At 70.3% G+C, this 53,521-nt stretch carries 56 protein-coding genes and 10 pseudogenes (2 of these 66 running past the window's edge); 34 read left to right on the forward strand and 32 right to left on the reverse strand.

Annotated features, from left to right (window positions below; all coding sequences use genetic code 11):
- On the reverse strand, positions 1-1,307 hold the 5' portion of the coding sequence (gene glmS / locus HK415_RS15305; RefSeq protein ID WP_171560811.1) for a glutamine--fructose-6-phosphate transaminase (isomerizing). Its footprint begins 538 nt before the window's first position; the window shows 1,307 of its 1,845 coding nt (coding positions 1-1,307); the start codon lies at positions 1,305-1,307; its stop codon lies beyond the left edge, outside the window.
- A 124-nt stretch (positions 1,308-1,431) separates the two neighbouring features.
- Between glmS and HK415_RS15310 the strand changes: the two genes are divergently transcribed.
- The gene (locus tag HK415_RS15310; protein WP_171560815.1) at positions 1,432-1,926 is read left to right on the forward strand and encodes an Lrp/AsnC family transcriptional regulator; all 495 of its coding nucleotides are present in this window, start codon (positions 1,432-1,434) and stop codon (positions 1,924-1,926) included.
- A 5-nt stretch (positions 1,927-1,931) separates the two neighbouring features.
- Here HK415_RS15310 and glmU read toward each other — a convergent pair.
- Positions 1,932-3,328 (reverse strand): annotated as a pseudogene (glmU, locus tag HK415_RS15315) (bifunctional UDP-N-acetylglucosamine diphosphorylase/glucosamine-1-phosphate N-acetyltransferase GlmU).
- Positions 3,329-3,346: 18 nt separating this feature from the next.
- On the opposite strand from glmU, the gene HK415_RS15320 reads away from it, so the two are divergent.
- The 3 genes from HK415_RS15320 to HK415_RS15330 are packed head-to-tail and all read left to right on the forward strand — an operon-like array spanning position 3,347 to position 5,369.
- On the forward strand, positions 3,347-3,721 hold the full coding sequence (locus HK415_RS15320; RefSeq protein WP_171560819.1) for a hypothetical protein: 375 nt from the start codon (positions 3,347-3,349) through the stop codon (positions 3,719-3,721).
- Entirely contained in the window at positions 3,640-4,233 is a 594-nt protein-coding gene (locus tag HK415_RS15325; RefSeq protein WP_171560822.1) for a hypothetical protein, read from the forward strand. Before HK415_RS15320 ends, HK415_RS15325 begins: the two co-directional genes overlap by 82 nt.
- On the forward strand, positions 4,230-5,369 hold the full coding sequence (locus HK415_RS15330; protein ID WP_171560826.1) for an MFS transporter: 1,140 nt from the start codon (positions 4,230-4,232) through the stop codon (positions 5,367-5,369). The genes HK415_RS15325 and HK415_RS15330 overlap by 4 nt, the downstream gene beginning before the upstream one ends.
- Positions 5,370-5,817: 448 nt before the next feature.
- Here the strand turns inward: HK415_RS15330 and HK415_RS15335 are convergent, their stop codons facing one another.
- From HK415_RS15335 to HK415_RS15345, 3 genes are all read right to left on the reverse strand, one after another.
- Positions 5,818-6,807, reverse strand: coding sequence for an MBL fold metallo-hydrolase (locus HK415_RS15335; protein ID WP_171560830.1), 990 nt, complete (start codon positions 6,805-6,807; stop codon positions 5,818-5,820).
- Positions 6,808-6,875: 68 nt separating this feature from the next.
- Positions 6,876-7,412 (reverse strand): gluconokinase, encoded by a 537-nt coding sequence (locus HK415_RS15340; RefSeq protein WP_309246846.1) that lies wholly within the window; start codon positions 7,410-7,412, stop codon positions 6,876-6,878.
- A gap of 25 nt (positions 7,413-7,437) precedes the next feature.
- Complete coding sequence (locus HK415_RS15345) at positions 7,438-7,941, reverse strand: DUF2917 domain-containing protein (RefSeq protein ID WP_171560837.1); 504 nt, start codon at positions 7,939-7,941, stop codon at positions 7,438-7,440.
- A gap of 115 nt (positions 7,942-8,056) precedes the next feature.
- Here HK415_RS15345 and HK415_RS15350 point away from each other — a divergent pair, with 115 nt between their 5' ends.
- Positions 8,057-9,040 (forward strand): LysR substrate-binding domain-containing protein, encoded by a 984-nt coding sequence (locus HK415_RS15350; protein WP_171560840.1) that lies wholly within the window; start codon positions 8,057-8,059, stop codon positions 9,038-9,040.
- Here HK415_RS15350 and HK415_RS15355 read toward each other — a convergent pair whose 3' ends face one another.
- The gene (locus HK415_RS15355) at positions 9,041-9,640 is read right to left on the reverse strand and encodes a 5-formyltetrahydrofolate cyclo-ligase (RefSeq protein WP_171560844.1); all 600 of its coding nucleotides are present in this window, start codon (positions 9,638-9,640) and stop codon (positions 9,041-9,043) included.
- Between the two features lie 9 nt (positions 9,641-9,649).
- Between HK415_RS15355 and HK415_RS15360 the strand changes: the two are divergent.
- From HK415_RS15360 to HK415_RS15375, 4 genes and pseudogenes are all read left to right on the forward strand, one after another.
- Positions 9,650-11,655 (forward strand): annotated as a pseudogene (locus tag HK415_RS15360) (lytic transglycosylase domain-containing protein).
- A gap of 4 nt (positions 11,656-11,659) precedes the next feature.
- On the forward strand, positions 11,660-12,163 hold the full coding sequence (locus HK415_RS15365) for an MgtC/SapB family protein (protein WP_171560848.1): 504 nt from the start codon (positions 11,660-11,662) through the stop codon (positions 12,161-12,163).
- An 82-nt stretch (positions 12,164-12,245) separates the two neighbouring features.
- Positions 12,246-12,941: a glutathione S-transferase family protein gene (locus HK415_RS15370; protein ID WP_171560852.1), complete on the forward strand. Its 696-nt coding sequence runs from the start codon at positions 12,246-12,248 to the stop codon at positions 12,939-12,941.
- Between the two features lie 9 nt (positions 12,942-12,950).
- Positions 12,951-14,194, forward strand: a pseudogene (locus tag HK415_RS15375) (multifunctional CCA addition/repair protein).
- Here the strand turns inward: HK415_RS15375 and HK415_RS15380 are convergent.
- The 3 genes from HK415_RS15380 to HK415_RS15390 are packed head-to-tail and all read right to left on the reverse strand — an operon-like array spanning position 14,167 to position 16,415.
- Positions 14,167-15,093: an ROK family protein gene (locus HK415_RS15380; RefSeq protein ID WP_171560856.1), complete on the reverse strand. Its 927-nt coding sequence runs from the start codon at positions 15,091-15,093 to the stop codon at positions 14,167-14,169. The pseudogene HK415_RS15375 and the gene HK415_RS15380 sit on opposite strands and share 28 nt — an antisense overlap.
- Positions 15,094-15,097: 4 nt before the next feature.
- The gene (locus HK415_RS15385) at positions 15,098-15,292 is read right to left on the reverse strand and encodes a DUF2905 domain-containing protein (RefSeq protein ID WP_171560861.1); all 195 of its coding nucleotides are present in this window, start codon (positions 15,290-15,292) and stop codon (positions 15,098-15,100) included.
- A 25-nt stretch (positions 15,293-15,317) separates the two neighbouring features.
- Entirely contained in the window at positions 15,318-16,415 is a 1,098-nt protein-coding gene (locus tag HK415_RS15390; RefSeq protein WP_309246709.1) for a class I SAM-dependent methyltransferase, read from the reverse strand.
- 17 nt (positions 16,416-16,432) lie between these two features.
- Between HK415_RS15390 and HK415_RS15395 the strand changes: the two genes are divergently transcribed.
- The 8 genes and pseudogenes from HK415_RS15395 to HK415_RS15430 all read left to right on the forward strand — a co-directional run bounded on the left by HK415_RS15395 (position 16,433) and on the right by HK415_RS15430 (position 21,864).
- Positions 16,433-17,194, forward strand: a complete 762-nt coding sequence (locus tag HK415_RS15395) for an SDR family oxidoreductase (RefSeq protein WP_171560864.1) — start codon at positions 16,433-16,435, stop codon at positions 17,192-17,194.
- Position 17,195: 1 nt separating this feature from the next.
- Positions 17,196-17,563: pseudogene (locus HK415_RS15400) on the forward strand (dihydroneopterin aldolase).
- A 205-nt stretch (positions 17,564-17,768) separates the two neighbouring features.
- The gene (locus HK415_RS15405; protein WP_171560869.1) at positions 17,769-18,128 is read left to right on the forward strand and encodes a hypothetical protein; all 360 of its coding nucleotides are present in this window, start codon (positions 17,769-17,771) and stop codon (positions 18,126-18,128) included.
- A gap of 155 nt (positions 18,129-18,283) precedes the next feature.
- Positions 18,284-18,645 (forward strand): annotated as a pseudogene (locus HK415_RS15410) (DUF1924 domain-containing protein).
- Positions 18,646-18,652: 7 nt separating this feature from the next.
- Positions 18,653-19,153 (forward strand): diheme cytochrome c, encoded by a 501-nt coding sequence (locus tag HK415_RS15415; protein WP_171560872.1) that lies wholly within the window; start codon positions 18,653-18,655, stop codon positions 19,151-19,153.
- Positions 19,125-19,820, forward strand: coding sequence for a cytochrome b/b6 domain-containing protein (locus HK415_RS15420; protein WP_171560883.1), 696 nt, complete (start codon positions 19,125-19,127; stop codon positions 19,818-19,820). The genes HK415_RS15415 and HK415_RS15420 overlap by 29 nt, the downstream gene beginning before the upstream one ends.
- Positions 19,821-19,828: 8 nt before the next feature.
- Positions 19,829-20,500, forward strand: coding sequence for a winged helix-turn-helix domain-containing protein (locus HK415_RS15425; protein WP_171560885.1), 672 nt, complete (start codon positions 19,829-19,831; stop codon positions 20,498-20,500).
- Positions 20,494-21,864 (forward strand): ATP-binding protein, encoded by a 1,371-nt coding sequence (locus HK415_RS15430; protein ID WP_309246710.1) that lies wholly within the window; start codon positions 20,494-20,496, stop codon positions 21,862-21,864. Before HK415_RS15425 ends, HK415_RS15430 begins: the two co-directional genes overlap by 7 nt.
- A 100-nt stretch (positions 21,865-21,964) precedes the next feature.
- On the opposite strand, the gene HK415_RS15435 is transcribed toward HK415_RS15430, so the two are convergent.
- The 4 genes from HK415_RS15435 to HK415_RS15450 all read right to left on the reverse strand — a co-directional run bounded on the left by HK415_RS15435 (position 21,965) and on the right by HK415_RS15450 (position 25,927).
- The gene (locus HK415_RS15435; protein WP_171560888.1) at positions 21,965-22,432 is read right to left on the reverse strand and encodes a hypothetical protein; all 468 of its coding nucleotides are present in this window, start codon (positions 22,430-22,432) and stop codon (positions 21,965-21,967) included.
- A 6-nt stretch (positions 22,433-22,438) separates the two neighbouring features.
- Positions 22,439-22,630 carry a hypothetical protein gene (locus HK415_RS15440; RefSeq protein ID WP_171560890.1) on the reverse strand — a complete coding sequence of 64 codons (192 nt, stop codon included), beginning with the start codon at positions 22,628-22,630 and terminating at the stop codon, positions 22,439-22,441.
- Between the two features lie 121 nt (positions 22,631-22,751).
- On the reverse strand, positions 22,752-24,917 hold the full coding sequence (locus HK415_RS15445; protein WP_171560892.1) for a YcaO-like family protein: 2,166 nt from the start codon (positions 24,915-24,917) through the stop codon (positions 22,752-22,754).
- A gap of 5 nt (positions 24,918-24,922) precedes the next feature.
- Positions 24,923-25,927 (reverse strand): hypothetical protein, encoded by a 1,005-nt coding sequence (locus HK415_RS15450; RefSeq protein ID WP_171560894.1) that lies wholly within the window; start codon positions 25,925-25,927, stop codon positions 24,923-24,925.
- A gap of 139 nt (positions 25,928-26,066) precedes the next feature.
- On the opposite strand from HK415_RS15450, the gene ttcA reads away from it, so the two are divergent.
- From ttcA to HK415_RS15475, 6 genes and pseudogenes are all read left to right on the forward strand, one after another.
- Positions 26,067-26,987, forward strand: a complete 921-nt coding sequence (gene ttcA, locus HK415_RS15455; protein WP_171560897.1) for a tRNA 2-thiocytidine(32) synthetase TtcA — start codon at positions 26,067-26,069, stop codon at positions 26,985-26,987.
- A gap of 31 nt (positions 26,988-27,018) precedes the next feature.
- A complete protein-coding gene (locus HK415_RS15460; protein ID WP_253261901.1) occupies positions 27,019-27,441 on the forward strand; it encodes a DUF4136 domain-containing protein in 423 nt (140 codons plus the stop codon).
- A gap of 2 nt (positions 27,442-27,443) precedes the next feature.
- Complete coding sequence (locus tag HK415_RS25290) at positions 27,444-27,623, forward strand: hypothetical protein (protein WP_253261902.1); 180 nt, start codon at positions 27,444-27,446, stop codon at positions 27,621-27,623.
- Between the two features lie 53 nt (positions 27,624-27,676).
- Positions 27,677-28,322 (forward strand): annotated as a pseudogene (locus tag HK415_RS15465) (histidine phosphatase family protein).
- A pseudogene (locus HK415_RS15470) lies at positions 28,291-29,483 on the forward strand (DSD1 family PLP-dependent enzyme). Before HK415_RS15465 ends, HK415_RS15470 begins: the two co-directional pseudogenes overlap by 32 nt.
- Positions 29,484-29,502: 19 nt before the next feature.
- Positions 29,503-31,296, forward strand: coding sequence for a lysoplasmalogenase family protein (locus HK415_RS15475; RefSeq protein WP_171560899.1), 1,794 nt, complete (start codon positions 29,503-29,505; stop codon positions 31,294-31,296).
- Here the strand turns inward: HK415_RS15475 and HK415_RS15480 are convergent.
- From HK415_RS15480 to ruvA, 6 genes are read right to left on the reverse strand one after another with little or no spacing between them, the layout of a single operon-like run.
- Complete coding sequence (locus tag HK415_RS15480) at positions 31,286-31,987, reverse strand: ABC transporter ATP-binding protein (RefSeq protein ID WP_171560902.1); 702 nt, start codon at positions 31,985-31,987, stop codon at positions 31,286-31,288. The genes HK415_RS15475 and HK415_RS15480 overlap by 11 nt on opposite strands.
- Complete coding sequence (locus HK415_RS26445; protein WP_373684656.1) at positions 31,984-32,709, reverse strand: ABC transporter permease; 726 nt, start codon at positions 32,707-32,709, stop codon at positions 31,984-31,986. The genes HK415_RS15480 and HK415_RS26445 overlap by 4 nt, the downstream gene beginning before the upstream one ends.
- Positions 32,655-33,206, reverse strand: a complete 552-nt coding sequence (locus HK415_RS25300; protein ID WP_253261903.1) for a hypothetical protein — start codon at positions 33,204-33,206, stop codon at positions 32,655-32,657. The genes HK415_RS26445 and HK415_RS25300 overlap by 55 nt, the downstream gene beginning before the upstream one ends.
- Positions 33,207-33,215: 9 nt before the next feature.
- Positions 33,216-34,373 carry an efflux RND transporter periplasmic adaptor subunit gene (locus tag HK415_RS15490; RefSeq protein ID WP_171560905.1) on the reverse strand — a complete coding sequence of 386 codons (1,158 nt, stop codon included), beginning with the start codon at positions 34,371-34,373 and terminating at the stop codon, positions 33,216-33,218.
- Positions 34,374-34,377: 4 nt separating this feature from the next.
- Entirely contained in the window at positions 34,378-35,436 is a 1,059-nt protein-coding gene (gene ruvB / locus HK415_RS15495) for a Holliday junction branch migration DNA helicase RuvB (protein ID WP_171560910.1), read from the reverse strand.
- Positions 35,433-36,008 carry a Holliday junction branch migration protein RuvA gene (ruvA, locus tag HK415_RS15500; protein ID WP_171560914.1) on the reverse strand — a complete coding sequence of 192 codons (576 nt, stop codon included), beginning with the start codon at positions 36,006-36,008 and terminating at the stop codon, positions 35,433-35,435. The genes ruvB and ruvA overlap by 4 nt, the downstream gene beginning before the upstream one ends.
- Positions 36,009-36,035: 27 nt before the next feature.
- On the opposite strand from ruvA, the gene HK415_RS15505 reads away from it, so the two are divergent.
- Genes HK415_RS15505 through HK415_RS15515 form a run of 3 tightly spaced genes read left to right on the forward strand, consistent with a single transcriptional unit; the run spans position 36,036 to position 38,719 of the window.
- Entirely contained in the window at positions 36,036-36,977 is a 942-nt protein-coding gene (locus HK415_RS15505; protein WP_171560918.1) for a PhoH family protein, read from the forward strand.
- A complete protein-coding gene (gene ybeY, locus HK415_RS15510; RefSeq protein WP_171560921.1) occupies positions 36,974-37,423 on the forward strand; it encodes an rRNA maturation RNase YbeY in 450 nt (149 codons plus the stop codon). Before HK415_RS15505 ends, ybeY begins: the two co-directional genes overlap by 4 nt.
- Before the next feature lie 6 nt (positions 37,424-37,429).
- Complete coding sequence (locus HK415_RS15515) at positions 37,430-38,719, forward strand: phospholipase D-like domain-containing protein (RefSeq protein WP_171560924.1); 1,290 nt, start codon at positions 37,430-37,432, stop codon at positions 38,717-38,719.
- A 27-nt stretch (positions 38,720-38,746) separates the two neighbouring features.
- On the opposite strand, the gene dtd is transcribed toward HK415_RS15515, so the two are convergent.
- Positions 38,747-39,187, reverse strand: coding sequence for a D-aminoacyl-tRNA deacylase (dtd, locus tag HK415_RS15520; RefSeq protein WP_171560928.1), 441 nt, complete (start codon positions 39,185-39,187; stop codon positions 38,747-38,749).
- On the reverse strand, positions 39,187-40,104 hold the full coding sequence (locus HK415_RS15525) for a cation diffusion facilitator family transporter (RefSeq protein ID WP_171560931.1): 918 nt from the start codon (positions 40,102-40,104) through the stop codon (positions 39,187-39,189). Before HK415_RS15525 ends, dtd begins: the two co-directional genes overlap by 1 nt.
- Before the next feature lie 41 nt (positions 40,105-40,145).
- Between HK415_RS15525 and HK415_RS15530 the strand changes: the two genes are divergently transcribed.
- The 4 genes and pseudogenes from HK415_RS15530 (at position 40,146) to HK415_RS15545 (ending at position 43,515) form a co-directional block, all read left to right on the forward strand.
- Positions 40,146-41,600 (forward strand): sensor histidine kinase, encoded by a 1,455-nt coding sequence (locus HK415_RS15530; protein WP_171560934.1) that lies wholly within the window; start codon positions 40,146-40,148, stop codon positions 41,598-41,600.
- Complete coding sequence (locus tag HK415_RS15535) at positions 41,597-42,226, forward strand: response regulator transcription factor (protein ID WP_171560938.1); 630 nt, start codon at positions 41,597-41,599, stop codon at positions 42,224-42,226. Before HK415_RS15530 ends, HK415_RS15535 begins: the two co-directional genes overlap by 4 nt.
- Before the next feature lie 103 nt (positions 42,227-42,329).
- A pseudogene (locus tag HK415_RS15540) lies at positions 42,330-42,820 on the forward strand (GlcG/HbpS family heme-binding protein).
- The gene (locus tag HK415_RS15545; RefSeq protein ID WP_171560942.1) at positions 42,817-43,515 is read left to right on the forward strand and encodes an ankyrin repeat domain-containing protein; all 699 of its coding nucleotides are present in this window, start codon (positions 42,817-42,819) and stop codon (positions 43,513-43,515) included. The pseudogene HK415_RS15540 and the gene HK415_RS15545 overlap by 4 nt, the downstream one beginning before the upstream one ends.
- Positions 43,516-43,519: 4 nt before the next feature.
- Here HK415_RS15545 and vapC read toward each other — a convergent pair whose 3' ends face one another.
- Genes vapC through tyrS form a run of 3 tightly spaced genes read right to left on the reverse strand, consistent with a single transcriptional unit; the run spans position 43,520 to position 45,506 of the window.
- Complete coding sequence (vapC, locus tag HK415_RS15550; protein WP_171560946.1) at positions 43,520-43,927, reverse strand: type II toxin-antitoxin system VapC family toxin; 408 nt, start codon at positions 43,925-43,927, stop codon at positions 43,520-43,522.
- Entirely contained in the window at positions 43,927-44,235 is a 309-nt protein-coding gene (locus HK415_RS15555) for a type II toxin-antitoxin system VapB family antitoxin (RefSeq protein WP_171560950.1), read from the reverse strand. Before HK415_RS15555 ends, vapC begins: the two co-directional genes overlap by 1 nt.
- Before the next feature lie 41 nt (positions 44,236-44,276).
- The gene (tyrS, locus tag HK415_RS15560) at positions 44,277-45,506 is read right to left on the reverse strand and encodes a tyrosine--tRNA ligase (RefSeq protein WP_171560953.1); all 1,230 of its coding nucleotides are present in this window, start codon (positions 45,504-45,506) and stop codon (positions 44,277-44,279) included.
- 211 nt (positions 45,507-45,717) lie between these two features.
- Between tyrS and HK415_RS15565 the strand changes: the two genes are divergently transcribed.
- On the forward strand, positions 45,718-47,040 hold the full coding sequence (locus HK415_RS15565) for a M23 family metallopeptidase (protein ID WP_309246712.1): 1,323 nt from the start codon (positions 45,718-45,720) through the stop codon (positions 47,038-47,040).
- Positions 47,041-47,068: 28 nt separating this feature from the next.
- Positions 47,069-48,159, forward strand: a pseudogene (locus HK415_RS15570) (anhydro-N-acetylmuramic acid kinase); the annotation flags it as partial.
- A 13-nt stretch (positions 48,160-48,172) separates the two neighbouring features.
- Here HK415_RS15570 and erpA read toward each other — a convergent pair.
- The 5 genes and pseudogenes from erpA to rplM form a co-directional block, all read right to left on the reverse strand.
- A pseudogene (gene erpA, locus HK415_RS15575) lies at positions 48,173-48,546 on the reverse strand (iron-sulfur cluster insertion protein ErpA).
- A gap of 58 nt (positions 48,547-48,604) precedes the next feature.
- Positions 48,605-49,018 carry a bactofilin family protein gene (locus HK415_RS15580; protein ID WP_171560956.1) on the reverse strand — a complete coding sequence of 138 codons (414 nt, stop codon included), beginning with the start codon at positions 49,016-49,018 and terminating at the stop codon, positions 48,605-48,607.
- 26 nt (positions 49,019-49,044) lie between these two features.
- Positions 49,045-49,752 carry a DUF6776 family protein gene (locus HK415_RS15585; RefSeq protein WP_171560960.1) on the reverse strand — a complete coding sequence of 236 codons (708 nt, stop codon included), beginning with the start codon at positions 49,750-49,752 and terminating at the stop codon, positions 49,045-49,047.
- A 147-nt stretch (positions 49,753-49,899) separates the two neighbouring features.
- On the reverse strand, positions 49,900-50,292 hold the full coding sequence (gene rpsI / locus HK415_RS15590; RefSeq protein WP_171560963.1) for a 30S ribosomal protein S9: 393 nt from the start codon (positions 50,290-50,292) through the stop codon (positions 49,900-49,902).
- A 2-nt stretch (positions 50,293-50,294) separates the two neighbouring features.
- Positions 50,295-50,726, reverse strand: coding sequence for a 50S ribosomal protein L13 (gene rplM, locus HK415_RS15595; RefSeq protein WP_171560967.1), 432 nt, complete (start codon positions 50,724-50,726; stop codon positions 50,295-50,297).
- Positions 50,727-51,004: 278 nt separating this feature from the next.
- On the opposite strand from rplM, the gene HK415_RS15600 reads away from it, so the two are divergent.
- The gene (locus HK415_RS15600; RefSeq protein WP_171560970.1) at positions 51,005-51,910 is read left to right on the forward strand and encodes a 23S rRNA (adenine(2030)-N(6))-methyltransferase RlmJ; all 906 of its coding nucleotides are present in this window, start codon (positions 51,005-51,007) and stop codon (positions 51,908-51,910) included.
- Here HK415_RS15600 and HK415_RS26450 read toward each other — a convergent pair.
- The 3 genes from HK415_RS26450 to HK415_RS15610 are packed head-to-tail and all read right to left on the reverse strand — an operon-like array spanning position 51,822 to position 52,839.
- Positions 51,822-52,403 carry a CAP domain-containing protein gene (locus tag HK415_RS26450; protein WP_171560974.1) on the reverse strand — a complete coding sequence of 194 codons (582 nt, stop codon included), beginning with the start codon at positions 52,401-52,403 and terminating at the stop codon, positions 51,822-51,824. The two genes, HK415_RS15600 and HK415_RS26450, sit on opposite strands and share 89 nt — an antisense overlap.
- Complete coding sequence (locus HK415_RS25310; RefSeq protein WP_373684599.1) at positions 52,400-52,537, reverse strand: CAP domain-containing protein; 138 nt, start codon at positions 52,535-52,537, stop codon at positions 52,400-52,402. The genes HK415_RS26450 and HK415_RS25310 overlap by 4 nt, the downstream gene beginning before the upstream one ends.
- Complete coding sequence (locus tag HK415_RS15610; protein ID WP_171560977.1) at positions 52,495-52,839, reverse strand: CAP domain-containing protein; 345 nt, start codon at positions 52,837-52,839, stop codon at positions 52,495-52,497. The genes HK415_RS25310 and HK415_RS15610 overlap by 43 nt, the downstream gene beginning before the upstream one ends.
- Positions 52,840-53,111: 272 nt before the next feature.
- On the opposite strand from HK415_RS15610, the gene HK415_RS15615 reads away from it, so the two are divergent.
- A protein-coding gene (locus HK415_RS15615; RefSeq protein WP_171560981.1) for a fructosamine kinase family protein crosses the window boundary here: on the forward strand, positions 53,112-53,521 show its start. It continues 478 nt past the right edge of the window; only the first 410 of its 888 coding nucleotides appear in the window; its start codon is at positions 53,112-53,114; its stop codon lies beyond the right edge, outside the window.

The following is a 53,521-nucleotide window of genomic DNA, read 5'->3' on the forward strand; positions in this document are numbered from 1 at the left end:
TCCTGCGTTTCCGTCAGGTGGCCGCGCACCTGCGCCAGCGCCAGCGTCAGCAGGAACAGGCCGGCGAGCTGCGTGGTGAAGGCCTTGGTCGATGCGACGCCGATCTCCACGCCGGCGCGCGTGATGTACGCCAGCTTGCACTCGCGCACCATGGCCGAAGTGGAGACGTTGCAGACCGTCAGCGTGTGCTCCATGCCGAGCGAGCGCGCGTGCTTGAGCGCGGCCAGCGTGTCGGCGGTCTCGCCGGACTGGCTGATGGTGACCACCAGCGAGCGCGGGTTGGGCACGCTTTCGCGGTAGCGGTACTCGCTGGCGATCTCCACCTGCGTCGGAATTTTCGCCAGGCTTTCCAGCCAGTACTTGGCGGTGCAGCCGCTGTAGTAGCTGGTGCCGCAGGCCAGGATCAGCACCGAGTCCACCTCCTTGAAGACGCGGTGCGCGCCGTCGCCGAACAGTTCGGCCGTGACGCTCTCCACGCCCTGCAGCGTGTCGGCGATTGCGCGCGGCTGCTCGAAGATCTCCTTCTGCATGTAGTGGCGGTAGGGCCCCAGCTCCGCCGCGCCGCTGTGCGCCTGCACGGTCTTCACCGGGCGCGTGACCTGCTTGTGGTTGCGGTCGGCGATCCAGTAGCGTCCCAGCTGCAGGTCGACCACGTCGCCTTCTTCCAGGTACACGATCTGGTCGGTCACGCCGGCCAGCGCCATCGCGTCGCTGGCCAGGAAGTTCTCCTCCTTGCCCACGCCCAGCACCAGCGGTGAGCCCTCGCGGGCGCCGACCACGCGGTGCGGTTCGTCCTTGCAGAACACCGCGATCGCGAAGGCGCCGTGCAGCTGGCGCACGGTGGCCTTGACCGCTTCGAACAGGTCGCCCTCGTACAGGCTGTCGACCAGGTGCGCGATCACCTCGGTGTCGGTCTGGCTGGTGAAGCGATAGCCCCTGGCCTTGAGCGCGGCGCGCAGTTCGTCGTGGTTCTCGATGATGCCGTTGTGCACCAGCGCGATCCGGCCGGGCCCGGAGGCGGCGTGCTCGCCGGGCCCGTGGCTGAAGTGCGGGTGCGCGTTGTGCACTGCCGGCGCGCCGTGCGTGGCCCAGCGCGTGTGGGCGATGCCGGTGCCGCCGTGGATGTTTTCGGACTCCACCTGCGCCATCAGTTCGGCCACCCGCGCGGTGCTGCGCGCGCGCTTCAGGCCATCGGCATAGACGGCGACCCCGCAGGAGTCGTAGCCGCGGTACTCCAGGCGCTGCAGGCCCTGGACCAGGATGGGGACGATGTTGCGCGTGGAAACCGCGCCGACGATACCGCACATGGGCACACCTCAGAGGCTGGGAATGGAGCGACTGTAGGCGCACACTAGCGGAATATGTTTGCTGAATGTCCTCATAACTGAACGATCATTTCACCCGGATCATGGTTTGCAATAAACTTCCATAATGCCAGCAGAATTAGCACTAGATTCCACGGATTTGGCCCTGCTCACCCAGATGCAGGACGACAGCGCCCTGAGCAACCAGGACCTGGCCGCCCGGGTCCACATCTCGCCGGCAACCTGCCTGCGGCGGGTGAAGCGGCTGCGCGAGGCCGGCCTGGTCGAGCGGGAGATGGCCATCCTGAATCCGCAGCGGATGGCCGAGTCCCTCGGGCACGGATTGGAGGCAGTGGTGGAAGTCTCGCTCGACCGCCAGGGCAGCGAGGAACAGGACGCCTTCGAGCTGCGGGTGGTCGAGGACGACGCAGTGCAGCAGTGCTACCGCGTCTCGCCCGGGCCGGACTTCATCCTCGTGGTGCATGCGCGCGACATGCAGGACTACCTGGCGCTCTCGCAGCGGCTGTTCACCAGCGACGCGAACGTGCGCAACGTCAAGGCCTTCTTCTCGGTGAAGCGGGCGAAGTTCCGCCCGCGGATCCCGGTGCCCAGGCGCGGCTGACGCGCCTACTTCGGCTTCTTCTTCGGCCGCTCCCAGTTCGCCAGGCTCACCTGCCTGGCGCGCGCCACCGTCAGCACGCCGGGTTCGGTGTTCTTGTTGATCACGGAGCCGGCGCCTATGGTGCCGCCCCTGGCCACCGTCACGGGCGCGACCAGCACGCAGTTGCTGCCCACGTGCACGTCGGCCTCGATCACGGTGCGGCTCTTGTTGGCGCCGTCGTAGTTGGCGGTGATGCTGCCGGCGCCGTAGTTCACGCGCTCGCCGACGACCGAGTCGCCCAGGTAGGCCAGGTGATTGGCCTTGGCGCCGCGCGCCATGCTGGAGTTCTTCACTTCCACGAAGTTGCCGATGTGCACCTCGGGCCCGAGCTGCGCGCCCGGACGCAGCCGCGCGAACGGCCCCACCAGCGCGCCCTCGCCGATCTCCACGCCGGCCTGTTCGCCGTCGATGTGGGTGAAGCCGTGGATCACCGCGTTGTCGGCGATGCGCGCGTTGGCGATCACGCAGTTGGGGCCGATGCGCACGTTGCTGCCCAGGCTGACCTGGCCCTCGAAGACGCAGTTGACGTCGATGTCCACGTCCTGCCCGCAGGCGAGCGTGCCCCGCAGGTCGAAGCGCGCCGGATCCGCGAGGCGCACGCCCTGCTCCATCAGCGCGCGCCTGCCGCAGCTGGAAGGCGCGTTCCAGTTCCGCCAGCTGCAGCGGGCTGTTGACGCCGTCCACTTCCACCTGCTCGCCGGCGGGCGAGGCGACCACCTCGCAGCCGTCGGCCACCGCGAACTTCACGATGTCGGTCAGGTAGTACTCCTTCTGCGCGTTGTCGTTCTTCAGGCGGGCGAGCCACGCCTTCAGGCGGGCGGAGGGCACGGCCATGAAGCCGGTGTAGACCTCGCGCAGGGCGCGCTGCGCCTCGCTGGCGTCCTTGTGTTCGACGATCGCCTGCACCGCCTCGCCCTTGCGCACGATGCGGCCGTAGCCCGTGGGGTCGGCCATCTCCACGGTGAGCAGCGCAAGGCGCTCCCCCGCACTTGTCCACCAGCGCCTGCAGCGTCTGCGGCCGGATCAGCGGCACGTCGCCATTGAGGATCAGCGCGATGCCGTCATCGGGCAGCACCGGCACGACCTGCTGCACCGCATGGCCGGTCCCCAGCTGCGGCTCCTGCCGCACGAAGTCCGGCGCCGGCTGCCCGGCGGCCCCGGCCGACTGGCGCAGCCAGCCTTCCACGTCCTCGGCGCCGTGGCCGGTGATCACGATGGTCCGGCGCGCCTGCAGGGCGCGGGCGGTCTCCATCACGTGCTGGATCAGGGGCCGTCCGGCCAGCTTGTGCAGGACCTTCGCGGTCCGGCTCTTCATGCGCGTGCCCTTGCCCGCCGCCATCACCACCACATCGACTGCTGTCATTCACGTACCCTTCGCACCATGAGGTCGTCGTTCGCCACCCGTTTGCCCTGGATTATCCTTGCGCTCGCCTGTTCGCTGGCGCTGTCCGCCTGCAGCGCCGTCAAGCTGGGCTACAACGCGCTGCCCAGCCTGGCCTACTTCTGGCTGGACGGCTACGTGGACTTCAGCGACGAACAGGCGCCCCGGGTGCGCGACGAGATCGCGAACCTGCACACCTGGCACCGCCAGCAGGAGCTGCCGCGGGTGCTGGAGCTGCTGGCGCGCATGGAGCAACTGGCGCCGGGGAGATCAGCCCGCAGCAGGCCTGCACGGTGGTGGGCGAGCTGCAGCAGCGCATCCGCGCGGTCACGGACCGCATCGAGCCGGGCGCCGTCGCCCTGGCCGCCACCCTGACCGGCCGCGAGCAGCGGCACATGGCCCGCAAGTTCCGCCGCCGCAACGAGACCTTCCAGCAGGACTGGGTGGCCTTGTCGCGTGCCGAACTGGTCGAGAAGCGCTTCGGCCAGGCGCTGGAGCGGGTGGAGACGATCTACGGCCGCCTGGACGATCCGCAGCGCGCGGTGCTGCGCCAGCGGCTGGAGCAGTCGGCGTTCGACCCGGCCCGCACGCTGGGCGAAATGGCAGCGCCGCCAGCAGGACCTGCTGGAAACGGTGCGCCGCATCTCGCAGGGGCGCGGCCTGCCCGAAGCCGAGGCGCGCGCGCGCTGCTGCGCGGCTGGGTGGCGCGCATCGAGAAAGCCCCCGATCCCGCCTACCGCGCCTACCAGGAGACGCTGCTGCAGGAAGGCTGCACGACCTTCGCGCTGGTACACCAGAGCACCACCGCCGCCCAGCGCGAACAGGCCGTGCGCCGGCTGCGCGCCTACCAGCGCGACCTGCGCGACCTGATCGCGCAGCAGCCGTGAGCGGCACCGCTTCGGGCACGGCCCTGGTCTGGCGCCTGGGCGCCGCCACCACGCTGGTGGTGAGCGGCTTTGCCATGATCGGCCCCGTGCTGGCCGTGCTGCTGCAGCAGGCCGGCCACGGCACGGCCTTCATCGGCGCCTTTTCCATGCTGCCCTTCCTGATGGTGGGCCTGCTGATGCCGGTGATGCCGCGGTTGCTGGCGCACTGGGGCACACTGCGCACCTACCGCAGCGGCGCGGCGCTGCAGCTGGCGGGCGTGCTCGGTTACGCGCTGTCCGACTCCATGCTGGTGTGGGCCGTGGGTTCGATCGTCGGGGGCGTCGGCGCCGCGGCCCTGTGGAACACCACGGAAGCGCTGCTCGCCGAGGAAGCGCCGGCCGCCATGCGCGGGCGCGTCATGGGCCTGTACCAGACGGCGCTGGGCGGCGCCCTGGCGCTCGGCCCCTTCCTGCCCGGGTTGCTGCGGCTCGATGCGGGCAGCGCGCTCTGGCTGGCGGTGGGGATGCTGGGGGCGGCGCTGCTGCTGGGACTCACCGCGCCGGCGCACGAGCCGCGCGCAACCGGCCACGCGCCCACCGGCACCTGGCACGCGCTGCGCATGGTGCCCTGGCTGGCGCTGCTTGCGTTCTGCGGCGGCGTGTTCGAAGCCGGCCTCGGCGCCGTCGGCGCCGCGCACGCCTCCGAGTCCGGACTGAGCCTGCGGGCCGCGGCCAGCGTCGCCGGCGCGATCGGTGTCGGCAGCTTCCTGCTGCAATACCCCGCGGGCTGGGCGGCCGACCGCTACGCCATGCGCAGCGTGTTCAGCGGCGCGGCGCTGGCGCTGCTGGCCGCCAGCCTCGCGATGGCATTCGCGGGCCATGCGCCGTGGCTGCTGTGGGTGTCGGGCCTGGTGTGGGGCGGCGTCGGCGGCGCGCTCTACACGCTGACCATGGTGCAGGTCGCGCACGCCTTCGACGGGCGTGCCACCGCCGGCGGCGCGGCCGCCATGATCACGGGCTACACGTGGGGTGGGACGCTCGGGCCGGTGGCCAGCGGCTCCGCCCTGCAGGGCGGCGGCACGCCGGGACTGGCGCTGTTGCTCGGGGTGCTCGCCCTGGGCGCGCTGGCTGCCGCGCGGCGCGCGGCGCCCGCGTGAATCAGCGCTCGCCCTTGGAGTGCGACTTGCCTTCGCGCTCCGCCTCGTCCAGGTCCTTCGCCTCGGACTCGGAGCGCGGGCCTGGCGGCCTCGGCATCCGACTCGACGTCCGCCTTCTCCAGGTACTCCTTGATGTCCTTCTGGTAGTTGCGGGTGGCGGTGTAGCTGCCTTCACCCTCGACCTGCCCGCCGCCTTGCGACTGGAAATCGGTGGCTCCGGCGCGCTGCTGCTGCGGGTCGCTGTCGCGCTGCGGCTGCTGCTGCAGGATGCGCGGCACGGGCTTGTCGCTGGACTTCTCGTCGGGCATGAATCGCTCTCCTCGTGGATGCGGCGTGGATGTCGCGCCGCCTGTCCAGCCTAGAAAGCGGCCCCGGCCGCCGGTGTCGTCCGCGTCGTCCGGGGCGTGTCGGCTCGCGCCTACAGGTGGCTCAGCCGCGGAGCGCGCGATCAGCCCTGCAGCGCCGCCCACATCTCCTTGTCGCGCTCCGCCGTCCACACGCGCGGGTTCTTGATGCCCTTGGCTTCGTCGTAGGCGCGGCTCACGTCGAAAGGCAGGCAGTGTTCGTAGATGAACACCTGGCCGAACACCGGGTCCATGGACTTGCGCGTGTGCGCCATCGCGGCCTTCAGATCCATGTTGGCGGCGGCCGCTTCCTTGCCGCAGCGAAACAGCGTCTCGACCCACTGCTTCGTGTAGTCGAGCGCGCGGTTCACCTCCGCGTTGCCCTTCATGGCCTCGCCGCGGCCCGGCACCAGCGCCTCGGCCTTCAGCGCACGCAGCGCTTCCAGCGTGGTGGGCCATTCCTCCAGCTGCGCGTCGCCGGTGTAGACGCCGGCGTTGTATTCGACCAGGTCGCCGGAGAACAGCACCTTCTCCTCCTGCACCCAGGCGATGGTGTCGCCGCGCGTGTGGCCGGGGCCGGGCGACCAGATCTGCACCTTCACGCCGCCGAGGTCCACGGTCAGCTTGCCCGGCTTCTCGCCGCGCGCGGCGTCGCCGCCGCCGATCACCATGGTCGGCCAGGTGAGGCCCGGCACCGACTCGGCATTGCGGAACAGGCGCGGGAAACGGTCCATCTCCGACTGCATGTCTTCCTTGCCGCGCTCCACGATCAGCTCGTAGGTGCCCTGGCTGGCGATGATCTCGGTCGCGCCCTCGTCGAAGTAGGCGCTGGCGCCCAGCACGCGCACCGCGTGGTAGTGCGTGAGAAGCACGTACTTGATCGGCTTGTCGCTGACCGTGCGGATGCGGGCGATCAGGTCGCGCGCCATCGCGGGCGTGGCCGTCGCGTCGCTCACCATGATGTAGCTGTCGCCGATGATGACGCCGGAGTTGGGGTCGCCTTCGGCGGTGTACGCCCAGCAGTGCGGGGACAGCTGCTCGAAGGTGATCTTCTTGTCGGCCAGGTCGGCCTGGCTCGCGAAGGCTTTGCTCATGGGGATCCTGCTGGCGCGTCGGGGGAAGCGCGAATCTTGGGAAAGCGAATCTTACCTAGCGCAACGCATTACGCATTGTTGAACGCAGGCGCCAGCCAGCGCAGCGCCTGCGCCACCAGCCGGTCCACGTGCTCGGTGCCGTCGAGCACCTGCACGCCCGGCTCGTCGCGCGGCGGCTCCAGCGCCTCGAACTGGCGGCCGACATGGCTGGGCGGATAGAACTGGTCGGTGCGCGCGGCAGCCCGCTCCATGGCCTGGTGCGGCGACAGCGCCAGGTAGGCGAAGCGCAGCGCGGGCACGGCGGCCCGCAGCGCATCGCGTTCCGAACGGCGCAGCGCGGGCCAGACCAGCACGGCGCCGGCGGGCTGGGCACGCAGGGCTTCGGCCACGCGCCCGGTCCAGTCCTCGCGGTCGTGCGCGTCCAGGGCCGCGCCCCGGCGCACCTTCTCGATATCGCTGTCCGGATGGAGGTCGTCGCCTTCCAGCAGCGGCAGGCCCAGGCGTTCGGCCAGTTGTGCCGCCACCAGGGTCTTGCCGCAGCCGGCGACCCCATCACCACGACATGCAGCGGGGGAGTCGGCTCGGGCGAAGGCATGCCCGATTATGTCGGGCGCCCGCGCGCCGCGGGGGTCAGCCGACCAGCCCGGGCGGGCGCCGCACCGGCAGCGCGCGGCCGCCGCCGCCCAGCGCCGCCCAGCCCAGGTGGGCCAGGCCGGTGCCCAGCCTGCCCAGCGCGGCCAGCGCCAGTCCCAGGGCCAGGCGCAGGTCGGCCAGCGGCTGCAGCACGATGCCCGGGTTCAGGCGCGGCCGCGCGGCCGCGGCCAGCACCGGCGCGAACACCGGGTCCCACGCGAAGTAGGAGGCGCCGCTGGCGTTCCAGGCTTCGAGCACGATGCGCTGGCCGGCGCGCACGTACATCGAGCGGCCCACCTGCAGCACGTGGTCGCCGCCGTCGAAGGGCGTGCAGCCGTGCGGGCCGTCCAGCGTGGCCCACACGCGGCCATGGGCCACGCGCAGGATGCCGTCGGTCGCGGGACGCAGGGTGACCGCGCGGCCGCGGACCAGCTTCCACGTCCCCGGCAGTGCCGTGACGGGCGCGGAGGTGAGGATCTGGGCGACGGAGGGGGCGGTCATGGTGGGCTCCAGCGATGGCTTTTCGGAATGGAATGATCTGTCACGCCCGCTTGGCGGTCCAATGAAATCCGGCTACGCTATTGATTCCCGAAACGCATCAATCCAGGCGCGCGCCATGCAGCACTCGCAGACCCACCTGCGCACCCGTCCGATCTCCGCCGGCCACCTGCGGGCCTTCGAGGCCGTGGCGCGGCACCTCAATTTCCGCGCGGCGGCCGAGGAGATGGCGCTGACGCAGTCCGCGGTCAGCCGCCAGATCCAGTCGCTGGAAGAAGAGGTGGGCGTGAGCCTGTTCCTGCGGCACACGCGGGCGGTGGAACTGACGAGCGCCGGCGCGCAGCTGCTGATGGCGGTGTCGCAGTCGCTGCCGCGCATCGACGGCGCCGTGCGCCAGATCCGCCAGAGCGCGGGACGCCGCTCGGTGTCGCTGACCACCTTCGCGTCCTTCGCCTCGATGTGGCTGATCCCGCGGCTGGAGCAGTTCCAGCGCGACCACCCGGACATCGACATCCGCATCGACGCCAGCGACAACACGCTGGACCTGGAGATCGCCGACGTCGACATGGCCTTGCGCTACGGGCCGATGGCCTCCATGCCGCCGCAGGCGATCCGCATGTTCGGCGAACAGCTGACGCCGGTGGTGAGCCCCTGGCTGCTGAAGGCCGGCCAGGCGATCGCGAAGCCGGCCGACGTGGCGCAGTTCGCGCTGATCGAGGCGGGGGATGCGCACCAGACGCACCTGGAGTGGCTGACCTGGCGGCGCTGGTTCGACGAGCATGGCCTGTCCAAGCTGCAGCCCAAGCGCTGGCTCTATTTCAACTACGCCTACCAGATGGTGCAGGCGGCGCTGACCGGCCAGGGCGTCGTGCTGGCGCGCCTGCCGCTGGTGGCCGAGAGCCTGGCCAACGGCGACCTGATCGAACCCCTGCCGAAGCTGCGCATGGACTCGCCCATGGCCTACTGGCTCATCATCGGACCGCGCAGCCCGCAACGGCCGGAAATCCGCGACTTCTGCGAATGGCTGATGGCGCAAAGCCGCATCACGCGGCAGACGATCGGGGAAGTGCCGGATCCGGACACGGTGGACGACATCGATTGACTAGTCGTCGTCGAGCGACATCGGCCACACCACCCCCAGCTCGTTCAACACGGCATCCAGCGGCACGTCGTGCGCCTCCGGCTCCAGGTTGGGCAGGAAGCCCTGCGCGAAGCCCAGCCCGACGGTGTAGGGCTTGGGCTTCAGCTGAGCCAGCGTGCGGTCGTAGAAGCCCCCGCCGTAGCCCAGCCGGTAGCCGCCCACGCCGTAACCGACGCACGGCACGAACAGCAAGGTGGGCACCACCACCTCGGTGTCTTTCGGCTTCGGAATGCCGTAGGCGTCTTCTTCCATCGGGCATCCGGGGAACCATGCGTGGAACTTCAGTGTCTGATGAAGCTTGTCCACCACCGGCAGCCCGATGCGGCGCAATTGCGGTTCGTCCAGCAGTTCGCCGTCTTCCTTCCACCGGTGGAGCGCGGGCAGCGGATCGAACTCGCCCTTGATCGGCCAGTACGCGCCGATGACGGTGTCGGTCCGCCCCACCAGCCAGATGCGCATCACCTGCTGCAATAAATCGCCGCGGCGTAGGCGGTCCGGCATCTTCAGGCGTTGTTCGATGAGCTGCTTGCGCAAGGCCCTTTTTTCTTCCGACCTGTCCATAATTTCCCGATGAAGTTGAGATCGATTCTGGCATCCCTGGCCGTCGTCCTCGTGGGCTGCGTGCAGGCGCAGCCGCCGAACCCGGCGCGCGACGACGTGATCCTGGAGATGCAGAAGGCCTTCCAGGGGGCAACAAGGCCCGGCTGGCCCAGCTGCTGCCCCTGGCGCAGGGCCACGCCCTGGAGCCCTGGGCCGCCTACTGGGAGCTGCGTTCCCGCATCGACACGGCCACCCCGCAGGAAATCCAGCAGTTCCTGGCCAAGTACCAGGGCACCTACCAGGAAGACCGGCTGCGCAACGACTGGCTGCTGATGCTGGGCCAGCGGCGCGACTGGGACACTTTCGCCCAGGAATACCCCAAGTTCCGCATGAGGGACGACCGCGAGGTGCGCTGCTACGGCCTGCTGGTGCAGGCCCTGCGCGACGGCAGCGCCGTCGCCGCCGTCTCGGACGAGGTGCGCCGCAACTGGCTGGCCCAGCGCGACGCCGACGACGGCTGCACGCTGGCCGCCGCCAGCCTGCTCGGCACCCAGGGCCTGGCGCCGCACCGCCTCACGGCGGCCGACGCCTGGCGCAAGGCGCGCCAGTCGATCGAGGCCGGGCGCCCCCGCGCCGCCGCCGCGGCCCTGGAGATGATCAAGCCGGAAGCCGTGCCGCTGCTCAACGAGCTGAACGCCAGCCCGAGCCGCTTCCTCACCAGCAAGGTGTTCGCCGCCTCGCGCACCCGGCGCGAACTGGTGGGCCTGGCCCTGATCAAGATGGCGGCGAGCGACATCGAGAATGCCGCCGCGCAGCTGGAAGGCAAGTGGGGCCCGCAGCTGCATCCCGAGGAGCGCGACTGGATCTGGGGCGTGATCGGCCGGCAGGCCGCGCAGCGGCTGGTGCCCGACGCCAACGCCTACTTCTCCAAGGTGGAACGCGACAAGCACCTCAACGACGAGCTGCTGGGCTGGAAGGTGCGCGCGGCGCTGCGGGCGCCCAAGGGCACCGACTGGCGCAACGTGCTGGAAGCGGTCAACGCCATGAGCGACGAGGCGAAGGCCGACTCCACCTGGGTGTACTGGAAGGCGCGCGCCCTGCTGGCCGGCAACCGGCCGACCGAGGGGCACCGCGCGGAGGCCGAAAAGCTGCTGCAGTCCATCGCCTCGCCCAAGGGCTTCTACGAGCAGCTGGCGCTGGAGGAACTGGGCCAGAAGATCACCGTTCCGGGCAAGCCCCTGCCGCTGACGGACGAAGAAAGGAAGATGGCACGCCAGGAGCCGGGCCTGAACCGCGCCCTGTACGCGATCGCGCTCGGCCTGCGCGCCGAGGGCAACCGCGAGTGGAACTACACCACCAACCTGCACCGCGCCGGCGGCTTCAACGACCGCGAGCTGCTGGCCGCCGCGCAGTTCGCCTGCGACCGCGAGGTGTGGGACCGCTGCATCAACACCAGCGAACGCACCAAGGCGGAGTTCGATTTCGAGCAGCGCTTCCCCACGCCCTTCCGCGAGTCGGTGGTGCGCCGCAGCCGCGAGATCGGGCTGGACCCGGCCTACGTGTACGGCCTGATCCGGCAGGAAAGCCGCTTCGTGATGGACGCGCGCTCGCACGTGGGCGCCTCGGGCCTGATGCAGGTGATGCCCGCCACCGCCCGCTGGACGGCCAACAAGATCGGACTGAACGGCTTCAAGACCGAGCAGCTGCACGACCGCGACACCAACATCGCCATCGGCACCGGCTACCTGAAGCTGGTGCTGGACGATTTCGCGGGCTCCATGCCCATGGCCGCGGCCGCCTACAACGCGGGGCCGAGCCGGCCGCGCGCGTGGCGCAACGGGCCGGTGCTGGAAGGCGCGGCCTGGGCCGAGAACGTGCCCTTCCAGGAGACGCGGGACTACGTGAAGAAAGTGCTGGCCAACACCACTTTCTACGCCGCGATGCTCACCGGCCAGCCGCAGTCGCTGAAGGCGCGGCTGGGCATGGTCGGCCCGCGCGAGGCCACCCTGCCCGCGCCGAACGGGGAGCTGCCCTGAGCCGATGACCGCCTGGGAGACCATCCAGCAGACCATCGTCGAGGAGTTCTCCGACCTCGGGGACGTCGGACAAGTGACGCAGCTGGTGGTGCGGCTGCTGCTGGCGGCCCTGCTCGGGGGCATGCTGGGGCTCCAGCGTGAACGCCAGGGCAAGCCGGCCGGCATCCGCACGCACATGCTGGTGGCCGCGAGTTCGGCCTTGATCGTGCTCGTTCCGCTGCAGGCCGGGATGTCGGAGGAGGCGGTCAGCCGGGTGGTGCAGGGCCTGCTGGCCGGCGTGGGCTTCGTCTGCGCCGGCGCCATCCTCAAGCTGGAACGGGAAGAACAGGTGCACGGCCTCACCACCGCCGCCGGCGTGTGGATGACGGCGGCCATCGGCATCGCCTGCGGCATGGGCCGGGACCTGACCGCGGCGCTCAGCACGCTGCTGGTGCTGGGCATCCTGGCGCTGGAAGCGCCGATCCGGCGGCTGGGCATCAAGGGCAAGGGCGCGCCGGACGGCGAGTGAGTCATCAATCCCGCCGTGTTTTTGCATCAATGGCGGCGGGCGGGCCGCTAGCATCGCGTAGTTTTCAGCAACGGAGGCGGCGATGCTCACGCTCTACATCGGCAACAAGAACTACTCGTCCTGGTCCATGCGCCCCTGGGTGCTGATGAAGCAGGCGGACATTCCTTTCACCGAGGAGAAGGTGCGCTTCGACGCCTTCGACGCGGGCCCGGAGACCAACTTCAAGCGCACGGTGCTCAAGGTCAACCCTGCGGGCCGCGTGCCGGTGCTGGTGGACGACGGCCTGTGCATCTGGGACACGCTGGCCATCGCCGAATACCTGGCGGAGAAATTCCCGGAGGGCCACCTGTGGCCGCGCGACGTGCAGGCGCGCGCGCGGGCGCGCAGCGTGTGCGCCGAGATGCACTCCGGCTTCACCGCGCTGCGCACGCATTGCCCGATGAACATCGAGGCCTCGCTGCCGCAGGCCGGCGCGCTGGCCTGGCGCGACCACCCGGCCGTGCGCGCCGACGTGCAGCGCCTGGTCGCGATGTGGAGCGAGCTGCTGCAGCAGCAGCACAAGGGACCGATGCTGTTCGGCGAGTTCAGCATCGCCGACGCTTTCTTCGCACCCGTGTGCATGCGCCTGCGCACCTACCAGCTGCCGGTCCCGGGCGTCGTGACCGACTACATCCGGCGCGTCTGCGCCCTGCCGGGCGTGAAGGCCTGGGTGGACGACGCACTGGCGGAACAGGACTTCCTGGACTTCGAGGAGCCGTACCGGACGGGGAGGGGCTAGACTGCCCCCATGCGAACTTTCCGGGTCGGCGGCGCGGTGCGGGATGCCTTGCTCGGGCTGCCGGTGAACGACGAGGACTGGGTGGTGGTGGGCGCCACGCCCGACGACATGATCCTCTCCGGCTTCCTGCCGGTGGGCAAGGACTTCCCGGTCTTCCTGCACCCCGACACGCGCGAGGAATATGCGCTGGCGCGCACCGAGCGCAAGAGCGGCCGCGGCTACCACGGCTTCACCTTCCACACCTCGCCCGACGTCACGCTGGAGGAGGACCTCGCGCGGCGCGACCTCACCATCAACGCGATCGCGCAGGCGGAGGACGGCGCGCTGATCGACCCTTTCGGCGGCCAGCAGGACCTGCGGCGCAAGGTGCTGCGCCACGTGACCGCGGCCTTTCGCGAGGACCCGGTGCGCATCCTGCGCGTCGCGCGCTTCGCCGCCCGCTTCCACGAATTCACGGTCGCGCCGGAAACGCTGGAGCTGATGCGCGAGATGGTGCGCGAGGGCGAGGCCGACCACCTGGTGCCGGAACGCGTCTGGCAGGAGCTGGCGCGCGGCCTCATGGAGGCGCGGCCCTCGCGCATGTTCGAGGTGCTGCGCGAGTGCGGCGCGCTCGCGCGCATCCTGCCCGAGGTCGATCGCCTGTGGGGCGTGCCGCAGCGCGCGGACTACCACCCGGAGGTGGACACCGGCGTGCACAACATGATGGTGCTGGACATGAGCGCGCGCCTGGACGCGCCGCTGCCGGTGCGCTTCGCCTGCCTCACGCACGACCTGGGCAAGGGCACGACTCCGCCCGAGGTGCTGCCCAGGCACATCGGCCACGAGCAGCGCAGCGCCGACCTGCTCAAGAAGCTGTGCAACCGGCTGCGCGTGCCCAACGAATGCCGCGAACTGGCCGACGTGGTCGCGCGCGAACACGGCAACATCCACCGCAGCCAGGAGTTCGGCGCCGCCGCCGTCGTGCGGCTGCTGGAACGCTGCGACGCCTTCCGCAAGCCCGAGCGCTCGGCCAGGTGCTGCTGGCCTGTGAATGCGACGCGCGCGGGCGCCTGGGGATGGAGGAGCAGCCTTATCCGCAGCGCGACCGGCTGCTGTCAGCACTGGCCGCGGCACGGGCCGTCGACACGGCGGTGGTCGCGGCGCAGGCGCGCGACGAAGGCCTGCTGGGTGACGCGATCGGTGATCGCATCCACCACGCGCGCACCCACGCGGTGCAGCACGCGCTTCAGACCAGCAAGGCCAGCGCGGCGTAGTCGCCGACGCGGTCGCCCAGGCCGGCGGGCACCAGCTCGCAGCCATCGGTGAGCGCGGGCAGCTTGCCCCGCAGCTGCGCCTGCAGCAGCGGCAGCAGGTGCTCCTTGTTGTTGGTGAACACGCTGCCGCCCAGGCTGATGCGCTGCAGGTCCAGCACCACGGTGATGTTGTACAGGGCACGGCCCATGATGCGGCACAGCTCGTCCACCTTGGCGATCGCCGCGGCGTCGCCGCCGCGCGCGTGCTGCATCAGCGTGGCGGCGTCGGCGCCGAAGCGGCGCGCCACCGCGTTGCCGGCCACCAGCGCCTCCAGGTCGCCGATGTTGCCGCAGCCGCACAGCGCATCCTCGTTGTCGCTCACGAACATGTGGCCGCCGTGGCCCGCGTTGCCGTTCTTGCCGCGCAGCACGCGACCGTCCACGCACAGGCCCATGCCGACGCCGGTGCTCCAGGTGACGTAGGCGCAGTGCTCGAAGCCCTGCAGCGCGCCCCAGCGGCGCTCGGCCTCCAGCGCGCCTATGCAGTCGTTCTCCACCCGCACGCCTTCGGTGAAGCGGCGGCGCAGCGGCGCTTCCAGCGGCGCCGTCATCCAGTCGTTGGGCAGGCCGCGCGCCGGGCCGGCCAGGCCGCCGCAGATGTTGGGGCTGGCCAGTTCCACCAGGCCCGCGACCAGCACGAAGGGGCCGGCGGAGGACACGCCGGCGCGCTGCACGCGCGAGGGATCGATGCCCGCCTCGCCGCAGGCTTCGTCCACCATGCGGATCACCTGCCGCGCCAGCGCGTCGTTGCTGCCGGTCTTGGCGGTCGGTTCGCTGCGCCTGGCGAGGAGGTCCAGGCCGGCGCCCGTGTTCAGGCTGACCGCCACCTTGGTGCCGCCGATGTCGATGCAGGCTTTCATGGCTTCAGAGGTACTTGGCGATCACCGCCGCCAGCATGCTCAGGAGGATGGTGGAGGTGAGCGGGATGAACATCTCGCGGCCGAACAGCTTGAAGCGGAAGTCGCCAGGCAGCTTGCCGAAGCCCAGCTTCTGCAGGGCGGGCGTGAACCAGCTGATCAGCACCAGCGCGAGGAAGACGACGATGATCCAGCGAATCATGGGTGCTGCCAGTGTGCCTGCATTCTCAGAGGGCGTGGGTGCGGTCGCCGTGGCGGAAGCCGATCGCGTGCCAGAACGGCCCGCGCTGGAAGGCGATCACCTTGAACAGCTCGCCCATCTCGTGCTCCGCCACCAGCCGCTGCGCAGCCACCTGCTCCTGGATGGACACCGCCTCCATGCGCTCGCCGATGCCGCAGTTGACGAGGAAGCGGCCCTGCGTCGCGTAACCCAGCGTCGGCAGGCCGGCCTCCTGCGCAGCCAGCGCGATGCCGGTGAAGTTGACGTGCGAGGTGATGTCCTTCTCGCCCGGCGTCTCCAGCGGGTCCGGGTCCGCCATGTGCCCGCGATGGCACATCAGCGTGCCCATGTGGCGCTGGGGGTGGTAGTACTCGGCCTCCGGGAAGCCGTAGTCGATGAAGAGGGCGGCACCCGCCGTCAGGCGTTCCGCCAGCGTGCGCATGAAGGCTTCGGCCTGGTGGTGGATCTCGGTGAAGTAGTCGTGCGTGCCGGAAGGCTCCACCGGCGGCCGCAGGTGCGTGAGCACGTCCGACCAGGCCAGCTGCCCGTCGCGCAGCGTGAGGCCGCGCTCGTGCCACACCATGTTCGTGCGCACCAGCAGCTTCACCGGCATGGCATCGAGCACCTCGTTGCCCACCACCACCCCCGCCATGTGTTCCGGCAGTTCGCTCACCCAGTGCACGCGGCCGGCGAAGGCGGCCAGCGCCTGCTGCTGGCGCTCGCGCAGGGTCGCCGAGAGTTCAACGATGGTGTAGCGCTGCACCTGCGTGTCGTCCAGCGCCTGCAGCAGCTCGCGCGCCAGCGCGCCCGAGCCGGCGCCGAACTCCCAGACCTCGTGGGTGCCGGTGTGCTGCAGCGCCTCGGCCACCTGGGTCGCCAGGCACTGGCCGAACAGCCGGCTCATCTCGGGGGCGGTAGTGAAATCGCTGCCGCCGCCCGGCATGGTGCCGAACTTGCGCGAGGTGTTGGCGTAGTAGCCCAGGCCCGGGGCGTACAGGGCCAGCGCCATGAAGCGGTCGAACGGCAGCCAGCCGCCCGACCGGGCGACCTGTTCTGCGATCAGTTTCTGCAGCGCGCTCGTTACACTGGGTGCATGTGGTTCCACCCGCCGATTGTCCGCCAATGAGCAGCGCCGCAGGCCGCACCGTGCTGGTGACCGGCGCCGCCCGGCGGCTGGGCCGCAGCATCGCGCTGGACCTGGCCGCGGCCGGCTGGCAGGTCGCGGTGCATTACCGCAGCTCCGCGCCCGAGGCCCAGCAGACGGCGGCCGAGTGCAGCAAGCACGCACCGGCCCAGGCCTTCGAGGCCGACCTGGCCGTCGACGCGCAGGTGCAGGGGCTGCTGCCGCGCGTGATCCAGCGCTTCGGCACGCTCGATGCGGTGGTGAACAACGCCTCGCGCTTCGAGCACGACGATGCGCAGACCTTCACGGCGGCCTCGCTGGCGGCGCACGTCGCGTCCAACACCGCGGCGCCCATCCTGCTCGCGCAGGCGCTGCACGCGCACCTGAAGGGGCGCGGCGCCAGCGGCTGCATGGTCAACCTGCTCGACCAGAAGCTGTGGAACCCGAACCCCGATTTCCTGAGCTACACGCTGTCGAAGGCTGCACTGGAAGCGGCCACCACCCTGCTCGCCCAGGCGCTGGCGCCGCAGCTGCGGGTGGTGGGCGTCGCGCCCGGCCTGACCCTCACCAGCCACATGCTTTCGCAGGAGAAGTTCGAGCAGCTGCACAAGCTGTCGCCGCTCGGGCGCTCCTCGACGCCGGAGGACGTGGCGCATGCGGTGCGCTTCGCGCTGGAAAACGCGGCCATCACCGGCACCACGCTGCTGGTGGACGGCGGCCAGCACCTGATGAAGTTCGACCGCGATTTCTCGCTGATGTGACATGAGCAAGGCCGGCACCCAGATCCTCACCCTCGAAGGCCTGCGCTTCGACGCCAACCTCGGCATCCTCGACCACGAGAAGAGCGCGCCGCAGCCGATCCTGGTCGACGCCGAACTGAACCTCGGCACGCAGCCGCTGATGCCCAGCGACGACGACATCACGCACGTGCTGGACTACCGCAAGGTGCGCCGCATCATCATCGACGAGTGCACGGCGGTGCACGTGAACCTGCTCGAGACCCTGATCGGCAGCTCGCGCACCGCCTGATGCAGTTGCCCGGCGTGCTGGGCGTGCGCGTGCGGATCGTGAAGCTGGAGATCTTCGAGGACTGCGAAGTCGCGATCCGGGTGGAAACGGGTCAGTGGTAGAGGCTCCTTGATGCAACCGTGTCAACCGCACACGGTCGCGCTACGCGCATCCAGATGATGTGACGGTGCTCGCGGCAACTGCAACAAACGCGCGCAAGACGTCGCGATGAAGCGGTTGCGACAACGCCCGCTTACGAGCAGCGCCTCATGCCGCGGTACACAGGCGGTCCCTGCAACAACCACCCAGTGGATCAAGGACCATCGCTTGAAGAAAACCACCATCGCCTTCACCGCCGCCCTCGTGGCGGCTTCCGCTTCCTTCGCCCAGGTCGACCTGGGCGCCGGCGCCAAGGCAGGCACCGGCGCCACGGTGACGCTGCCCGCGCCCGCCACCGACAAGGCTTCGGCGAGCACGGGCGTCGGCACGGGCGCCAGCGTCCAACTGCCCGCCCCCGCGGCGGAGAACGGCGCGAAGACCGAAGCGGGCGTCAAGACCGATGCCGCGGCCGAAACGAAGAAGGCCCCCGACGGCAAGGCCCAGGCCGGCAAGGCCAGGAAGAAGTCGACCACCGAGCTGGGCGCGGGCGCTGCCGGCAGTGCCGGTGGCAGCACTTCCGTGAAGTAAGCGTCCCCGGACGCGGGGATCCGGTGGCTGCGCAAGCCCCGGGTCCCCCTTGGCGTTAAGAAAACGCTAAGCGCATCCCTGAATCATTGGCACCCAAGGAGTTGCCAATGATCCGAACCAAGCATCCCACCCTCTTGCTCTGCATCGCGCTGGCGATGGCAGCAGCAGGCGCTGCCGTCCACGCGGCCACGCCCCAGGAGCTCGCCGCAGGCTACACCGCCCAGGCGGGCGCACCCGCTGCCGCCACCCGCGGCCAGCAGTTCTTCACGGCCAGGCACGGCAAGGAATGGAGCTGTGCCACCTGCCACGGCACGCCCCGCCCACCCAGGCGGGCAAGCACGCTTCCACCGGCAAGGCGATCGGCGCGCTGGCGCCCGGCTTCAACCCCGAGCGCTTCACCGATGCAGCCAAGGTGGAGAAGTGGTTCCGCCGCAACTGCAAGGACGTGGCCGGACGCGAGTGCACGGCGGGCGAGAAGGCCGACGTGATGGCCTGGCTGATGACGCTCGGGAAGTGAGGACACCATGCACGCCACCTTGAACTCCGCATCCCGCACGCCGCAACGCCTGCGCGCCGCCGCAGTGCTGCTCGCCGCCTTGCTCGCCGCCGCCACGGCCAGTGCCGACGGCGACCGCCGCGCCTCCGTGCCCCTGCTGCCCAAGTACGCGTCCGAATGCGCCAGCTGCCACGTCGCCTATCCGCCGGGCATGCTGCCGGCGGCCTCCTGGAACCGGCTGCTGCAGGACCTGCCGCGCCATTTCGGCACCGACGCTTCGGTCGACGCGGCGACGCAGAAAGAACTGACGCAATGGCTCACCACCCACGCGGGCAGCTACAAGCGCGTGCGCGAGGTCCCGCCCGAGGACCGCATCACCCGCTCGGCCTGGTTCGTCCGCGAGCACCGCGAACTGTCCCCCGCCACCTGGCAACGTCCCATGATCAAGAGCGCCGCCAACTGCGCGGCCTGCCACACTGAAGCCGAAAAGGGAGATTTCGATGAACACCGTGTCCGCATCCCCCGCTGAACGCCCGCGCACCCTGGTGTGGGACGCGCCCGTGCGCGTGTTCCACTGGCTGATGGTCGTGTGCTTCGCCGTCGCCTGGCTGTCGGGCGACAGCGAGCGCTGGAAGCTCGTGCACATCACGGCCGGCTACACGATGGCCGGGCTGGTGGCCTTCCGCATCCTGTGGGGCCTCATCGGCACCCGGCATGCCCGCTTCGCCGATTTCGTGCGCGGACCACGCGCCGTGTTCGCCTACCTCGGCTCGCTGCTGCGCCGCCAGCCGGAGCACCACGCCGGGCACAACCCCGCCGGCGGCCTGGCCATCCTGGCCTTGCTGGCCCTTGCGGTCCTGATCACCGCCACCGGCTGGGCGAACTACAACGAGCTGAGCGGCGAATGGCTGGAGGAGGTGCACGAAGCCCTTGCCACCGGCATGCTGGCACTGGTGCTGGTGCACGTCGCCGCGGTCGTCGTCAGCAGCCGGCTGCACCGCGAGAACCTGGTCGCCGCCATGGTCCACGGCCGCAAGCCGGTGCCGCCGCGCGAAGGGATACGGGCCGCCTGGCGCAGCATCGCCGCCGTGATGCTGGCCGCGGTGCTGGGGTTCTGGTGGCTGCAATGGCAGTCGGCGCCGGTGGACATCGTCAGCGGCACGTCCACGCTGGAGGCCGGCGGGGACGACGACTAGGATCCCCCATGCGCATCCTGCTCGCGGAAGACGACTCCCTGCTCGGCGACGGCCTGCAGTCTGGCCTGCGCCAGCACGGCTTCCAGGTGGACTGGGTGCGCACCGGCGACGCTGCGGAGCGCGAGCTTCGCAGCGGCGCTTATGCGGCCGCGGTCCTGGACCTCGGCCTGCCCCTGAAGGACGGACTGGACGTGCTGTCGGCCCTGCGGGCGCAGGGGCTGCGCACGCCAGTCCTCGTGCTCACCGCGCGCGACGCCGTGCCGGACCGCGTGCGCGGCCTGGATCTCGGCGCCGACGACTACGTGGTCAAGCCCGTGGACCTGCACGAACTGGCGGCCCGCCTGCGGGCGCTGGTGCGGCGCTCGCACGGGCAGCCGCAGGAAGTGCTGAAGGTGCAGGACATCGAGCTCGACCCGGCCGCGCACACCGTGCTGAAGGCGGGGCAGCCAGTCTCGCTGCCGTCGCGCGAGTTCGACCTGCTGCACGCCCTGATGCTCAATGCCGGGCGCGTGCTGTCACGCGAGCAGCTCGAGCAGCACCTCTACTCCTGGGGCCGCGAAGTGGAGAGCAACGCCGTCGAAGTGCACGTGCACCACCTGCGCCGCAAGCTCGGGGCCGACCGCATCCATACCGTGCGCGGCGTGGGCTACACGCTGCTGCGCGAGGCGCCCGCGTGCTGAAGCGCCCGGCCTCGCTGCAGGGACGCCTGCTGCTGCTCGTGCTGGCGACCTCGCTGGCCGTGTGGCTGGGCACCGCCGTCATGACCTGGCGCGACGCCAGCCATGAACTCGACGAACTGCTGGATGGCCACCTCGCGCAGGCGGCCGCCCTGCTGGTGGCGCAACAGGCCGGCGAGCACGACGACGACGAACGCATCGACGCGCCGGCCCTGCACCGCTATGCCCCGCGCGTGGTGTTCCAGGTGTTCCACGAAGGACGGCTGGCCATGCGTTCGGCCAATGCGCCGGCCGAGCCGATGGTGGCCGGCGCGCGCAAGCTGCAGGGATTCCACACCGTCGTCATGGCGGGCGAGCGCTGGCGCGTGTTCGCCACCCGCGGCGCGGAGAACGACGTGCAGGTGTTCGTGGGCGAGCACGAGCGATCGCGCCGCTCCATCCTGTGGGCGGTCCTGCGCAGCACGATGTGGCCGGTCGCCTTCGCCCTGCCCTTGCTGGCGCTGGCCGGCTGGTGGGCGGTGCGGCAGGGCGTGCGACCGTTGCACGCCCTGGGCGGCACGCTTGCGGCACGGAAGGCAGGCGACCTGCAGCCGGTGCAGGTCGCCGATGCCCCGTCGGAAATGCAGCCGATGCTGGACGCCCTGAACGCGCTGTTCGTCCGCATCGGCGGGCTGCTGGAAGGCGAGCGCCGCTTCACCGGCGACGCCGCCCATGAACTGCGCACGCCGATCGCGGCGATCCGCGCGCAGGCGCAGGTGGCCCTGGGCGCCGGCGATGCGGCGCAGCGCCGGCATGCGCTGGAGGCGACCCTGGCCGGCTGCGATCGCGCCACCCGCCTGGTGGAACAGCTGCTGACGCTCGCGCGGCTGGAAGCCGAGGGCGCGGTGCTGCAGGAGCGCGTGGACCTCGGCCAGGTCGTGCAGCGAGTGGTCGCGGAGCTGGCGCCGGCCAGCCTGCAGAAGCAGCAAGCCCTGGAGTTCGATGCCGCCACCGCCTGCACGGTGAGCGGCGACGAGACCCTGCTGGCCGTGCTGGCGCGCAACCTGGTGGACAACGCGATCCGCTACAGCCCGCGCGGAGCACGGATCGTGGTGCGGGTGGAGGGCGGCAGCAAGGAGATCGCGCTGTCGGTGGAGGACAGCGGACCCGGCCTGCCCGCGGAGGATCTCGGGCGGCTGGGGCAGCGCTTCTTTCGCGTCACCGGCTCGGAGGCGGTGGGCAGCGGCCTGGGCTGGTCGATCGTGCAGCGCATCGCCGCCGCGCACGGCGCGCGCGCGCAGGCGCAGCGCTCGCATGCCCTGGGCGGCCTGGCCGTGCGCCTGGAGTTCCCGGGCGCCGGCGCCGCGCCTACAGGCGCCAGAGCTTGAACACCAGCACCCGCCGGTCGGTGGGGCAGATGCGCGAGACCGAGCGCCCCACGTGGGGCGGATCCCCCTCGACGAAGACCACCCCGCCCCGGCCGCGGCATCACCGCCGCCGAGATCTCGTTGTCCTCGTCGAAGAACAGGGTCTCCCCGCCCAGGCCACGTTCCACTCCCGGTTGCAGTAGACAAGGACGGTGATGTGGCCGCTGCGCTCCGCCTCCGCGGCGATGTCCTGGTGGACGCGACCTTCCGTGCCGAAGGTGTTGGCGCTCAGCATGCACTCGTACAGGCGCACGCCGTGGTCGAACGTGGCCTTGATCGCCTCCCAGCACTCGGTGATCGGCTGCAGGCTGGGGTCGAGCCCCTGCAGGTCCGGTTCCACGTCGGCGCTGTACGGTTCGTCGGAGAACGCCACGGGGTAGTACCAGTGCATGTCCAGTTCATGGGACCGGAAGCGCTCCCAGCGGTTGAGGAAGTGCATCGGCATCCAGGACACCGCCTCCACCACGCGCTTGCGCAGTTCGGGGCCGATGACGTGGTCGTCGACCCGCACGTTGGCTGCGAGCAGCATGGCCCCTCAGCGTTCGATGGCGTCGCCGCAGGTGCCCGAGCTGAGCGGCAACCCGACCTTGTGCGGCAGGCGCACGCGCTGCACCGCCGCCCAGCGGTCGCGCCCGCTGGCGCTCCGGCTTTCCTCCGCCTTGGGAATCGGCGGTTCGGCGATGCGCGTGACGGGGGAGCGCTTGCGGCTGGTGACCTGGTCTTTCATGGTGGTTCCTTTCAGGGGAAGGGGTGGGGGAAGCGGGCGGCGGCCGGCACGCGCGGCACCATGCCGAGCGGTTCGCGACCGTAGCCGAAGGAGATGGGGAGCAGGCCGGGAACGAGCGCCTTCACGGCCGCCAGCGAGCTGCGGCCCTGGTCGATCGAGGCCTGCGGAGGCGTGATGTCGACCGCCAAGGGCCTAAGCCCGCCGGAGGCGAGGCGGGCGCAGAGGGCCTCCACGCCTGCTGCGGAGAAGTCGGGTGGCAGGCCGCGCGAGCCGCGCGCGCCGCGGGAAAGAGCACGGCATCGGCCCGCCGGAAATGCCGCCGGCAGCCGTAGAGTTCGAAGTGGTGCTCGGGCGTGGCCACCTGCGCCGCGTGGCGCACGTGCCCGCGGTGGCCGTGCAGCCACGCGTACACCCGCGCCTCCGTCTCCTCCAGCGCGCCCAGCAGCGCGGCTTCGAAGTTTTCCTTCGCCGCGGTGCCCATGGTCGTGAAATGCAGCGATTCGTGCTGCGCCGCGACCAGCGCCACGTGCGCCCAGGGCGAGTCCAGGTGCTGCACGGCGATGCGGCAGCCCGCCGCCTCCATCGCGGCCAGCCGCCCGCCCACCTGCGCGCCCAGGGCCGCGCGATCGAGCAGCCGCCCCGGGCGCTGGCGCAGCCAGTGGCGCATGAACGCGTCCCGCTCGACCACCTCCAGCAGGGCGCGGTGTGCCGCTTCCTCGCGCGTGCGTCCGGCGGCGCAACCGGACGAAGACACCTGCGTACAGGGTGGCCCCGCGGCATGTGCATGTCCCAGCGCTTCGAGGCTGGTCCGCGAGAACACGAGTTCGGCGAGCACGTGCACGTCCCCGCCGTCGGCCAGCTGCGTCCCCCGCGTCCAGCAGTACGCACGGGCGGGATCGAAGGGCACGAAGGGAAAGCCCGCGCGCGCGTGCTGCGCATCGCTGTAGCGCACGACGGAGCGAGGATCGATGGCGTTGGGCAAGTCGGCCATCGCGGCGACGCACACCCCGCGCGGCGCGCGGAAGCCCTCGCGTTCCACCGCTTCCGCCGCGGCCTTCACGTAGGCGAGCCAAGGATCGGCATCGCGTCCCCAGGTGTGCGGGCGCTCCTCGCCCGCCGTGCGCACGCGCGCCCGGGCCAGGTGGAAGGGCAGCGCGTAGCGCTCCGAGCTGGAATCCACCCAGGCGAACTCGAGGTCCGGGGCCTGCGCGCTGCGTTCCACCTGGGCCGGGGTGGGTGCAACGCCGAAGATCCCGGAACCCAGGACGGCATCGCCGCCGAGGCGGCACAGCGAAGCGACTGCCTTCTCGTCATAACCGCCGATGGTGGCGAAGGCCATGCCCAGCTGCGGTGCCGTGAGCCCCGCGTTGTGCAGCGCTGCACCGGCCTCCATGAACAGGTACTGCAGGGCGCGATTGCGATAGCGCAGCGCCGCGGCCTCGCCATCGGCGGTGACGAACACGGCGCCGGTCGCACCCTGGAGCTCCCAGGGTTTGCCGAAGGCACGCGGCAGCAGCCCGCCTTCCGATGCGACGCGTTCGAGGGCCACGGCCTTTTCCGCCGGATAGAGGACCCGGTACACGCCAGGCGCATGGCGGCCCACCGGCCGGCGCAGCACCAGGTGCACGCGCAGCAGGTGCATCCCTCCGGCCGATGCCAGCGTGCGCCGGGGAGCGACATAGCCCACGCGCTCGTGCCGCGTGCTCACCACGCCGGCGATCGACCATGCGAATTGCAGCAGTGCCTCCTCCGCCACCGGGGCGTCGTCGAAGGTGTAGGTGGACACGCGCTCGGCGAACAGGGGAGAGAGCGGAGCCCAGGGCACCTCGCGCGTGGCGGCGGGCCGCTTCCCCGGCGCGCCGGATGCGTTCCACAGGAAACGCCGGCAAAGCTGGTTGGTCACCTCCGCCGGCGCGACCAGCCCGACCGGGCTGCCCTGGTGCGCGTAGGCGGCGGCGTGCAGCGTCAGCAGGTTGGCGTCCACCAGTGCCCCCTGCGCCAGCAGGAAGGGCAGGAATTCGCGCAGCTCGGCGGAGTGCGCCAGCGGCGCCTGGGCGACCACCTCTTCCATCGTCCGCGTGCCGTCGCACAGCGCGTACACCTGCGCCAGCAGCGCGCGAGGCGCGCGGACCTCCACGTCGCGCGTGGCGGTGCGCACGGCCAGCCGCTGCCCCCGCAGCCAGGCAGCGCCGGCCAGCGCCGGACACAGGCGGGCGGGATCCGCCCGCGCTGCCTGCACCTCGCCCGGGATGGCGTCGTTGAACACCGCGTTGGGTTGCCGGGGCATGCGCGTCATTGCCGGACGGATCCGAAGAGCGAGGAGAACATCGGGTCGTAACCGTCGGGCGGCATGAGCGGGTTCGAATTCATCTCCAGCCACCACACCTGGCCGTCGGCATCCACCACCCCGTCGACGGCGTAGAGCACCGGCACGTGGTACCGCTCCATCAGGTCGCCGCCCACCGCCGCGCCCATGCGCTCGATGCTGGCGCGCGCGGCGGCGGGCAGGTCCTGCAGCTGGTTGTCCGAGCTGCCGCTGGGGGCCTCCGGCTGGTACGTGCGGCCGTAGCGGAAGTCGATCCAGGCCTCGCGCCCCGCGGCCAGCACCTGTGCGGGCGAGAGGCCCTGGAACGCCAGGCTGTCCGCCAACAGCGGATGGTCGCGGGACAGCGCGAACGCCTCCGCGGACACGCCCAGGCGCCCGGCAGCCAGCGACTCCAGCGTGGACACCCCGTCGCCGCGGACGGTGGGCCAGGCCTGGCAGTGGGCGTAGAAGGCGGCATCGCCCCAGTACCAGACCTTCAGGCTGCGGCCCTGGATGAACTGCTCGGCGTACGGCGTTCCGGTGGGGCCGCCCGGGCCCAGCGACGGCGGCGGCGTCCGGACCTGGGTGGCGCCCTGGCGGTAAGGGCCGGTGATCTGGTCGCCGAAGGAGCCCACCGAATGTTTCAGCAGGAAGTCGCCCTGGGGCGACTCCGCTGGCCAGGTGGCTGGAACGCGTTCCCCGGCTGCGGTGGCGAAGCGCTTGAACACCAGCTTGTCGCTGGACAGCTCCGTGCGAAGCGCGGTGTAGGGCAGCCAGCCGATGAAGCCCGTGACGTGCTCCACCAGCATTTCGCTGTGGAACAGGCGGCCCTCGCGCTGGCCCAGGAAACGGGGATGGAAGCGATAGAAGCGGTTGCGGCACTTCACCTCGAGCGCGAAGCTGCGCAGGTCCATCTGCACGTCGGCGCCGGCGGCGTCGGCCCAGGCCTTGACGGAGCGCATGTGGTTCAGGGTGATCGCGATGTACGACATGGCTCCTGCTGGCTCGCGTGTCGGAGGGCGCCGATCTTCCCGCCGCCCGCCGGCCCCGTCACCGGAAATATTGCACCGCGTCCCTTGCCGTCCACCGCTTGCGCCGGCACGCTTCGTGCCGCAATGCGAAAATGGCGGCATGAGTGCCGTCTGGATCGAGAACGACCCCGCCCCGCAGGAGGCCGACCGCCGCATCGAGCGCGAGAACCACAAGCTCGAAAAGCGCCTGTGCCGCCTGGTCGGCCAGGCGATCGGCGACTACAACATGGTGGTCGAGGGCGACAGGATCATGGTCTGCCTGTCCGGCGGCAAGGACAGCTACGCCCTGCTGGACGTCCTGCTGAAGCTCAAGGCGCGCGCCCCGGTCCATTTCGACCTGGTCGCCGTCAATCTGGACCAGAAGCAGCCCGGGTTCCCGGAGCACGTGCTGCCCGAGTACCTGAAGAACCTGGGCGTGCCCTTCCACATCGAGGAGCAGGACACCTACTCGATCGTCAAGGACAAGATCCCCGAGGGCAAGACCATGTGCAGCCTGTGCAGCCGGCTGCGCCGCGGGATCCTGTACCGGGTGGCGGACGAACTGGGCGCGACCAAGATCGCCCTGGGCCACCACCGCGACGACATGCTGCAGACCCTGTTCCTCAACATGTTCTTCGGCGGCAAGTTGAAGGGCATGCCGCCCAAGCTGGTGTCCGACGACGGCCGGCACATGGTGATCCGGCCGCTCGCTTACGTGAATGAGAAAGACCTGGTGCGCTGGGCCGAGGTGCGCCGGTTCCCGATCATTCCCTGCACCCTGTGCGGCAGCCAGGAAAACCTGCAGCGCAAGCAGGTCGGGGCGATGCTGAAGGACTGGGACAAGCGTTTTCCCGGTCGCCTGGACAACATGCTCCACGCGTTACAGAACGTGGTGCCGTCCCACCTGGCGGACGGAACACTCTACGATTTCAGGAATCTGACTGCCAGCGGCGTCGCCGACCCGGAGGGCGACCTGGCCTTCGACCACGAGGAATTCCCGGTGGCGGGCGCCCTGCCCGCCCTGCAGGTCATCAAGTTGTGAGGCGCCCGGGCGCCTCGCGTTGGGAGGTGTGATGGTGCGATTCGCCCGTTTCTTCATGGCTGCCGCCGCGGCAGTCCTCGTGCTGGCCGGTTGCGCCAGCACCTACAAGCTGGACAACCAGGTGCAGTCCTTCTCGCACCTGCCGGCCATGCCGGCGCAGCCGAGCTACCGTTTCGAGCGCTCGCTCTCGCAGCAGGCCGACCCGGCCCAGCAGGCCCTGGAAGCCCTGGCCGACCCCGCCCTGCACCGCGCCGGGCTGCGCCGGGACGACTCGGCGCCCCGCTACAGCGTGCAGGTCTCGGCCCGCACCGAGCGCTCCGTCTCCCCTACGCCGACCCCTGGGGTCCCTGGGGCTGGGGTGGCTGGGGCGTCGGCCTGGGCGGCCGCCACTTCGGCCTGGGCATCGGCGGCCCCTGGCCCCGGGGCGACTCCTACTGGTTCCATCGGGAAGTGACGGTGATCGTCCGGGAGCTGGCCAGCAACCGGGTGGTGTACGAGACCCGGGCGGTCAACGACGGGCCCTGGCTGGACAACAACGCGGTACTGCCGGCCATGTTCGACGCCGCCATGCAGGGCTTCCCGAATCCGCCGCCCGGACCGCGCCGCGTGGACATCCAGGTCGGCCGGAACTCCTGAGCCAGGCGAAAAACCGGTTTGGATTCCGTAAAGCGCTCCATACAATGGGGCGCATGGACGCCACTCGCATCATTGCCGTGCGGCATGGCGAGACGGCCTGGAACGTGGACGCACGCATCCAGGGCCAGCTCGACATCCAGCTGAACGACACGGGGCGATGGCAAGCCCGCAGGGTGGGACAGGCGCTGGCCGCCGAGCAGCTCACCGCCATCTACTCCAGCGACCTCGGCCGCGCGCACGAAACCGCGCGCGCCATCTCCGATGCCGCCGGCATCGGCGTGGTGGCGCATCCCGGCCTGCGCGAGCGGCGCTTCGGGATGTTCGAGGGGCAAGACCTTCGACGAGATCCACACCAACTGGCCGGACCACGCCCACAACTGGAAGAAGCGCATCCCCGAGTGGGAGCCGCCGGAAGGCGGCGAGTCGCTGCTGCAGCTGCGCGAACGCGTGACCCGCACCATGCGCGACCTCGCCTCGCGCCACTACGGCGAGCAGATCGCGGTGGTGGCGCACGGCGGCGTCCTCGATACGTTGTACCGGATCGCGACCGGACAGGAAGTCAACTCGCCACGCACGTGGCAGCTGCCCAACGGCGCGATCAACCGGTTGCTGTGGACGCCCCAGGGCTTCACGCTCGTGGGCTGGTCGGACACGCAGCACCTGGAACATGCATCATTCGACGAAAACTCCTCTTTCTGAGGACCTCAAGCGGCTGATCGGGCAACCCGTCTCCGCCATCGACACCCCTCCCTCGTGGTCGACCTGGAGGCGATGCAGCGCAACCTGCACCGCATGGCCGACTTCGCCCGCAAGCGCGGCCTGCGCTGGCGCCCGCACGCCAAGATGCACAAGAGCTCGGCCATCGCCAAGCTGCAGATGCAGGCCGGCGCGGTCGGCGTGTGCGTGCAGAAGACGGGCGAGGCCGAGGCGATGTTCGCCGGCGGCGTGCACGACATCTACATCAGCAACGAGGTGGTGGCACCGGCCAAGCTCGCCCGCGTCGCCGACCTGGCGCACCAGCTGGCGGCCGAGCGCGGCCAGCTGGCCATCGCGGTGGACAGCATGGAGGGCATCCGCCGGCTGGCCAACGCGATGGACGACAGGCGCCGCGGCGGCGCGGCGGCCATCATCAACGTCTTCGTGGAGATCGACGTCGGCCAGGGCCGCTGCGGCGTGCGTGCCGGGCGCACCGCGGCCGAACTGGCGCACGAGATCCGCAGGCACCCGGCGCTGCGCTTCGCCGGCCTGCAGGCCTACCACGGCAAGGCGCAGCACCTGCGCACGCCGCAGGCCAGGCGCGACGCGATCGCCACCGTGGTGCAGGACGTGCTGTTCACCAGGAAGCTGATCGAGGCCGACGGCGTGCAGGTGCCGCTGGTCACCGGCGCCGGCACCGGCAGCCTGGTGTGCGAGGCCGCCAGCGGCGTCTATGGCGAACTGCAGGCCGGGTCCTTCCTGTTCATGGACGCCGACTACGCCGCCAACGAGCGCGACCCCGCGCAGCCGGCCTTCGAACATGCGCTGTTCGTCAAGTCGCAGGTCATGAGCTCGGGGCTGCTGCACGCCGTGTGCGACGCCGGCCACAAGAGCCACGCCATCGATTCCGGCCTGCCCAAGGTGCTGGCCCTGGAGCCCACGGGCGAACTCGAGTACCTCAATGGCGGCGACGAGCACGGCATCCTGAAGCCCACGGGCGGCAACCAGCGGGTGCCGCGCCTGGACGACACCGTCTGGCTGATCCCCGGCCACTGCGATCCCACCGTCAACCTGCACAACCACCTGGTGGGCGTCACCGGCGGGCTGGAGCACGGCAAGGTGGACAAGATCATCCGGGTTGATGCCAGAGGCGCGCTGACCTAGCCCGCGGGAAAATGGGGACATGAAACTGTCCCCGAGCCAGGTCATCGTCCTGGCCACGCCGGTCTTCTTCCTGCTGATCGCCGTCGAAGTCGCGTACGGCCGCTGGCGTGGCCGCAACACCTACCGCCTGAACGATGCCATCAACAGCATCTCGCTGGGCATGCTCAGCCAGATCAGCGCGGTGCTCACGCGCCTGTTCCGCGTCGGCATCTACACCGCGGTCTTCTCCTGGGTGTCCTTCTGGCACAACGACGCCTTCTGGACTTCGCCGGTGGGCTGGCTGCTGGCGCTGGTGTTCTACGACTTCTGCTACTACTGGCTGCACCGCGCCGGCCACGAGGTGGCGGTGTTCTGGGCGGCGCACGTGGTGCACCACCAGAGCCAGGACTACAACCTCTCCACCGCGCTGCGCCAGACCAGCTCGGGGGCGCTGCTCGGGTGGATCTTCTACCTGCCGATGGCCATCGCCGGCGTGCCGCCGCTGGTGTTCGGCGTGGTGGCGCTGATCGACCTGCTGTACCAGTACTGGGTGCACACCGAGCACGTGGGCAAGCTGGGCTGGTTCGACCGCTGGTTCTGTTCGCCGTCCAACCACCGCGTGCACCATGCCGTGAACGACGGCTACCTCGATCGCAACTACGGCGGCATCCTGATCGTGTGGGACCGCATGTTCGGCAGCTTCGAGGAGGAAGGCGAGAAGTGCGTGTACGGCACGCGCGCGCCGCTGGCCAGCTGGGACCCGCTGTGGTCGAACTTCGAGGTGTACTGGGCGCTGGCGAAGGACAGCTGGCATGCGCGCTCCTGGGCCGACAAGCTGCGCGTGTGGTTCAAGCCGCCGGGCTGGCGGCCGGCGGACGTCGCCGAACGCTTTCCCAAGCCAGCGTTCTCGCTGGAGCGCATGGAGCGCTACCACCCGCCGATGTCGAAGGCGATGGCGTGGTTCGCCGGCGTGCAGTTCGCGCTGATCCTCGGCGGCGTTGCCGTCTTCCTGTGGCACGCGGACCGGCTGGCCGTGAGCCAGTCCGCCGTGTGGCTGGCCGCGCTGACCGCGGCGCTGTGGGCAGTCGGTGCCGCGATGCAGGGCCGCATCGGCATGACGGAAGTGCTGCTGATCGAAGCGGCAGCGCTGGCCACGGCGGCGTCGGCGCAGGGCTGGACCGAGCTGCATCGCCTGTTCAAGCCGCTCGCCATGCTGCTGGCGATCGCCTTCGTGGCGAGCCGCCCGGGCTGGCTGCGCACGCAGCGCACCTTCGACCTGAAGCTGCTCGCCGCGCTGCTGCTGTGCCTGGCAGGCGACGTCTTCCTCATGTTCCCCGGCTACTTCATCCCGGGGCTGGTGAGCTTCCTGGTGGCGCACCTGTGCTACCTGGCGCTGTTCGCGCAAGGCGTGCGCTGGTTCCCGAGCGGGCGCGTGCTGCTGGCCACGCTCAGCGTCGCCGGGCTGATGTATGCCTTCCTGTTCCCGCACCTGCAGCCGGTGCTGAAGGTGGCGGTGGCGGCCTATGCCCTCGTCATCGCGCTGATGGCGGCGCAGGCGATCGGCCGTGCGCTGGTGCTGCGCGACGCGGCCGCCGTCGGCGTCGCGGCCGGCGCGGGCTTCTTCATGCTGAGCGACGCGCTGCTGGCGATCAACCGCTTCGCGCAGCCGCTGCCGATGGCGGCGTTCTGGGTGCTGGCGACTTATTACGTGGCGCAGGTGCTGATCGTGCGGAATGCCCGGCCGGCGAGCGCCGTAGGCTGGGGTGACGCCAGGAGCCCCAGCGCTGCACCGGACGCTGGGGTTCGCTCCGCTCACCACCAGCCTACCGGCTGACCGGCTCGTCCCGCGCGATCTTCCCGTCGATCAACTCCACCAAGCGATCGCAGCGCGTCCCCAGCCGGGGATCGTGTGTGACGATCACGAACGAGGTGCCGCGTTCGCGGTGCATGCGGCGCAGGTGCGTGAACACCTCGTCGGACGACGCCGTATCGAGGTTGCCGGTCGGCTCGTCGGCCAGCACCAGCGGCGGCTGCAGCACCAGGGAGCGCGCGATGGCCACCCGCTGCTGCATGCCGCCGGACAGTTCGGAAGGCTTCTTGTCCATGGCGGCGGCCAGTCCGACGGCGTCCAGCAGCCCGCGCGCACGATCCCGCTCGGCCCCGCTCACGCGTCCTTCGCTCATGAGGATGGGCAGCGTCACGTTCTCCAGCGCGCTGAAGGCCGGCAGCAGGTGGTGGAACTGGAACACGAAGCCCAGGGTGCGCCGCCGCCGCAGCGTGAGCTCCGCTTCGCTCAGACCGCCGACCTCCTCGCCCTGCAGCCGGTAGCTGCCCGAGGTCATGCGATCCAGCAGGCCGAGGATGGTCAGCAGCGTGCTCTTGCCGGAACCCGAGGGGCCCATCAGCGCGACGAACTCGCCGCTGGTGACCCGCATGGAAACGCCGTGCAGCACCTCGGTCTCGTTCGGCAGGCCGACGTTGTAGCTTTTTCGCACGCCCTCGAGGACGACCAGTTCCTCGCTCATATGCGGATGGCCTGCGCGGGATCCATCGCCGCCGCGCGCCGCGCCGGCATCACCGCCGCCAGCACGCCGCAGGCGACCGCCAGCACGCCCAGTTGCAGGGCGAGCGACAGCGGCAGCCCGATCACGAACAGCGGCTGCCCATCGCTGCCGCGCACGAAGTGCGTGAACAGGAAGATCATCGCCCGCGCCAGCAGCAGGCCCAGCACCGCGCCGGCCGCGCCGACCACGGCGCCCTGCAGCAGGAACACGCGCAGCACCTGCCCGCGGGTGGCGCCCATGGCGCGCAGGATGCCGATCTCGCGCCGCTTCTGCACCACCGACACCACCAGCACGCTGGCCATGCCCAGCACCACCACGATCACCACCACCACCCGGATCAGCATGGTGCTGATCGACTGCGCATTGAGCGCGGTCACCAGCTGCACGTTGCTCTCCTGCCAGCTCTCGATCTTGTAGGGCAGCTGGCGCCGAAGTTCCTCCGCCAGCGCCTGCGCGGTCCAGACGTCGCGCAGCCCGAGGTCCACGCCGGTGGCGCCGCCCGGCAGGCCCAGCATGTTCTGCGCCGTGCGCAGCGGCACGATCACGGTGCGGCGGTTCAGGTCCTTCACGCCCAGGTCCACCAGCGCCGTCACGCGCATGGGGTCGCTGACGGTGCCGGTCTGCACGGTCAGGCGGTCGCCGGGGCGCACGCCGAGGTCGCGCGCGAGCTCGCTGCCGACGATGGCTTCCCCGGCCCCAGCCGCGGCTCGCCGGCGATCACCTTGCCGCGCAGGCCGACGATGCGGTCGTAGCGCTCCAGCTCCACGCCCATCAGGGCGATCGCCTGGGTCGCCTCGCCGCGCAGCGCGAGCCCCGCGCCCGACACGATCGGCGACACGGCCGCCACGCCGGGATGCGCTTCCAGCAGCGGCACCAGCGCCTGCCAGTTCGCCACCGAGCGCAGGCGCTGCGCGCGCGGCTGCGTGTCGCTGATCGAGCGCTGGCCCGAAGGCAGGTCCATGGCGGGCGCCACCACGTCCTCCGGGGCCGCGATGGTGACGTGCGGCTGCGCACCCAGGGTCTTGGCGAGCGTGTTGCCCTGCAGGCCGCTGATCAGGGCGGAGATGTAGGCGATGACGGCGACGCCGGCGGCCACGCCGACGACGATCAGCAGGGTCTGCATGCGGCCTTCGCGCAGGAAGCGCATGGCCACCTGCCATTCGAAGCCCAGGCCCTTCATGGCTTGCCGCTACCGGCCCATGGCCTCGGTGATGCCGGAGACGGGATCGGCGTTGCCGCCGGCGCCGCGCCCCTGCGGCGAGCGCGAGGGCTGCCACTCGACCAGCTGCGTGCGCACGCGCGCGCCCGGCTTCAGCGTCGGCGACAGCAGCACCAGCTCGCCTTCGCGCACGCCGGAGACGACTTCCACCGCATCGAGCGTGCGCAGCCCGGTGCGCACCGGCCGTTCCACGGCGCGCCGGCCCTCGGCCACCAGCATGGCCTCGCCGGTCGCGCCCGTGCGCAGCCCGCGCGCGGGCAGCACCAGCGCGCGGTCGCGGCGCGCGGTCTCCACTTCGGCCGAGAGCGTCATGTCCTCGCGCAGGAAGGCCGGCGGCGGCTGGTCCAGGGAGAACTTCACTTCCACCGCGCCGCGCTGCGCATCCACTTCCGGCGCGATGCTGATGATGGTGGCGGCCAGGCGCTGTCCGGCGAAGGCATCAGCCATCACCGCCGCCTTCTGCCCCACGCGCAGCTGCTCCAGGAAGCGTTCGTCCACCTGCGCCACGATCTGCGTGGGGCCGCTGAGAGCGAGGCCCAGCAGGGCCTTGCCCGGTTGCACGATCTGGCCCGGCTCCACGTGGCGCGACAGCACGCGGGCCGGCGCCGGCGCGGTGATCACCATCTGCGTGAGGCGGGCGCGGGCCGCGGAGATCGCGGCGATGCCGGCCTGCCGCTGCGCGCGGGCGACGTCCACCGCGCGCTGCGCGTCGTCGCGGCGGGAAGCGCTGAGGAAGCCCTGCGCCACCAGCGCCTCGGTGCGTTCCAGTTCCGCGCGCGCCGCGGTCAGCGTGGCCTCGGCCTGCTTTTCGGTGGCGACCGCCTGCGCCAGCGCCGCCTGCAGTTCCTCCGACTCCAGTTTCACCAGCGGCTGGTCGGTGCGCACCTGCTCGCCTTCGCGCACCAACACCTGGTCCACCCGCGCCGTGACCGTGCTGCCCACCTCGACGCGCGAGAGCGTCGCCACCCGGGCGGAGAACTGCAGGGTGCGCACCAGGGGCGCGTACTTCGCGGCCACGGCTTCGGAGGCCGCGCCGCGCAGCAGGAACCAGCCGAGCGTGCCTGCCGCCACGAGCGCCACCACCAGCAGCGGCCAGAGCCAGCGGGCGCGGGGCAGGTGCGCTCGCATGCTGCTAGCCCTCGAAGAGGCTGCCTTCCGCGCGCGGGGGCGTGACGCCCAGGTGGCGGTACGCGGCCATCGTGGCGATGCGGCCGCGCGGCGTGCGCTGCAGGTAGCCCTGCTGGATCAGGTAGGGCTCGATCACGTCCTCGATGGTGTCGCGCTCCTCGCCGATCGAGGCCGCCACGTTGTCCAGGCCCACCGGCCCGCCGTCGAAGCGGTGGATGACAGCCTCCAGCAGCTTGCGGTCCATCACGTCGAAGCCTTGCGGATCGACGTCCAGCATGGCCAGCGCCTTCTGCGCGATGTCGCGGTCGATGCGGCCGGTACCCTTCACGTCGGCGTAGTCGCGCACGCGGCGCAGCAGCCGGTTGGCGATGCGGGGCGTGCCGCGCGAGCGTTTCGCGATCTCGCTCGCGCCTTCGGCATCCAGCGGCGCCTGCAGCAGGCCGGCGCTGCGATGCACGATCCGCGTGAGTTCCTCGGGCGTATAGAACTCCAGCCGCGCGACGATGCCGAAGCGGTCGCGCAGCGGGTTGGTCAGCATGCCGGCGCGCGTGGTCGCGCCCACCAGCGTGAAGGGCTGCAGGTCCAGCTTGATCGAGCGGGCCGCCGGCCCTTCGCCGATCATGATGTCGATCTGGTAGTCCTCCAGCGCGGGATAGAGGATTTCCTCCACCACCGGCGAGAGGCGATGGATCTCGTCGATGAACAGGACGTCGTTCTTTTCCAGGTTGGTCAGCAGCGCCGCCAGGTCCTTGGGCTTCTCCAGCACCGGGCCCGAGGTGGAGCGCAGGTTCACGCCCAGCTCGTTGGCGATGATGTGCGACAGCGTGGTCTTGCCCAGGCCGGGCGGGCCGAACAGCAACACGTGGTCCAGCGCCTCGCCGCGCTTGCGCGCCGCGCCGATGAAGATCTCCAGCTGTTCGCGCGTCTTGGCCTGGCCGACGTATTCCGCCAGGCCCTTGGGGCGCAGCGCGCGTTCCATGGCCTCTTCGGCCGGCGACACCGGCGCCGCGGACACGACGCGCTTGTCCGGCGGGGGAGCGAAGTCGTCGGTCTTGATGCTCATCGTGCCAGGGCCTTCAATGCCTGCTTGATGCCGTCACTGACGCTCGCGTCCTTGGGCAGGGACTTCAGCGCGGCCTGCGCTTCCTTGTCGCTGTAGCCCAGGGCGACCAGCGCCTGCAGGATGTCGGCCTGCGCATCGTCCACCACCCCGCCGCCCGGCAGGCCGAGGTCGGCCCCGACCTTGCCCTTGAGTTCCAGCAGCAGCCGCTCCGCGGTCTTCTTGCCGATGCCCGGGATCTTGACCAGCCGGCTCGCATCCTGCTGCGTCACGGCTTGCGCGATGTCCGCCACGCTCATGCCGCTCAGGAGCGCGAGCGCCGTGCGCGGGCCCACGCCCGAAATCTTGATGAGCTGGCGGAAAGCCTCGCGCTCGCCCGCGGAGCCGAACCCGAACAGGATCTGCGCGTCCTCGCGCACCACGAAGTGCGTGAGCAGCGACACCTTGTCGCCCACGCCGGGCAGGTTGTAGAAGGTGCTCATGGGGACGTCGACCTCGTAGCCGACGCCATGGCAGTCCACCAGCACCTGCGGCGGATTCTTTTCGGCCAGCGTCCCCGTCAATTTGCCTATCATTGCGATCCCTCTGACGGGATTATCAGCTTGATTCTCCGACACGCCTTCACGCCCCTGAACAACACCCGCCTGATGCACCTGTGCGGCCCGATGGACGAACACCTGCGGACCGTGGAAACCGCGCTGCAGGTGCGCATCTCGCACCGCCAGGAGCACTTCCGGGTGGAAGGGCCCAAGGCCAAGGCGGAACGGGCGATGGAAGCGCTGCAAGGGCTCTACGAAATCGCCGGCCGCACCATCTCCAAGGAGAAGGTGCAGCTGATGCTGGCCGGCGACGTGGCCATGGAGCAGGACGAGGACGGCGCCCTGGTGCTGCACACCCGCCGCACCGACCTCAAGGCCCGCACGCCCAACCAGAGCGTGTACCTGGACAACATCGCCAGCCACGACATCACCTTCGGCATCGGCCCGGCCGGCACCGGCAAGACCTACCTCGCGGTGGCCTGCGCGGTCGACGCGCTGGAGCGCAGCGCGGTGCAGCGCATCGTGCTGACGCGTCCCGCGGTGGAGGCCGGCGAGAAGCTCGGCTTCCTGCCCGGCGACCTCACGCAGAAGGTGGACCCCTACCTGCGGCCCCTCTACGACGCGCTCTACGACCTGATGGGATTCGAGCGGGTGACCAAGGCCTTCGAGCGCAACGCGCTGGAGATCGCGCCGCTGGCCTTCATGCGCGGGCGCACGCTGAACAACGCCTTCGTGATCCTGGACGAGGCGCAGAACACCACGCCGGAACAGATGAAGATGTTCCTCACGCGCATCGGCTTCGGCAGCAAGTGCGTGGTGACCGGCGACGTGAGCCAGGTCGACCTGCCCAAGGGCTCGCCCTCGGGACTGATCGAGGCCGAGCACGTGCTCCGGCGCGTCAAGGGCATCGCCCACACCCGCTTCACCAGCGCCGACGTCGTGCGCCACCCGCTGGTGGCCCGCATCGTCGACGCCTACGACGCCGCGCGCAAGACCGGGAAATGACGCCCTCCCTGGACCTGTCGCTGCAGTTCGGCACCTTCCCCGGGGCGGCGGCGCACCGGGAGGTGCTGGGGACGGCGCGCGTGCGCAAGTGGATCGCGATCGCGCTGGACCGGCCGGCCGAGATCGGCGTGCGCATCGTCGGCGCCGAGGAAGGCCAGTCGCTGAACCGCCAGTACCGCGGCAAGGACTACGCGACCAACGTGCTCACCTTCGACTACACGCGCGAGCCGGTGGTGTCCGCCGACCTGGTGCTGTGCGCGCCGGTGGTGGAGCGGGAGGCGAAGGAACAGGGCAAGAGCCTGGAGGCGCACTACGCGCACCTGCTGGTGCACGGGGCGCTGCACGCGCAGGGCTACGACCACGAGACCGGGGACGGGCAGGCGCTGGAGATGGAGGCGCTGGAGATCCTGTTGCTGGGGGCCCTGGGCTACCCCAACCCCTACTGAGCTTCCATGACGCTGTCCCGCCGCGCCCGCACCTGGCTGATCGCCGCCGCCGCCGTCGCGGCGACGCTGGTGGCCGTGCTGCTGTACCAGAACCTCACGGTGGGCGAGAAGCGCATCCAGCACCAGCTGCCCCGCCTTTACGAAAGCGACGACGCCGAGTTCCGGCGCGCGCTGAGCTCGCTGCTGGGGCCCCAGATCGTGGCCGGCAACCGCGTCGAGACGCTGGTGAACGGGGACCGCATCTTCCCGGCGATGCTCGCCGCGATCCGTTCCGCGCAGCGCACCATCACCTTCGAAACCTACATCTACTGGTCGGGGCGGATCGGGCGCGAGTTCGTCGATGCGCTGGTCGAGCGCGCCCGCGCCGGCGTCAAGGTGCACGTGCTGCTGGACTGGGTCGGCAGCATGAAGATGGAGCCCGAGCTGCTGGAGGAGATGCGGCGCGCGGGCGTGGAAGTCGAGCGCTTCCACGAGCCCCACTGGAGCAACTGGCACCAGCTGAACAACCGCACCCACCGCAAGCTGCTGGTGGTGGACGGGGCCGTCGGCTTCACGGGAGGCGTCGGCATCGCCGACCTCTGGCTCGGCGATGCCCGCAACCCGCAGGAATGGCGCGACACCCACTACCGCGTGACGGGGCCGGTGGTGGCGCAGATGCAGGCCGTGTTCCTGGACAACTGGGTGCGGGCCAACGGCCGGGTGCTGCATGGCGACGCCTACTTCCCGGCGCTCCGGCCGGCCGGCGAGTTCGCAGCGCAGATGTTCAGCAGCTCGCCGCAAGGCGGCAGCGAAAGCATGCAGCTGATGTACCTGCTGGCGATCACCGCGGCGCGCCGCACGATCGCCCTGTCCAATTCCTACTTCGTGCCCGACGACATGACGATCGCCACGCTGCTGGATGCGGCGCGGCGCGGCGTGAAGATCCGCGTGATCGTGCCCAGCGGGCACATCGATTCGGAAACCGTGCGCAAGGCATCGCGCGGCAGCTGGGGGCCCATGCTGGAGGCCGGCATCGAGATCGCCGAGTACGCGCCCACGATGTTCCACGTCAAGGGGCTGGTGGTCGACGGGATGTTCTCCTCGGTGGGCTCCACCAACTTCGACAATCGCTCGTTCCGGCTGAACGACGAGGCGAACCTCAACGTGCTCAGCGGGGATTTCGGGCAGGAGCAGCTGGCGGTGTTCGAGCGCGACTGGGCGCGCGCCCGCAGGATCACGCTGGAGGAATGGCGCCGGCGCCCCTGGTCGGAACGCTTCTGGGAACGGCTCGCGTCGCTGCTGCACACGCAGCTGTGAGGCCCGTGTCCCGCCAGGAGCCTGCTGCTAGCGCACCGTCACCGGAATCGTCACCGGCCCGTCGTTCACCAGGTGCACCTGCATGTCCGCCGCGAACTCCCCGGTCTGCACGACCGGATGCGCTTCTCGCGCCTGCGCGACGAGGTACTCGTAGAGGTGCCGGCCTTCGTCCGGCGGCGCCGCATTGGTGAAGCTGGGGCGGTTGCCGCCGCTGGTGTCGGCCGCCAGCGTGAACTGGCTCACCAGCAGCAGCCCGCCGCCCACGTCCTGCACGCTGCGGTTCATCTTGCCGGCCTCGTCGCTGAAGATCCGCAGCTTCAGCAACTTGGCCAGCAGCTTGTCGGCCTGCGCCTCGCCGTCGCCGCGCTCGGCGCACACCAGCACCAGCAGGCCGGGGCCGATCTCGCCGGTCGTGCGGCCCGCCACCACCACCTTCGCCTCGCGCACGCGCTGCACCACGGCCAGCATCAGATCAGGTCCTCTTCGTCGTCGAAATGCGCTTCCACGTTGGTGGGCAGCAGCTGGATGGTGGCGCGCAGGCCGGGCACGGCGCTCATGAGCGCCTGCTCCACCGAGGCGCGCAGGGCCGCCGCGCGCCCGAGCGTCCAGTTCGCCGGCATGTGCATGTGCAGGTCCACGAAGCGGCGCTTGCCCGAGCGGCGCGTGGACACGTGGTCGAAGCGGATGGTGTGGTGCTTGAACTGCTCCAGCGTGCGGTCGATCTCCGCCAGCACCTCCGGCTCCAGCGCGCGGTCCATCAGGCCTTCGGCGGACTTCCACACCAGGTGCACGCCCTCGCGCAGGATGTTGGCCGCCACCAGGATGCCCACCACCGGGTCCAGCCAGAGCCAGCCGGTGACGACGACCAGGGCGACGCCCACGATCACGCCGGCGGAAGTCCAGACGTCGGTCAGCAGGTGGCGGGCATCGCCCTCAAGGGCCATCGACCGGTGGGTGCGCGCCGACTGCAGCATCGCCCAGGCGAGCACGCCGTTGAGGGCCGAGCTCACGATCGAGAGCACCAGGCCCAGCCCCACCTGCTCCAGCGGCTGCGGCGCGCGCAGGCGCAGCACGGCGGCCCACATGATGCCGGCCGCCGCCACCATGATCATCAGCCCCTCGAAGCCGGCCGAGAAGTATTCGGCCTTGTGGTGGCCGTACTGGTGGTCGGCGTCCGCCGGGCGCTGCGCGATCCGCACCATCAGCAGCGCGAAGGCCGCACTCGCCAGGTTGACGAGCGACTCCATCGCGTCGGACAGCAGGCCCACGGAATCGGTGAGCCACCAGGCGAGCGTCTTGAGCGCGATCGTGACCGCGGCGACGGCCACGGACCAGCGCAGCAGCACCTGGGGCGGAATGCGTTGCGCGGAGGAGGCAAGGGACATGCCCCGGATTGTGCGGCAGCGCTGCATGCAAGAATCCGCGCATGCTGCCGATCCGCCGCTACCGCGCGCCCCTGGCGCTCTGGCTCGCCCTCACGGCGCTGGGCTGCGTGGCGCTGGCGCGTGGCGAACTGCAGCGGCTGCAGGACGCTTTCGAGACCGACGCGCGCATCGTCCACCGGCTCCTGAGCCAGCGCGTGGTGCAGCACGACGCGGTGCTGGCCACGCTGGCCCTGCTGCAGCCGGGCGCCGGTCCGGCCGCGCAGGAGCAGCGGCTGCCGGCGCTGTATCCACAGATCCTTTCTGTCCAGCGCCGCGATGCCGGTGCGGCCTGGCCGGACGCCGCGCTGGCCGCCGCCGCCGGCCCGCGCTCGCGCAGCACGCGCCGTGCCGCGCTGGCGGACCTGGACCTGCAGTCCGGCCGCTACCGCCTGGTGCTGGCCGGCGAGCCGGCGAGTTTCGCGGCGCAATTCGACCTGCGCCAGGTGGTGCCCTGGAACGAGTGGCCCATGGCGCCGCAGGACAGCCCGGTGCGCGTGACACTGGAACACGAGGGCCAGCGCTTCATCGTCCAGCCCGGGCATGGCGAAGGGCCGTGGTCCTTCTCCTTCCACAAGCACCTGGCGGCGGAGAGCCAACCGTTCGACGTGGTGGCGCAGCGCAAGGTCGGCTGGTCCGAACTGCCCTGGCTCGCGATGCTGGCCTGGGCTGGCGCCGTCGCCCTGGGCGTGGCCGCCTGGCAGTGGCTGCGCCGGCAGCGCGCGGAGCGCCAGCGCGCCGAGGAACTGCTGCGGCTCGGGCAGGTGGCGCGCCTGAACACGCTGGGGGAACTCGCCGCCGGCATGGCGCACGAGCTGAACCAGCCGCTGGCCGCGGTGCTCGCCAGCACCCAGGCCGCCCGCCGCCTGCTGGCCGACGATCCGCCCGAGATGGACACGGCGCGCGGGGCGATGCGGCAAGCGGAAGAACAGGCGCGGCGCGCGGCCGACGTGCTCGCGCGCCTGCGCCGCGGCGTCGAGCGTCCCGCGGCCTCGGCGGCGTTGCAGCCGGTGGTGCTGCAGGACGCGGTACGCAACGCCTTCTACCTGCTGGAGCCGGAGTTCGCGCGCCGGCGCGTAGCACCGCAGCTCGACGCGCAGGCCGAAGCGGTGGCGGTGCAGGCCGAGCCGGTGGCGCTGGAGCAGATCATCCACAACCTGCTGACCAATGCGCTGCAGGCGCTCGACCAGGTGCCGCCGGAGGAGCGCCAGCTCTCGGTGCGGCTGGAGGCCGACCAGCGCGAAGGCGCGCTCACCGTCGGCGACAGCGGCCCGGGCATCGCGCCCGAGGTGCTGCCGCGGATCTTCGAGCCCTTCTTCACCACCCGCGAGCACGGGCTGGGCCTCGGCCTGAGCCTGTGCGAGACGCTCGCCGCCGGCATGGGCGGGCGCCTGGACGTGCAGGCGCGCGCGCCGCGCGGCGCCGCGTTCACTCTTAGCCTGCCCCTGGCCGCCTCATGAACGCTCCCCTGTCACCGCTGGTGCACCTGATCGACGACGACGAGGCCGTGCGCACCAGCCTGGCCCTGCTGATCTCCACGGTGGGCCTGCGGGTGCAGGGCTGGAGCGACCCGCAGCAGTTCCTGCGCGAATTCCCGCGGCAGGACATCGGCGCCATCGTGCTGGACGTGCGGATGCCCGGCATCAGCGGGCTGGCGGTGCTGGACACGCTGGTGGCGCAGGGCGTGGACCAGCCGGTGATCATGCTGACCGGGCACGGCACGGTGGAGATGTGCCGGCGCGCCTTCAAGGCGGGCGCCGCGGAGTTCCTGGAAAAGCCGGTGGACGACGAGGCGCTGCTGGAGGCCTTGCAGAACGCGGTGCGGCAGCACGTGAAGTCGCGCGAGCGGCTGGTGGCGGACCGCTCCGCGCGCGAGCGCTACGCGCAACTGTCCGAGCGCGAGAAGGAAGTCGCGGGCCTGATCGTCGAGGGGCTCACCAACAAGGAGATCGGCCGCGCGCTGTCGCTGTCGCCGCGCACGGTGGAGACGCACCGGGCGAACCTGTTCGCGAAGCTGCAGGCGGAGTCGCTGGCGCAGTTGATCCGCAAGTATGCGGCGGTGATCGACGAGGACGGCTTTCCGTAGTTCTACGGAGCCCGCGGCGTAGCCGTACGAATGTTCCCTTCCCCCTGAATTCCTAAAGTTCTCCCACGGTCACCCGAGACCGCAATCACCCACGGAGAACCCCATGCGCCTCATCGCTTCCGCCCTCGCCGCTTCCCTCGCCTGCGCCGCCCTCGGCGCCAATGCCCAGGCCGTGCGTTCGAGCGCACCATCTCCCTGGCGCTGGCCAGCCAGATCGCCACCGAGACCGTGAACGCCTGCGCCGCCAACGGCTACGCGGTGGCCGCCACCGTGGTCGATCGCGCCGGCACCGTGAAGGCGCAGCTGCGCGCCGACAACGCCGGCCCGCATACCCTGGACTCCAGCGAGCGCAAGGCCTGGACCTCGGCCTCGGCGAAGAACACCACGTCCGCCATGCAGCAGGGCGCGCAGCAGAATCCCGCTGCGGCCAACCTGGTCTACCTGCCGGGCTTCCTGCTGCTGGGCGGCGGCGTGCCGATCAAGGTGGGCAACGACACCATCGGCGCGGTGGGCGTCGGCGGTGCGCCGGGCGGCCACCTGGACGAACAATGCGCGGTGGCCGCGATCGAAAAGGTGAAGGGACAACTGCAATGAACACGCTGCGCCGACTTGCCACTGCCGCCCTCGTCGCGGTCTCCAGCCTCACCGGTCTGGCGGTGCAGGCGCAGGTCGCGCCGTCCGCGGCCGAAGCGGCCCGCTACCAGGGCCTGCACGCCGCGGCGCACGCGGGCGATGCCGCGCGCATCGCTTCCCTCGCGGCCGCCGGTGCCGACCTGAATGCGCGCGACGGCCGCGGCCGCACGCCCCTGCACGTCGCGACCTTCGCGAAGCAGCGCGGTGCGATCCAGGCGCTGGCCAAGGCCGGCGCCAAGCTGGAACTGCTGGAGAACGACCGCTACGACGCGGTGACCATCGCCTCGGTCGCCAACGACGAGGAGAGCCTGCGCCTGCTGCTGTCGCTGGGCGCGAGCGCCAAGCTGGTGACGAGCCGCTACGACGGCACGGCCCTGATCGCGGCGGCGCACCTGGGCCACGCCGGTGTGGTGAAGCAGCTGATCGCCGCCGGCGCGCCGCTGGACCACGTCAACAACCTGCACTGGACGGCACTGATCGAGTCCATCGTGCTGGGCGACGGCGGCCCGCGCCACCAGGCGACGCTCAAGGCCCTGGTCGACGCCGGTGCGAGCACCCAGCTGGCCGACCGCGAAGGCCGCACGCCGCTGCAGCTGGCGAAGTCGCGCGGCTACGCGGAGATGGTGAAGATGCTGGAGGCGGCGCGGGCGCGATGAGCGCTCAATGGGGGCGGCCCGGGTAGACGATCAGGGCCGGCTCGACCTGCGCGAGGAAGACGAAGTCCCGGTCGTTGTGCACCAGCATGGCCCCGTGCTCCAGCGCGAGGGCGGCGATCAGGCAGTCGGTGGGCTTGCGCATGGTGAAGCCGGCGCGCCGCGCCCGCCGGTGGAGCTGGGCCGCGACCTCGTAGGTGGACAGGTCCCTGGGCTCCAGGAGCAAGAGGCCGGAGAACATGTCGCGCAGCCGGTCGTAGACCGCGTCGTCTCGCGCTCCCTGCAACACCTCCTGGAAGATCACGCCCGCCATGGCGATCTCCTCGTCCTCGTCACGCAGCTCCACGAACCGGATCGCGTCCGTGTCGAGGTTGCGGACGTGGTCGATCCACACGGAGGAGTCCACGAGCAGCATCAGCGCTTCGTCGTCCTGCTCCGCGGCTTGGGCGGCACGGGCGTGCCGGCTTCCCCGTCGCGCACCAGCTTGTACGAGGCGCGCGGCTGCTCGACCCGGTACTTGCCGAATTCCTCGGGCGAGGACGCCTTCGGGTCGTAGTCCGGATCGATGCCGCCGATGCCCTTGAAGTCGCGGAAGTGCGGCCTTCTAGCCCGCGCGATCAATTCGCGCAGGGCGCGATCGACGGCCTCGCGCTTGGTGCGTGCACCGGAGACCTCCATCGCCTGGGCGATGAGATCCTCGTCGATGTCGATATTGGTCAGCACGACATGGAATATACATGTCGTGTACACAAAATCAACACCACCTATCCGAGCGTCACCTTCGCGAACTTGCGCTTGCCCACCTGCACCACGTAGGTGCCGGCGGCCAGCTTCAGGCCCTTGTCGCTGACCGTCGCCGAGTCCACCCGCACGCCGCCGCCCTCGATCAGCCGGTTGGCCTCGCTGGTGGAGGGCGCCAAACCGGCCTGCTTCAAGAGCTGCGCGATGCCCATGGGCGCCCCGCCCAGGGCCATTTCGGGAATCTCGTCCGGCACCCCGCCCTTGCTGCGGTTGATGAAATCCTGCTCCGCCGCGTCCGCCACGGCCGGGCTGTGGAAACGTGCGGTGATTTCCTTGGCCAGCAGGACCTTGGCGTCGCGCGGGTTGCGGCCGCCCTCGATTTCCTTCCTGAGCCTGGCGATCTCGTCGGCATGCCGGAAGCTCAGCAGCGTGTACCAGCGCCACATCAGGGTGTCCGAGATCGACATCACCTTGGCGAACATGGTGTTCCCATCTTCGGTGACGCCGATGTAGTTGTTCTTGCTCTTAGACATCTTCTCGACGCCGTCCAGGCCCTCCAGCAGCGGCATGGTCAGGATGCACTGCGGATCCTGGCCGTACTCGCCCTGCAGGTGCCGGCCCATGAGCAGGTTGAACTTCTGGTCGGTGCCGCCGAGCTCCAGGTCGCTCTTCAGGGCGACCGAGTCGTAGCCCTGCATCAGCGGGTAGAGGAATTCGTGGATGCTGATGGGCGTGCCGGCCTTGAAGCGGTCGTGGAAGTCGTTGCGCTCCATCATCCGCGCCACCGTGTACCTGGCCGCCAGCTGGATCATCCCGCGGGCGCCCAGGGGGTCGCTCCACTCGCTGTTGTAGCGCAGCTCGGTGCGCGCCGGATCCAGGATCTTGTCGGCCTGGGCGCGGTAGGTCTCGGCGTTGGCCTTGATCTGTTCCGCGGTCAGCGGCGGCCGGGTCGAGTTGCGGCCCGAGGGGTCGCCGATCATGGAAGTGAAGTCGCCGATCAGGAAGATCACCTGGTGGCCCAGGTCTTGCAACTGTCGCATCTTGTTCAGGACCACCGTGTGGCCGACGTGGATGTCGGGGGCGGTGGGATCGAGGCCGAGCTTGATGCGCAAGGGCACGCCGGTGGCTTCGGACCGGGCCAGCTTGCGGACCCAGTCCTCCTGCGGGATCAGTTCCTCCGCCCCCGCAGGGTCACCGCGGGCTTCGCGCACCCGGTCGGTCACGGGGTATTTTGTAACAACGTCTTGATTCATAAGGGGTTTTACAGAGGACGGACCCGCTCAGCTGGCTATACTGCGGCTCGTTTCGTGGCTGCCGATTCTAGTTGCGGCAGTTTCCCGCCATAGGCGTACATCCCGCCTTCGCGCAGGAACCACCTGACAGGGCTGTAGGAACCGCTCCTACCCCCACCAGGCGAAAAGGACAATAGTGAAGCAAACTTGGTTGAGCCTCGGGGAAAGTGTTGTGTCCCGCGTGGCCCACGTGCTGGAACACCACCCCCGCCAGGTCACGGCCGCGGTCGCGGCGATGCTGCTGACCGCCGGTGGCGGCGCCTACGCCGTCGCCTCCCTCGGCCCGGACCCGTCGCTGCTGCCCGTGCGCGAGATCCTCGAGAACGTGCAGCCCCTGCCCCTGGCCGAGCAGAGCGAGGCGCTGGACGCGCACCGCTTCAGCCTGTTCAACGCGGAAGCCGTGCGCTCCTCGGACACGGCCGAAACGCTGCTGGCCCGCCTGGGCGTGAACGACCCCGTCGCCGCCTCCTTCCTGCGGCACGACCCGCTGGCGCGCCCGCAGCTGCTGGGCACGCCCGGCCGCCTGGTCAACGCCGAATTCACCGACGGCCGCAACCTGCTGCGCCTGACGGTGCGCTGGGCCATGGACAACGCCAGCTTCCGCCGCCTGGTGGTGGAACGCCAGGCCGACGGCAGCTTCGCCAGCCGCATCGAGGCTGCGCCGCTGGTGGCGTCGCTGCGCATCGGCAGCGGCTCGGTCCGCAGCTCGCTGTTCGCGGCGGTGGACGAGGCCGGCATTCCCGATGCCGTGACCACCCAGCTGGTGGACATCTTCTCGGGCGACATCGACTTCCACCGCAACCTGCGCGCGGGCGACCGCTTCGCCGTGGTGTACGAGACGCTGGAAGCGGACGGCGAGCCGCTGCGCACCGGCCGCGTGGTGTCGGCCCAGTTCGTCAATGGCGGCCGCACGCTGGAAGCCCTGTGGTTCGAGGAGCAGGGCCAGCGCGGCGGCTATTACGACTTCCAGGGTCACAGCCTGCAGCGCGCCTTCCTGGCTTCGCCGATGGAAGTGTCGCGCGTGACCAGCGGCTTCGCGATGCGCATGCACCCGATCCACAACACCTGGCGCGCCCACAAGGGCGTGGACTACGGCGCGCCCTCCGGCGCCCCGGTGCGCAGCATCGGCGAAGGCAGCGTGGATTTCGCCGGCACCATGAGCGGCTACGGCAACGTGGTCGAGATCGACCACGGCAAGGGCGCCAGCACCCTGTACGCGCACCTGAGCCGCATCGATGTGCGCAAGGGCCAGCGGGTGGAGCGCGGCCAGCGCATCGGCGCCGTCGGTGCCACCGGCTGGGCGACCGGCCCGCACCTGCACTTCGAGTTCAAGGAAAACGGCCAGCAGCGCGACCCGCTGGAAGTGGCCCGCCGCCAGGCGCCGGCCACGGAACTGACGGCGCAGTCCCGCACCCAGTTCACGCGCGTGGCGCAATCCATGCGCACGCAGCTGGCCGTGGCGGCTTCCGCCAACATGGTGGCTTCGGCCCGCTGATCGCGCCCACGGGCGCTACGATGCGCCCATGTCGGATCTCTTCATCGGCCTGATGTCGGGCACCTCCATGGACGGGGTGGACGGCGTCGTCGCCGACTTCTCCTCCGGGGGCGTGAAGGTGCTGGCCCACGCCAGCGCACCCTTCGCCGAGCCCCTGCGCGCGGAGCTGATGGCGCTGAACGCCAGCGGCCCCGACGAACTCCACCGCGCCTGGCTGGCGGGCAACGCCTTGATGCGGGTGTATGCGGAGGTGGTGCGGCAGCTGCTGGCCACGTCCGGCCAGGCCGCCGCGGCCATAGCCGCCCTCGGCGCCCACGGCCAGACCGTGCGGCATCGCCCGCAGCAGTTCGACGGCACCGGCTACACCATCCAGCTCGCCCAGCCCGCGCTGCTGGCGGAGCTCACCGGGATCCGGGTGGTGGCCGACTTCCGCAGCCGCGACGTGGCCGCCGGCGGCCAGGGCGCGCCGCTGGCCCCCTTCTTCCACCAGGCCCTGTTCGCGCGGGCGGATGAGACCGTCGGCGTGTTGAACGTCGGCGGCATTTCCAACGTCACGCTGCTGCGCGCCGATCGCTCCATGACCGGCTTCGACTGCGGCCCGGGCAACGCCCTGATGGACGCCTGGTGCCTGCAGCACACCGGCGCCCCCTACGACGACGACGGGCGCTGGGCCGCAAGTGGGCGCGTGCTCCCGGACCTGCTCGCCTCCATGCTGGCGGAACCCTTCTTCCGGCAGGCACCGCCCAAGAGCACCGGGCGTGACCTGTTCAACCGGCCCTGGCTGGATGCGCACCTGCGTCGCTTCGCCGGCGCCGCCCCGGTGGACGTGCAGGCGACGCTCACGGAGCTCACCGCCCGCGCCTGCGCGGCGGACGTGGAGCGGCATGCGCCCGGCCTGCAGCGCCTGCTGGTCTGCGGGGGCGGCGCCCTGAACGGGCACCTGATGCGACGGCTGCAGGCCCTGCTGCCGAAGGCCCTGGTGCAATCGACCGCGCAGGCCGGCCTGCCGCCGCAGCAGGTGGAAGCCGCCGCCTTCGCCTGGCTGGCGATGAAGGCGGTGCGGGGCGAGAAACTGGAGCTCAAAGCACCACGGGCGCCAGAGGCGCCCGTGTGCTGGGGGAATCTACCCGCCTTAGTGGTCGGTCGGCGAGAAGCTGGAGCCGCAGCCGCAGGTGGTCTGGGCGTTCGGGTTCTTGATGACGAACTGGGCGCCCTGCAGGTCTTCCTTGTAGTCGATCTCGGCGCCCACCAGGTACTGGTAGCTCATCGAGTCGATCAGCAGCGAAACCCCGTTCTTCGTCATCACGGTGTCGTCATCGTTCGCGATCTCGTCGAACGTGAAGCCGTACTGGAAGCCGGAGCAGCCGCCGCCCTGCACGAAGACGCGCAGCTTGAGGTCCGGATTGCCTCTTCCGCGATCAGGTCGGCGACCTTCGCCGCCGCGCTGTCCGTGAACAGCAGCGGAGCGGGCATCTCGGCCGAAACATTCTGGGCAACAGCGCTCATCGGGACCTCTTTCGTCAATGCTGGCTCGATGTTACGCGGCCCGCACCGGCCGCGTCCATCACGCGCTCTTTGTCGCCAGCTTCAGTAAGGGCTTTTCCTCCTCGCCGGCGGCACCCTGGGCGATCAAGGGCCGCAGTTGACCGGAGATGGTGGCGCCCTGGTGCATCTCAAGGGACACGTAGGAAACATCACCCTCGATCCGCGCCTTGGGCTGCAGTTCCAGCAGCTCGCGGGCATGGACCGGGCCGCGCACGGTGCCGTTGATGATGACGTGGTCGGCCAGGATCGCGCCCTGGACCACCGCGGCCTCGGAAATCACCAGCAGGCTGCCGTTTTCTTCCGGGCCGGCCTGGATGTCGCCGAACACCTCGCCGTCGATGCGCAGGCCTTCGGTGAACTTCATGTTGCCTTCGATGCGCGTTCCCTGCGCAATCAGGCTCTTGATCGGGGGCTGGGCTTTCTTGCCAAACATCGCATTCTCCTCAACAACTTTCCACTTTACAAGGACACATTCTGCACGGCGCGGCTCACGGTGCCTTCCACCACGCGTGCCGAAACGTTCTTTACAACCACCTGCGGCGGCAGGTCGACCATGCCCTCCAGCCGGCGGTATTGGCGGAATTGCAACGGTTGGGCGCCACCGGGCAGCGGCATCATCCAGGGCTTGCCGTCCTGGGTGCCGGACAGGCTGAGCTCCAGCTTGCCGCGGAATTCGGGCGCGTTCTTGACGGGCTGGATCACCAGGACCTGCCACTTGAGCTGGGTGCCGGCGAGCACTTCGGCCTGCAGCCCGCGGATCGCCACCGCCTCGGTGCCGGTGGACGCCGTGAGCTTCTCGAAGAAGCCGAGGTCCTGGCGCAAGGTCCGGTTCTCGGCTTCGAGGGTGCGGATCTGCGCGGTCAGGCGCTCCTGGGCCGCGCGCTCCACCGTCATGGCGCTGCCGGAGGTGTTGAGGATGGACTGGATGCGATCACGCTCGGTGCGCAGGGCGACGACGTCCTCGCGCAGCTTGGAGAGCTCTTCCTTGGCGGCGGTGTCCACGCCGGCGATCTCCTTGCCCTTCTCGAAGGCCCACAGGCTGATCGCGCCGCAGAAGCCCAGGACCACGGCGGCGGCGGCCCACTGCAGCGGCCAAGGCATGGCGTTGCGCACCTTCATCCTGGGCGAGCTGATCGTCAGTCTTCGCCTGAGCAGCTTGAATCGCATGGATGAGGATGCTGCCCAAAGAACAAGGGCGCAGCAAGTCCTGTCTTGTGCAGGTTTGTGTCGGACAGACACCCGTGCACGAAAAACCCGTCGCCCAATGAACAAAGCCCGGCAGGGCCGGGCTTTGTTGGCAGGGCAGGCGCCGGATCAGCGCTTGGAGAACTGCTTGCGGCGGCGTGCGGAGTGCAGGCCGACCTTCTTGCGTTCCACCTCACGCGCGTCGCGCGTGACGAAGCCGGCTTGCGACAGCTGGGGCTTCAGGGTCGCGTCGTAGTCGATCAGCGCGCGGGTGATGCCGTGGCGCACCGCGCCGGCCTGGCCGGACTCGCCGCCACCGTGCACGTTGCACTGGATGTCGAACGCTTCGGCGTTGCCGGTGAGCATCAGCGGCTGCTTGGCGATCATGATCGAGGTTTCGCGGCCGAAGAACTCCTGGATGTCCTTGCCGTTGACCGTGATCTTGCCGGAGCCCTTCTTCAGGAACACGCGGGCGACGCTGGACTTGCGACGGCCGGTGCCGTTGTTCCATTCACCAATCATCTTCAGATCTCCAGGGGCTTCGGTTGCTGCGCCGTATGCGGATGCTCGCCACCGCCGTAGACCTTCAGCTTCTTGATCATGGCGTAGCCCAGCGGGCCCTTGGGCAGCATGCCCTTGACGGCCTTCTCGAGCGCGCGGCCGGGGTGCTTGGCCTGCATTTCCTTGAAGGTCTGCTGGCGGATGCCGCCGGGGTAGCCGGTGTGCCGGTAGTAAACCTTGTCGGTTTCCTTGTTGCCGGTGACACGCAGCTTGGATGCGTTGATGACGACGATGAAGTCGCCGGTGTCGACGTGAGGCGTGTAAATGGCCTTGTGCTTGCCGCGCAGTCGGAGGGCAGCTTCGCTGGCTACCCGTCCGAGCACCTTGTCGGTGGCGTCAATCACAAACCACTCGTGCTTCACGTCAGCGGGCTTGGCGCTGACAGTGGTGGTCATAAGACTCTCGAGTACGGTTTGGCGGGCCCTTTTCCACGGTCGGTGTCCCTCTGGCGGGGATCTCTTAGGTGGGGTGAAAGCTTCCGTCGCGGGGCCACAATGCGCTGCGGAACCCGGCATTATAGCCGGAGAAGCCGGGGTTCGCTGGCGCTCACCGCCAGCCTACCCAGTGCCGCCCTGCTCCTGTAGGCTGGTGGTGAGCGCAAGCGAACCGCAGCGACCGCGTACCACCCAGAAGGATGCTGCGCGCTTCGCGCGCCAGCTACCATCCACCCCCTATGTTCAGCTACCGCCACGGCTTCCATGCCGGCAACCACGCCGACGTCCTCAAGCACATGGTGCTGATCGCGGTCGTGAAGCACATGACCGCCAAGCCGACGGCCCTGACCGTGGTGGACACCCACGCCGGGGCGGGACTGTACCGCCTGGACAGCGACTTCGCCGGCACCTCCGGCGAGGCCCTGGACGGCATCGTCAAGCTGCTGGCCAGCCCGCTGGCCGCGGAGCCGCCGCCGCTGGTGGCCGACTACCTGGAATTGGTCGCCAGCTTCAACCCCACCGGCCGGAAGACCAAGATCTATCCCGGCTCGCCCTTCGTGACGCAGGCCCTGCTGCGGACGGACCCGCGCGACAAGCTCTGGCTGTTCGAGCTGCACCCCACGGATGGCAAGCTGCTGGCCGGCCACGTCGACCAGATCGAGCAGAAGCGCCAGGTGGCACTCAAGCGCGAGGACGGCTTCGAGGGACTGCGGGCGCTGCTGCCGCCGCCCTCGCGCCGCGCCCTGGTGCTGATCGACCCGAGCTACGAGATCAAGACCGACTACACGCGGGTGGCGGCCTGCATCCAGGAGTCGCTGCGCAAGTTCGCCACCGGCACCTACATGGTCTGGTACCCGGTGATCCCGCGGCCGGAGGCGCACGAGCTCCCGCGCCGCCTGAAGACCCTGGCCAACCAGGCCGGCAAGCCCTGGCTGCATGCCACGCTCAATATCGGCCAGTCGCCCGAGCGCGCCAACACGCACACGCCGGGCGAGACCCCGCCGCGGCAGGGCCTGACGGCCAGCGGGGTGTTCCTGGTCAATCCGCCGCACACGCTCAAGCCCGCCTTGCAGGAGGCGCTGCCGGCGGTGCTGGAAGTTCTGGGGCGCGGCCGGGGCCAGTCGCAGCTGGTCGAAGCCTCCTAGGCTCAGCGCCGCCCCAGCACCATCGTCCAGTAGGTCCCCACTGGCTGCCACGGCGGCCCACGCACGCGACGCCGACCTCGACGAACTTGGGATTCATCATGTTCTCGCAATGCGAGGGGCTGTCCAGCCAGCCGCGCACGGCGCTGGCGATGTCACGGTCGCCGCCGGCGAGGTTCTCACCGAGCAGCCGGTACTTGTAGTGCGCCGCGCTGGCCCGGTGCGCGATCTCGCGGCCTTCGGGGCTGCGGTGGTCGAAGTAGTTGCGGTGCGCCATGTCGCGCGAATGGGAGGCGGCGATGGATTGCAGGCTGCCCTGCCAGCGCAGCGGCGGCGCCGGCGGCATGCTGCGCCAGCCGCAGCGGTGGCCGGCCGCGCGCGCGGCATTGATGCGGCGCAGCGCCTCTTCGACCCGCACGCTGCACTGGGTGGCATAGCCTGCGGCCTGCACGCCGCAGGCCGCCACCGCCAGGGCGAGGACGGCGAGCGCCCTCACTTGCGCGCCAGCACCATCGTCCAGTAGGTCCCCCACTGGGTGCCGGGTTGCGCGACGCACGCGACCGCGACGTCGCCGAACTTGGCATCCATCAGGTTCTCGCAGTGCTCGGCGCTCTCCAGCCAGCCCTGCACCGCGTCGGCGATGCTGCTGTTGCCACCCGCGAGGTTCTCCCCACGCCGCGCCACTTGTAGCGGGCGGCGTCCACGCGCTCACCCACCGTGGTGCCGCTGGGGCTGCGGTGGTCGAAGTAGTTGCGCCGCGCCATGTCGCTGGAATGGCCGAAGGCGGCGGTATAGAGCTGCTGGTCCCATTTCAGCGGGGCAGCGGCCGGCATGTAGCGCGCGCCGCAGCGGCGGCCCGCGGCGCGTGCGGCATTGATGCGCTGCAAGGCCTCTTCGGCCCGCACGCCGCACTGGACGGGTCCCGCCCCCATCAAGGCGGTGTTGGGCGCGGGCGGCGGGTCTTCGTTGCGGCTGCAACCGGCCAGGCCTGCAACCAGGCATGCCAAACCGAAACAGGAGTAAAGCAATTTCCTCATCCATGCAGCCTGCCACGGGCCACGGCCGAGTTGTGTCCGTTCGCAACGGGTCTGCGTGCCAGCCGCGTCGGGCGGACCGTGGCACCCTCTGCAGGCTGTCACAAAGCTGTGCAGCGGATACAAGCTCCGTTCCCGAAGCGCGGCGGCGGCGCCACACAATGCCGCCGATGGAACTCCTCGAATCGCGCCCGGAGCTCTCGGTCGCCCTGGGCGGCCGCTGGGAAGTGCGCGCGCTGGGCAACAGCGCCTTCTGCGACACCTGGCAGGCCACGCAGGGCCGGATGAAGCTGTTCGTGAAGTCGGCGACGGACCGCTGCGGCGCGGGCATGCTGCGCGCCGAGGCCGATGGCCTGCGCGCGCTGGCCTCGACCGGCTGCATCCGCGTGCCGGAAGTACATGCGCTCAGCGACCTGCCCGGCGGCGGCGCCGCGCTGGCGCTCGAATGGCTGGACTTCGCCTGCCCCGATGCGGATTTCGGCAGGCGCTTCGGCCATGCCCTGGCCACCCTGCACGCGCAGCCCTGCCCGCTGGAGCCGGCGAGCTTCGGCTGGCGCGGCGACAACTACATCGGCGCCAC

Origin of the sequence: Ramlibacter montanisoli (assembly GCF_013087525.1) — a bacterium.
In the GTDB taxonomy this organism is placed as follows: domain Bacteria; phylum Pseudomonadota; class Gammaproteobacteria; order Burkholderiales; family Burkholderiaceae_C; genus Ramlibacter; species Ramlibacter montanisoli.

Coding starts and splice junctions, on each gene's coding strand:
- HK415_RS15310 (WP_171560815.1), top strand. CDS start 1,432: ATGCCAGCAGAATTAGCACTAGATTCCACGGATTTGGCCCTGCTCACC.
- HK415_RS15320 (WP_171560819.1), top strand. CDS start 3,347: ATGAGGTCGTCGTTCGCCACCCGTTTGCCCTGGATTATCCTTGCGCTC.
- HK415_RS15335 (WP_171560830.1), bottom strand. CDS start 6,807: ATGAGCAAAGCCTTCGCGAGCCAGGCCGACCTGGCCGACAAGAAGATC.
- HK415_RS15345 (WP_171560837.1), bottom strand. CDS start 7,941: ATGACCGCCCCCTCCGTCGCCCAGATCCTCACCTCCGCGCCCGTCACG.
- HK415_RS15350 (WP_171560840.1), top strand. CDS start 8,057: ATGCAGCACTCGCAGACCCACCTGCGCACCCGTCCGATCTCCGCCGGC.
- HK415_RS15355 (WP_171560844.1), bottom strand. CDS start 9,640: ATGGACAGGTCGGAAGAAAAAAGGGCCTTGCGCAAGCAGCTCATCGAA.
- HK415_RS15365 (WP_171560848.1), top strand. CDS start 11,660: ATGACCGCCTGGGAGACCATCCAGCAGACCATCGTCGAGGAGTTCTCC.
- HK415_RS15370 (WP_171560852.1), top strand. CDS start 12,246: ATGCTCACGCTCTACATCGGCAACAAGAACTACTCGTCCTGGTCCATG.
- HK415_RS15380 (WP_171560856.1), bottom strand. CDS start 15,093: ATGAAAGCCTGCATCGACATCGGCGGCACCAAGGTGGCGGTCAGCCTG.
- HK415_RS15385 (WP_171560861.1), bottom strand. CDS start 15,292: ATGATTCGCTGGATCATCGTCGTCTTCCTCGCGCTGGTGCTGATCAGC.
- HK415_RS15395 (WP_171560864.1), top strand. CDS start 16,433: ATGAGCAGCGCCGCAGGCCGCACCGTGCTGGTGACCGGCGCCGCCCGG.
- HK415_RS15415 (WP_171560872.1), top strand. CDS start 18,653: ATGCACGCCACCTTGAACTCCGCATCCCGCACGCCGCAACGCCTGCGC.
- HK415_RS15420 (WP_171560883.1), top strand. CDS start 19,125: ATGAACACCGTGTCCGCATCCCCCGCTGAACGCCCGCGCACCCTGGTG.
- HK415_RS15425 (WP_171560885.1), top strand. CDS start 19,829: ATGCGCATCCTGCTCGCGGAAGACGACTCCCTGCTCGGCGACGGCCTG.
- HK415_RS15435 (WP_171560888.1), bottom strand. CDS start 22,432: ATGCTGCTCGCAGCCAACGTGCGGGTCGACGACCACGTCATCGGCCCC.
- HK415_RS15440 (WP_171560890.1), bottom strand. CDS start 22,630: ATGAAAGACCAGGTCACCAGCCGCAAGCGCTCCCCCGTCACGCGCATC.
- HK415_RS15445 (WP_171560892.1), bottom strand. CDS start 24,917: ATGCCCCGGCAACCCAACGCGGTGTTCAACGACGCCATCCCGGGCGAG.
- HK415_RS15450 (WP_171560894.1), bottom strand. CDS start 25,927: ATGTCGTACATCGCGATCACCCTGAACCACATGCGCTCCGTCAAGGCC.
- ttcA (WP_171560897.1), top strand. CDS start 26,067: ATGAGTGCCGTCTGGATCGAGAACGACCCCGCCCCGCAGGAGGCCGAC.
- HK415_RS15460 (WP_253261901.1), top strand. CDS start 27,019: ATGGTGCGATTCGCCCGTTTCTTCATGGCTGCCGCCGCGGCAGTCCTC.
- HK415_RS15475 (WP_171560899.1), top strand. CDS start 29,503: ATGAAACTGTCCCCGAGCCAGGTCATCGTCCTGGCCACGCCGGTCTTC.
- HK415_RS15480 (WP_171560902.1), bottom strand. CDS start 31,987: ATGAGCGAGGAACTGGTCGTCCTCGAGGGCGTGCGAAAAAGCTACAAC.
- HK415_RS25300 (WP_253261903.1), bottom strand. CDS start 33,206: ATGAAGGGCCTGGGCTTCGAATGGCAGGTGGCCATGCGCTTCCTGCGC.
- HK415_RS15490 (WP_171560905.1), bottom strand. CDS start 34,373: ATGCGAGCGCACCTGCCCCGCGCCCGCTGGCTCTGGCCGCTGCTGGTG.
- ruvB (WP_171560910.1), bottom strand. CDS start 35,436: ATGAGCATCAAGACCGACGACTTCGCTCCCCCGCCGGACAAGCGCGTC.
- ruvA (WP_171560914.1), bottom strand. CDS start 36,008: ATGATAGGCAAATTGACGGGGACGCTGGCCGAAAAGAATCCGCCGCAG.
- ybeY (WP_171560921.1), top strand. CDS start 36,974: ATGACGCCCTCCCTGGACCTGTCGCTGCAGTTCGGCACCTTCCCCGGG.
- HK415_RS15515 (WP_171560924.1), top strand. CDS start 37,430: ATGACGCTGTCCCGCCGCGCCCGCACCTGGCTGATCGCCGCCGCCGCC.
- dtd (WP_171560928.1), bottom strand. CDS start 39,187: ATGCTGGCCGTGGTGCAGCGCGTGCGCGAGGCGAAGGTGGTGGTGGCG.
- HK415_RS15525 (WP_171560931.1), bottom strand. CDS start 40,104: ATGTCCCTTGCCTCCTCCGCGCAACGCATTCCGCCCCAGGTGCTGCTG.
- HK415_RS15530 (WP_171560934.1), top strand. CDS start 40,146: ATGCTGCCGATCCGCCGCTACCGCGCGCCCCTGGCGCTCTGGCTCGCC.
- HK415_RS15535 (WP_171560938.1), top strand. CDS start 41,597: ATGAACGCTCCCCTGTCACCGCTGGTGCACCTGATCGACGACGACGAG.
- HK415_RS15545 (WP_171560942.1), top strand. CDS start 42,817: ATGAACACGCTGCGCCGACTTGCCACTGCCGCCCTCGTCGCGGTCTCC.
- vapC (WP_171560946.1), bottom strand. CDS start 43,927: ATGCTGCTCGTGGACTCCTCCGTGTGGATCGACCACGTCCGCAACCTC.
- tyrS (WP_171560953.1), bottom strand. CDS start 45,506: ATGAATCAAGACGTTGTTACAAAATACCCCGTGACCGACCGGGTGCGC.
- HK415_RS15580 (WP_171560956.1), bottom strand. CDS start 49,018: ATGTTTGGCAAGAAAGCCCAGCCCCCGATCAAGAGCCTGATTGCGCAG.
- HK415_RS15585 (WP_171560960.1), bottom strand. CDS start 49,752: ATGCGATTCAAGCTGCTCAGGCGAAGACTGACGATCAGCTCGCCCAGG.
- rpsI (WP_171560963.1), bottom strand. CDS start 50,292: ATGATTGGTGAATGGAACAACGGCACCGGCCGTCGCAAGTCCAGCGTC.
- rplM (WP_171560967.1), bottom strand. CDS start 50,726: ATGACCACCACTGTCAGCGCCAAGCCCGCTGACGTGAAGCACGAGTGG.
- HK415_RS15600 (WP_171560970.1), top strand. CDS start 51,005: ATGTTCAGCTACCGCCACGGCTTCCATGCCGGCAACCACGCCGACGTC.
- HK415_RS15610 (WP_171560977.1), bottom strand. CDS start 52,839: ATGGGGGCGGGACCCGTCCAGTGCGGCGTGCGGGCCGAAGAGGCCTTG.